This is a genomic window from Paraburkholderia flava (assembly GCF_004359985.1).
In the GTDB taxonomy this organism is placed as follows: domain Bacteria; phylum Pseudomonadota; class Gammaproteobacteria; order Burkholderiales; family Burkholderiaceae; genus Paraburkholderia; species Paraburkholderia flava.
This window is the reverse complement of sequence record NZ_SMRO01000002.1, coordinates 57672-115342: the sequence shown is the minus strand read 5'-3', so window position 1 is coordinate 115342 and position 57671 is coordinate 57672. Positions and strand designations below refer to the sequence as shown.

Genomic DNA, 57671 nt, shown 5'->3' with positions numbered 1-57671 from the left:
AGCAGCGCGGCATCGCCGAGTACGGTGAAGTGTGCGTCGGGCCAGCGGGCAGCCGCGCCCGCCAGCGCCTGCACGGTCAGCTCGGGACCGACGCCGGCGGGTTCGCCGGTCGTGATCGCGATCCGCAGCGGCGGGGAGGCTTGCGTCATGATGACGATGAAGTTATGGTGCCGCCGTGCCGGTGATCGGACCGGCCTTGTAGTCGACGTACGCGGTATCGCGCAGCTGACGCAGCCAGTCGGCGTAAGCCTGTTCGGCCTTGCGCTGACCGATCGCCTGACGCGCGAGATCCATCTGCTGCGACACCGACCCTTCGGCTTCGCGGCGGCCCAGCACCTGGATCAGGTGGTAGCCGTATTCGCTGCGGACCGGGTCGCTGATCTGACCGTCCTGCAGGCTGTTCATCGCGCGCTCGAATTCAGGCACCGTTTCGCCGGGGCTGATCCAGCCAAGGTCGCCGCCCTGCGACGCCGAACCGTCCTGCGAGTACGTGCGCGCGAATTTCGCGAAGTCGCCGCCGTCGGCGATTTCACGCTTGATTTCGAGCAGCTTCTGACGCGCGGCCGGTTCCGACATGCCGTCGCCGACGCGCAGCAGGATGTGGCGCACGTGCGTCTGCGTCAGTTTCGGCGCATCCGACGATGTGCCCTGGCCCGAGCGGCGATCGACGAGACGCATGATCTCGAAACCATCGTTCGTGCGGATCACATCCGGATTCACCTGGCCGGGACGCAGCGCCGACGCGGCCTTCACGAAATCAGGCGGCAGTTGCGCGGGCGGCTGGAAACCCATGTCGCCGCCCTTCGATGCATCCGCTGCCTGCGAGTTGGCCTTCGCGAGCTTCTCGAAATTCGCGCCGCCGACGGCTTCCTTCAGCAGCGCCTGCGCTTTCTGCTGCGCGGCTTCGATGTCGGTCTCCGACGCGTTGAGCGGCGCCTTCAGCAGGATGTGCTCGAAGCGCAGATCGCTCGTGAGCCCCACGTTCGGTCCGCGCTGGCTCGCGATGTAGTTCGCGACTTCCGCGTCCGACACGGTGACCTTGCTGTCTACTTCCTTCTCACGCAGACGTTGCAGGATCAGTTCGGTGCGGGCGTCGTTGGTGAACGTCGACCAGGGCACGCCTTGCGCCACGATGCGCGCGCGATAGATATCGAGCGTCATGTTGTTCGCCTGCGCGAGCCGTTCGAGCGTGCGCTGCACGGCTGCGTCGTCGACGGTGATGCCGTCTTCGCGCGCCTTCTGCAGCTGGATACGCTCGAGCACCATCTGGTTCAGCACCTGCTGCCGCAACTGGTCGGCAGGCGGCACCGGCGCGTTCTGCTGGTTGAGCCGATGCACGATCAGGCCCGCGCGCTGGTCGAGCTCGCGCTGCGTGATCACGCCGTCGTTGACGACCGCGGCGATGGTGTCGACGGTCTGGCCGTTATCCGCGGCGCGCAGAGCTTGCGCCTGCGCCGGCGCGACCAGCAGGAAAGACGCGGCGGCGGCGAGACCCGCCGCGAGCGTTGCCAAGCGAAGCTTTTTCATGATTCCCACAGATACTCCATTGATGCCGGGCGCGCCCTCGCCCGTCTTTGCGCATTTTATAAATGATCGGGCGACCGTCATTCGTAATTGCTGAAACGCGCCTCGGGCGGCAGCGGCGGGGGTAGCGGCGTATAACCCGCCACGCTCGCGCGGAAAGCCGTCACCAGCCCGTTGTCGACGCTCGACAGGCCCTTGAACGTCAGCTGCGCGAGGAAGCGCTTGCTGGACGTCTGGCTGCCCGTCGTGTTGATCCCGTTCGCGTAAGTCTGCACGCCGACACCGAGCGTCCAGCAGTCCGCGTCGTACTGCATCCCGATCAGTCCGTCGACGATCCGGTGGCCGCGCATGTCGTAGTTGATCCGCCCTACCCCGTATATCCGATGCGTGATCGGCCACTGACCCGAGATCAGGATCTGGTTGATCGGCTGGTTGTCGAGCGTCGTATTCGCCCGCGTGTACCGATACGCCAGATTGATCACCTTGCCCGTCTCCGGGCTGAACCCGAAGCCGATGCTGGTCTTGACCAGCTGATTGTTGTCCGCATTATATTGGAACGCAGTTTCCGAAGCGAAACCGGCCCCGAGCTTCAGCGACGCGCCCGCGATCAGGTCCGAGTGCCGCGCCTGCGCGCTGCCCTGGCCCGGAATCAGCGTGACGCGCTGGTCCTGGAAGTAGTACTGCTGCGCGATCACGAAGCGCGCGCGCTCGTCGCCGGTCGCGGGGTTCAGGAAGCGCGTGGTGATCGCCGCGGTCAGCCGGTTCGCGTCGGCGATCCGGTCGTTGCCGACGAAAGTATTCGGCGTGAAGATTTCCGCGAGACCGAAGTCGGAATCGGCGGTGTCGAACAGCGGCGCGAAGTCCTGATTGCGGTACGGCGTGTAGACGTAATAGAGCCGCGGCTCGAGCGTCTGGATGAAATCCTCGCCGAACAGACGCACCGAGCGGTCGAAGATCAGCCCGGTGTCGAACGAGAACGTCGGCACCGACTCGGTGAAATTCTTCGGCTGGCCGGCCAGCGCAGGCGTCCCCACCAGCGACTGGCCGATGTTACTGAGGTCGTAAGACGCGAAGTGCCACTGCACCTTCGGCGTGACGAAGTAACCCGGCCCGACGAGCGAATACGACAGGTACGGGTTGAACAGCACCCGGTCGCCTTCGGTCGTGTCGGCTGTCGTGATGCGGAAGCGCGTGTAGTCGGCTTCCGCGCCGAAGTCGAAGCCGCCGACGTTGTACTTCGCGTACTTCACGTTCAACTGCGGCTCGCGACCATACGGCGGCGCGGACGGCACCAGCGTCTGCCAGTGCTGCTCGCGCGCGAGCACCGACCACGGCCCGTTGTTGTACGTGACGCCTGCTTCCTGCTGGTACAGCAGCTGCGTACCGTTGAGGAACTGGTTCGTCGCCGACGACAGGTCTTCCGGATACGTGTTGTCCGAAACCTTGTTGTAGCTAATGTAGCCCGCGAACCCGTTGCCGAAGTTCTGGTTGTGCTGGATGTACAGCGCGTAGCGGTTCGTCTTCGTGATCCGGTCGTCCGGCAGGAATTCGCCGGTGATCGTGCCGGAGTACGTCGGCGACAGATAACGGAAGCTCGCCTGGGTCTGCAGACCGCGCTTCGACAGGTAGCGCGGCGTCAGCGTCAGATCGCGGTTCGGTGCGATGTTGAAGTAGTACGGAACCGTGATTTCAAAACCGTTGTTCGAACTCAGCGACGCGATCGGCGGCAGCACGCCGCTGCGCCGTTCGCCGGACAGCGGAAACGACAGCCACGGGCTCGCGAACACCGGCACGCCCTGGAAGAACAGGATGCCGTTGTGCGCGACGCCTTCGTCGGCGCCGGTATCGAAGTCGAACTCCGAGCCCTTGATGTACCACGCCGGATTCGTCTCGCACTGGCACGCGGTGTACGTGCCGCTCGTGAACACCGAGCGCTCGTTGTCGAGCATGTCGACGCGCTGCGCGCTGCCCGAACCGCCTGTCGCCGTGAAGCGGTACTTCGGCGCGGGCATGTAGCCCTCGCTCGACTCCACCTTCATATGCGCTTCCGGCCCGATGAACGTCGCACCGTTGTTCGCGATGTGGACATGGCCGTATGCGTCGGCCATGTCGGTGTCCTGGTCGTAATGCAGCGCGTCGGCCTTGATGACCGCGTTATTGCGACGCACTTCGGCCGCGCCCTTCGCAGCCATGTCCTGCTCGGAGGTGCCGGTGGTGGTGTCGCCGAGCACGAAGGTCGCCGGTTTCTGGCCGTTGGCGAGCGGATGCTCTTCGAGCTGGGGCGCGAGCCGCAGGCCCCACGGTGCATCGAGCGACTGCGGCTGCGCAGCCTCGCCCGCCAGTTGCGCGTGCGCGAGCGCAGGCACGAGACCCGGCACGGCGATCAACGCCGCGACAAGTCGCCTTCTGCGCGGCAGGCCGTCAGCAGTGAGAGTCGTTGAAAAAAGCTGTCTTGGCGGCATGTATGGTTTGGCGAATCGGCCCGGCGGTCAACGTCTGCAGTCACGATTTGCCGCCTGCGCAATCGGACCGTGACAGCCGGGATGCGCACAAAAAATTACACGCTCACGCGTGCGGGGCGGGCAGTGGAACGGACCTGCGAGACTGGCGCGAGCCGCGTCAAAAAAGTCGTGGGGTATTATATGGCAAGACGTAGCCCCTCTGATCCAGCCCCCGGTTTTCATGACGCAGAACGCTGTCCCGCCCCGTTCCTCCGCCTCCGATGCGTCCGATGCTCGCCTCGACCAGCTGGGCACCTGGCTTCGCCGCTACGACAGCCGTTATGGTCTCGATCTCGCCTCCCTCGCTCCCGCGTCCGCCGACGCGAGCTTTCGCCGTTACTTTCGTCTGACTGGACGCGCCGACTCCGACGCCACCGGTGCGAACGCCGCGACGCTGATCGCGGTCGATGCGCCGCCGCCCGAGAAATGCCGCGAATTCGCGCAGGTCGCCGGACTGCTCGCCGATGCGGGCGTGCACGTGCCGCGCGTGCTCGAAGCGGATTTCGACGCGGGCTTCATGCTCGTCACCGATCTCGGCACCGATTCTTATCTCAATGCACTGCGCGACGCCGGCGAGGGTGGCAACGGCGACGCTCGCAAGCTGATGCGCGATGCGCTCGATACGCTGATCCGCTGGCAACTCGCATCGCGTGAAGACGTGCTGCCGCCGTTCGACGAAGCCTTCCTGCGCCGCGAGATGGAGTTGATGCCCGAGTGGTTCGTCGGAAGGCATCTGAATCGGGAAGTCGACGATACGATGCGCGGCGTGCTCGATCGCACGTTCGCGCTGCTGATCGCGAGCGCGAAGGCGCAGCCGCAGGTGTTCATGCTGCGCGATTTCATGCCACGCAATCTGATGGTCGCGAGTCCGAACCCCGGCGTGCTCGACTTCCAGGACGCGGTGTATGGCCCGATCACCTACGACGTCGCGTCGCTGCTGCGCGACGCGTTCCTGAGCTGGGACGAGGCGTTCGAACTCGACTGCTTCGCGTATTACTGGGAGCACGCGAAGAAAGCTGGCCTGCCGGTCGATGCGGATTTCGGCGAGTTCTACCGGCAGCTCGAATGGATGGGTCTGCAGCGGCACATCAAGGTGCTGGGCCTGTTCTGCCGGATCAACTATCGCGATCACAAGCCGCACTATCTGCCGGATCTGCCGCGCTTCATCGGCTATGCGCGCAAGGTCGCCGAACGCTACCGGCCGCTCGGGCCGTTCGCGAAGCTGCTCGACGAACTCGAAGGCCGCGGGGCCGAAACCGGCTACACGTTCTGACGCACGGCCCGATGTCCTCCCTGCTCACCACCGCGATGATCTTCGCCGCCGGACGCGGCGAACGGATGCGCCCGCTCACCGACACGCGCCCGAAGCCGCTGCTCGATGCGGGTGGCAAGCCATTAATCGTCTGGCAGATCGAACGGCTCGCGCAGGCGGGCTTCGAGACCGTCGTGATCAATCACGCGTGGCTCGGAGAGCAGATCGAAGCGGCGCTCGGTGACGGTTCGCGTTGGGGCGTGACGTTGTGCTATTCGGCCGAACATGACGCGCTCGAAACGGCGGGTGGCATCGCGTACGCGTTGCCGCTGCTTGCGCCTTCGTCGGATTCTATTTTTGTCGCGGTGGCCGGCGATGTGTATGCCGATTTCGATTATGCGTCGCTACGTTCGAAGGCCGCCGCGCTCGCGGCGCTGCCCGAGCCGGGGATGCATCTGGTGATGGTGCCGAACCCGCCGTTTCATCTCAAAGGCGATTTCGCGCTCGACGGCGATGTGCTGTCGCTCGACGGCGCGTCACGCTATACGTTCGGCAGCATCGGACTCTACGACACGCGGATGTTCCGCGATCTCGCGCCCGGCACGCGGCGCGCGCTCACGCCGTATTACCGCGACACGATTGCGCAACGGCGTGCCACCGGTGAGCTGTACGAAGGCTATTGGGAGAATGTGGGGACGCCGGAGCAGCTGGATGTGCTCGACAGGCGGTTGCGCGGCGTGGCTGAGTGACGCACGCCAAGCCCTGTTGAACGAAGCGTTCCCGTCCGCGCAGCCTCGTTCGGAATGTCGGAACAGCGAAAGAGAAACCGGCGGCATGCGGACCGACTCGGTCAGAGCGGATGTCGTTCAAGCACCCAGCGGGTTCCGGGCGGGCGCGCGCGAATCGAACGAAGCGCAGCGGTCAGCGCCCATCGACTCCATGCGCAGCCGCTTCTCCAGCCTCAGCACTTTCCCCCGCCGCTTCCGCTTCCTCAGCCCTCTGCTGCTGCAACGCCCACATCTGCGCAAACAATCCACCCGTACGCAGCAATTCCGCATGCGTGCCGCGCTCGACGATCCGCCCGCGATCCATCACGATGATCTGATCCGCGTGCACGACCGTCGACAGCCGGTGCGCGATGATCAGCGTGGTCCGCTCGCGCGCGATCAGATCGAGTTCGTGCTGGATCGCGCGCTCGGAACGCGAATCGAGCGCCGACGTCGCTTCGTCGAACAGCAAGATGGGCGGGTTTTTCAGCAGCGTGCGCGCGATCGCGACGCGCTGCTTCTCGCCACCGGACAGCTTCAACCCGCGCTCGCCGACCGGCGTGTCGTAACCGGCCGGCAGACTCTCGATGAAATCGTGAATGTGCGCCGCGCGCGCCGCCGCGATCGCTTCTTCGCGCGTCGCTTCGGGCCGGCCGTACGCGATGTTGTAGTAGATCGTGTCGTTGAACAGCACGGTGTCCTGCGGCACGATGCCGATCGACGCGCGCAGCGAATCCTGCGTCACCTCGCGGATGTCCTGCCCGTCGATCGTGATCGCGCCGCCCGTCGCGCGGTCGAGATCATAGAAGCGGAACATCAGCCGCGCAAGCGTCGACTTACCCGATCCGCTATGACCGACCACCGCCGTCGTCGTACCCGCGGCAATCGTGAAGCTCACGTCGTGCAGGATCTGCCGCGACGGCTCGTAGCTGAAGTTCACGTGATCGAAACGCACTTCGGCGCCGCGTACCGCGAGCGGCGGTGCATCGGGTGCATCCGGAATTTCGCGTGCGGCACCGAGCAGCGAGAACATCCGGTCCATGTCGGTAAGACTCTGCTTCAGCTCGCGATAGATCACGCCGAGAAAATTCAGCGGAATGTACAGCTGCAGCATGAACGTATTGATCAGCACCAGATCGCCGAGCGTGAGCTTGCCCGCCATCACGCCCTGCGTCGCGCGCCACAGGATGAACACGAGCCCGGTGCCGATGATCGTCTGCTGGCCGAAGTTCAGCGCAGACAGCGAGCTCTGCGACTTGATCGCCGCCGCGCGATAGCGCTTCAGGTTTTCGTCGTAGCGCTTCGCTTCCCACTCTTCGTTGCCGAAGTACTTCACCGTTTCGTAGTTCAGCAGCGAATCGATCGCGCGCGAGTTCGCCCGCGAATCGAGGTCGTTCATCGTGCGGCGAAAATGCGTGCGCCACTCGGTCACCTTCACCGTGAACACGATGTACACGGCAAGCGCGATAAACGTGACGATCGCGTAGTACGCCTCGTATTTGACGACGAAAAAGCCGAGCACCAGACCCATCTCGACAAGCGTCGGCAGGATGCTGTACAGCGAATACGAAATGAGCTGCGTAATGCCGCGCGTGCCGCGTTCGATGTCGCGCGACATGCCGCCCGTCTGCCGGTCGAGATGAAACCGCAACGACAGCGCGTGCAGATGCCGGAACACCTTCAGCGCAAGCTGGCGCACCGCGCTCTCGGTCACCTTCGCAAACAGCATTTCGCGCAGCTCGGTGAGGAGCGACGTCGACAGCCGCACGACCGCATACGCGACGACCAGCAGGCCGACGCCGCTCAGCAGCACGATCCCCGGCGAGTGCTCCGCACGGCCAAGCGCGGTGAGATGCTGAACCGCCGCGAGGTTGTCGACGATGTGCTTCATCACGATCGGCACGCCGAGATTCGCAACCTTCGCGCCGATCAGGCAACTGAGCGCGATGATCACGCGCCATTTGTAGGTCGCGAGGTACGGCAGCAGCGAGAGGATGGTCTGCCAGTCGTTGCGCGGCACGTTCGACACCGGCAATACCGGTGATAGCGGCGTGGGTTCGGAGGGAGCGGCGAAACGGCGCATGGAGGATCGGCTGAAAACGGACGGACAGTGGGGAGGCGGGAAATGCGGTGCCGGCACGCGGCCGTTCCGGCCGGGCGATGCACCGCTTTCCCGTACAATTCGTGATCTTCTTATTGTCTCAGAAGCCGGCGGGCGCCGCTCCCGCTGCGCCGATAACCGTTTCAAGGGTGTCCGATGACCACTTCCCCGAACCTGCCCCAGCTGCCGCAAAAGTCGTGTGCGCTGCGCGTCGTTCCCCAGCCTTCCGATGCGAACGTGCACGGCGACGTGTTCGGCGGCTGGATCATGGCGCAGGTCGACATCGCCGGTTCGATTCCGGCGAGCCGGCGCGCAAACGGCCGCGTCGCGACGATCGCGGTGAATTCGTTCATCTTCAAGCAGCCGGTATTCGTCGGCGATCTGCTGAGCTTTTACGCGGATATCGTGAAGACCGGCAAGACGTCGATCACGATCGAGGTCGAGGTCTACGCGCAACGGATGAGCCTCGCGCAGGAAGTCGTCAAGGTCACCGAAGCGACGCTGACCTACGTCGCGACCGATAGCGACCGCAAGCCGCGGATGCTGCCGGCGCTCGACTGAACGTCGACTAAACGCTACCGCTCACACCGCTTCCGCAATCTCGCTCGCCGGGCCACGTTGCAGCAGCACGGCGATCGCATCGTTCGGCAGCGGCTGCGCGAAAAAGAACCCCTGCATCTCGTCGCACTCGCGCTCGCGCAGGAAGTCGAGTTGCGCGAGCGTCTCGACGCCCTCAGCGATCACCTGTAGCTGCAGCGAGTGCGCAAGCGCGATGATCGCCGACGTGATCGTCTCGTCGTCGCCCGACACGCCGATGTCCGACACGAACGAGCGATCGATCTTCAGCCGGTCCACCGGAAAACGCTTCAGATAGCTGAGGCTCGAATAGCCGGTGCCGAAATCGTCGATGGCGAGCCCGATGCCGAGTGCGTGCAGCTCGGTCAGCATCGACACCGCCTCTTCTGCATTGCGCATGATCGTGCTCTCGGTCAGTTCGAGTTCGAGGTAGCGCGGTGCCAGACCGGTTTCCGCGAGCACGTCGGTGACGAGCCGCGCGATGTCGCGCTGCTGGAACACACGCGCCGACAGATTCACCGACACACGCGCGGGCGGCAGCCCTTCGTCCTGCCACGCGCGATTCTGCCGGCACGCTTCGCGCAGCACCCATTCGGACAGCGGCCCGATCAGCCCGCTTTCTTCCGCGACCGGGATGAACACCGACGGCGCGATCAACCCGACCTCAGGATCGCGCCAGCGCACGAGCGCTTCGGTCCCGACGATCCGTCCGCTCTCGATGTCCACCTGCGGCTGGTAGTGCAGCAAAAACTCGTTGTCGCGCAGCGCGCGGCGCAGCCGACGTTCGAGATTGAGCCGCGTGCCGGCGCTCGCATTCATCTCCGGCTGGAAGAACTGGAACGTGTTGCGCCCCATGTCCTTCGCGCGGTACATCGCGAGATCGGCTTTCTTCATCAGCGTCTCGGCGTCCTCGCCGTCCTGCGGGAACAGGCTCGCGCCCATGCTGCATCCGACGTACAACTCGGTGCCGTCGAGCCACACCGGCTCGGAGATCGACGCGCGCACGCGCTCCATCCACGCGATCAATGACTGCTCGTCGACGGTATCGGTCATCACGATCACGAACTCGTCGCCGCCGTGCCGCGCGACCGTGTCGCTGGCACGCGCCGCCCGCGCGAGCCGGTCCGCAACCACGGCAAGCAACCGGTCACCGACGCTGTGGCCGAGACTGTCGTTGACGTTCTTGAAGCCGTCGAGATCGATGAACACCACCGCAACGCCGCGATGCTGCCGCTGCGCGATAACCAGCGCGTGCTGCAACCGGTCGCGCAGCAGATTGCGATTGGGCAGCCGCGTCAGACTGTCGTAGTTCGCCTGATATTCGAGTTGCTCCTGATAGCGCATCAGGTCGGTCACGTCGTTGATTACGCCGATGTGATGCGTGGTCTCGCCGTCGGGATTCGGCACCGGCGCGATGAAGAGCTGATTCCAGAACAGCGCCCCGTCCTTGCGATAGTTGCGCAGCACCGCGCTCACCTCGCGGTTCGCGGTCAGCGCGCTGCGGATCGCCGCGACGCCTTCCTGATTGTGGTCGTCGCGTTGCAGCAGCCGGCAGTCCTGGCCCATCACCTCGGCCGGATCGTAGCCCGTGATGCGCTTGAACGCCGGATTCACGTATTCGATCAGATTGCCGCCGACGGTCGGCGCGGTGATCAGGATCGCGTTGACGCTTGCGTCGAGTGCGCGACTCTGCAACCGCAGCGCGAGATCCGCGCGCTTGCGCTCGGTGATGTCGCTGTACGAACCGAGCACGCCGATCACGTTGCCGTCGCCGTCGGTGAACGGCAGCTTGCTCGTGATCGTCGTGCGATGCACGCCGTCGATCGTCAGGTCGAGTTCGAAGTTCATCTTCGGCATGCCCGAATCGATCACCTCGCGATCGTGATCGCGCACGGTCTCCGCGAACGCGCGCCACGGCAGATCGTCGTCGGTCCGGCCGACCACCTGCTCCGGGTACGCGAGCCCCGCATCGCGCGCGAACGCCATGTTGCAGCCGAGATAGCGCGAGTCGCGGTCCTTCCAGAAGATCCGCTGCGGAATGTTGTCGATCACCGTCTCGAGCATCTGGTTCGAACGCCGCGCTTCGGCTTCCGCGTTGATCTGCTCGGTGACGTCGTCGGCGAGCACGAACACCGCCGTGCGGCCCATGAACATCAGCACGTGGTACGAGATGTCCGCGCTGATCAGCGTGCCGTCCTTGCGCCGGTGATGCCAGATGCCGGCCATCGTGCGGTTACTGCCGGGCTCGGCGTCGCTGCGCGCGAGATGCGATTCGAGCCGGACGATCTCGACGTTCGGACGGATCGCGCGAATCGTCATCGAGAGAAATTCGGCTTCCGAGTAGCCGTACTGCTGGATCGCCGCCGTATTCACTGCGAGAAAGCGTAGCGTCTCGCGATCGTAGATGTACATCGGCACCGGATGCGCGTCGAACAGCCCGCGAAAACGCTCGTCGTTGCGGCGCAGTGCGTACGCGATGCGGATTCTTTCGCGTGCCGCGTTCTCGCGCGCGCCGAACAGGTAGATCAGCAGCGCGCCGCCGGCCAGCATCGTGACGACCAGCAGCAGCATGGCGTGCCGCGAATCGCGTGCCGATCCGGCAAGAGCGGCCTCCAGCACGCTGTCCTGGTGCTGACGCAACCCGGCGAGGCCTGCTTCGATCCGGTTCGCTTCCATGCCGAGCCGCACGTATTCGGTCGCGGCCCATTGCGGCGACGCGTCCGCGCCGCCGGCCGCCGCCCGCGCGAGCGCTACGCGCAGCGCTTCGGCAAGACGACCGGTGTCGTCGATCAGCGGATCGAGCGCGCGAACCGCCTGTGCGTCGTCGGCGAGCTCGCTGCGCAGTGAGATGCCGAGTTGCGGGAGCCACGTAGGATCGACGATTGTCGTGGCCGGCGAGGACACGGGCCGGGATGACGGTTTCGTGCCGTCGGGCGACGTTGCAGGCAGCACCGCATAGCGCCCCAGTTGCGCGAGCGCACCGTCCAGCGCAGTGCCGTACGCGTCGAGGCGGTGGCGGATCGCGGTCGAGCGGATCGTGCGCGCGTCGGCCTCGCGTTGACCGCGAATCTGTGTGTACGCGACGAACGCATTCGCGCCGACCGCCACGGCGACGACTGCCAGATTGATCAGCAGCCGTTTCGATGAAAATAGCTTCATGGGTTCCGAACGTCGTTCGTCCTGCGCGCGCGGCGCTTGATGCGTGAAGCGCGGCATGGCCGCTGCATGGTGCGCGCAGCGTGCGTTCCTTCGAGCAGCGCGCCCTGCGCCGCGACTACGGCGTCGCGGTCGGGTTACACGCCAACCTCTGGATAACGGCCGATGATCCAGCGGATTGAGGGGCGTATATAAAAACAGGCGAAAAAACGCTGGGAATCAGCCCGCGAGGCCGAATTCCCTCATCGCGGGCACGAAATCGTGATTCGCTTCCGGCTTGCGCGACAGCTTCGCGAGTACGTAGCGTCTGAACGGATCGAGCTCGGCCCACTGACCGGCGCTCGGTGTCGGCAGACTGGCGAGCGCCGCCTGCGCGAGCACGCCATCGGGGATCGCATCGGTGCGGCGCCACGCGGGCGCTTCGTCGGGGCTGAACCACTCGGGCTCGACGTTCGCGTGCGTGCGCAGCATCTCGAACAGCGCGTGATCGAAGTTCGGTTCGATCGCGGTGTCGTCGTCGACGGGAAAACGGGCCAGCAGCTTGCGGTCTTCGTGCGGCAGCATCTGCCATTGCGCGAGCGAGATGCGCAGCCCGAAGCGGTCGAGATTGAACCGCACGGCCATCGGAATGAAGGTGAGATTCTCCGACGACTTCACTTCGAAATCGAACAGGAGCGGCGCTTCGCTGATTCCCATGACGGGGTCCTCGCAATGTCCTGGTGTGGTCTGGCTGTAGTCCGAGGGTACGCGCAGGCCTGGCTGCACAGTCTCGCTGTTGTGTCCCGGCGGTGTTCTGCAGGCCTGGTTGTGCCCTCACTGCGTGCAAAGCCGGCGCCCTACCTCTGGCCCGGTGGCGTGATCTGATCGGGGCCGCGCTGGGTCCGCTGAACGGCGGGCGGCACGCGATGCCCGCTTGAGGTATTTTAGAACCTTATTCACGCAGCACAGCCGCGCCGCAGCACGCAACGTTGCAGCCGCGCGCAAGGAGTCACGCTTGAACCCACTCGAAACCGCCACACAGTCCGGTGCCGTCGCCCAGCAGGTGCGCCGGCAGCGCGGCGACGCGAGCGAGGCACTGACCGATCAGGTCGGCCAGGAATGGCCGGTGGCGCTCGTATTCAACGGCATCTCGCATGCCGTGATGATGTGCACGCCGCGCGACCTCGAAGCGTTCGCGGTCGGCTTCGCCATTTCGGAAGGCATCGTCGCGCGCAGCAGCGACATTCAGGACATCGAGGTGGAACTGTACGACGGCGAACTGCCGCACGCGGAAATCCAGTTGACCGTCGTGCAGCAGGCGTTTGTCGCGTTGAAGGAACGGCGCCGCGCGCTTGCAGGGCGGACGGGCTGCGGGGTGTGCGGCGTCGAAAGCATCGATCTGCTCGATCTGCAGCCCGAACGCGTGCCCGACACCGGTTTTCTGCAGCGCCTCGCACCGGACGCAATCGCGCGTGCCGCGCGCGAGCTACCGGCGCACCAGGCGCTCACCCGTTTGACGGGCGGCCTGCACGCGGCCGCGTGGTGCGATGCGAACGGCGCGATCCGTTATGCGTTCGAGGACGTCGGCCGGCACAACGCGCTCGACAAGCTGATCGGCCAGATGATCCTCGACCGCGGCGATCCGCACGACGGCTTCGTGTTCCTGTCGAGCCGCGCGAGCTACGAGCTGGTGCGCAAGGCTGCGCGCGTCGGCATTCCGATGGTCGCGACGATCTCGGCGCCGTCGTCGCTCGCGATCACGATCGCGCAGCGTGCGGGGCTGCGTCTCGTGAGCTTCTGTCGCGAGACGAGCTACGTCGATTACGGCACGGTTTGAAGCACCCGTGCCGTGCGGGCTGCGTCAGTCGAACTGACGGAAGTCCGGCTTGCGCTTTTCGAAGAACGCCTTGAAGGCTTCGCGGGCTTCCGGCGCGAGCAGCATCTTGCCGAACTGCACGCCTTCCTCGGACATCTGTGTGTGCAACTCGTGCAGACTCGCGCGCTTCATCAGCGATTTCGTCACGCGCAGCGACGACGCGGGCAATGCCGCGAGCTTTTCGGCTTGCGCGAGTGCGAACGCATCGACTTCTGCTGCCGGCAACAGGCGATTGACGAAGCCCATCCGATGCGCTTCCCGTGCATCGAACGGCTCGCCGAGCAGCAGCTTTTCGGCGGCGCCCTGATATCCGGCGATACGCGGCAACAGCAGAGACGATGCTGCTTCGGGGCACAGGCCGAGTTGCGCGAACGGTAGCGTGAAAGTCGCCGATTCCGCTGCGTAGACGAGGTCGCAGTGCAGCAGCAGCGTCGTGCCGATGCCGATCGCACCGCCTGCCACCGACGCGACGATCGGTTTTTCCGCCGAGCTGATTGCGCGCAGGAACTGGAACACGGGCGCGTGCTCGCCGACGGGCGGCGCCTTCATGAAGTCTTCGAGATCGTTACCGGCGCAGAAAATGCCTACGCTGCCGCGGATCAGGATCGCGCGGACGTTTTTGTCTTCTTGCGCGCTGACGAGCGCGTCCGCCATTGTTTGGTACATCGCCGAGGTAATGGCGTTTTTCTTTTCGGGGCGGTTGAAGGCGATTGTGAGCACGCTGTTGAGGTGCTCTAGCTGGATGTCCATGCTGGTGTATCTCCTTGCTGTTCGGTTGCCTTGCAGACTGCTGTTGCGGTTCTGCTTTTTTTTGCTGGCGCGGGTGTTGGCTTTTTTGCGCCTGGTTTTTTTGCGTGTGCACTTTCTTTCTGTATTTCCGCGCGGGCGGTGCTTAGTTGCGCCTCGCGGCGCAGGCGTTGCCCCTGTGCGGGGCGGCACCTACTTTTCTTTGCCGCGGCAAAGAAAAGTAGGCAAAAGAAAGCCGCCGAGACGAAGCTTCTCCTTTCCGTGTGCTACCCCAGTGGCTCTCGCCTACGTGGACACCACGTTCACCCTGTCTCGTGGTCCGAGACGAGATCCGTCCTCGCACCGCTTGCCTCAGTGACAAGGCAGTCATCCGTTCCGGCGAGCTTCGCCGCCGATGGGCATAACACTCTGGACCCCAGACCGTGGAGCACGGACCACGCCACACACACTGCCTCCGCCGCTTATGTCTTTTACTTAATGCTTTTGTCCAGTGCCCTTGCTCAACTCTTGCGCTCAATGCAGTGACACAACACAGCTATCCGACGCAGTTGCTCAACACGCGTTGCCCGCAGCACTCGCTCTTCCCTGCTGTTTCCCAAGCAAACCCGTCCGCGCGCACACAAGTGCGCTGCGGGGTGGGCGGGCGCCTTGTCACTCCGGTTTGCGATCCGGGGGACGATCTCGTCTCGGACCACTACGCGGGGTGAACGTGGCGCCCACTTAGGCGAGTGCCACCGAGGTCGCACACGGAAAAGAGAAGCTTCGTGTCAGCGGCTTTCTTTTGCCTACTTTTCTTTGCCGCGGCAAAGAAAAGTAGGTGCCGCCCCGCACAGGGGCAACGCTCGCGCCGCGAGGCGCAAATTAGTACCGCAGCGCGGAAAGACCCAAAAAAACAAAAGAACAGAGAAAGAAAAAAATCAAAGCCGCTCAATAATCCCAGCCGCCCCCATCCCCGTCCCCACACACATAGTCACCATCCCATACTTCAAATTCCGGCGCCGCAACCCATGCACAACCGTGGAAGCCCGAATAGCACCCGTCGCCCCAAGCGGGTGCCCCAGCGCAATGGCACCGCCCAGCGGATTCACCTTCGACGGATCCAGTCCCAGGTCGCCAATCACCGCCAGCGCCTGCGCCGCGAACGCTTCGTTCAACTCGATCCAGTCCATATCATCCTGCTTCAAACCCGCGGCCTTCAGCGCCGCCGGAATCGCTTCCTTCGGACCGATCCCCATGATCTCCGGCGGCACACCACGTACCGCGAAGCTCACGAAACGCGCGAGCGGCGTCAGGTTGAACTGCTTCAGAATCTTTTCCGACACGACGATCAACGCACCCGCACCATCCGACGTCTGCGAGCTATTGCCCGCCGTCACCGAACCCTTGTTCGCGAATACCGGACGCAGCTTCGCCAGACCCTCGAGCGACGTGTCCTGACGCGGACCTTCGTCGAGCGCGATCTCGCGCGTCTTCACCTTCACTTCGCCACTCGCGAGATCGGGGAAACGTTCGGTCAGCATGTACGCGGCGATCTCGTCGTTGAATTCGCCGGCCTGTTGCGCAGCCAGCGCCTTACGATGCGACTCGACCGAGAACTGGTCCTGCGCTTCACGGCTCACCTTCCAGCGTTCCGCGACGCGCTCGGCCGTCAGGCCCATCCCGTACGCGATGCCGACGTTCTCGTCGCGCTCGAAAATGTGCGGCGACAGCGACGGCTTGTTGCCCATCATCGGCACCATGCTCATCGATTCGCAACCGCCCGCGATCATCACATCCGATTCGCCGACGCGAATCCGGTCCGCCGCCATCGCGAGCGCCGTCACGCCCGACGCGCAGAAGCGGTTCACCGTCACGCCGCCGACGGTATTCGGCAGGCCGGCCAGCAGCGCGCCGATCCGTGCGACGTTCAGGCCTTGCTCGCCTTCGGGAATCGCGCATCCGATGATCGCGTCTTCGATCAGCTTCGTGTCGAGGCCGGGCACCTGAGCCACGGCCGACTTGATCGCGTGCACGAGCAGTTCGTCGGGCCGCGTGTTCTTGAACATGCCGCGCGGCGCCTTGCCGATCGGCGTGCGACTGGCGGCGACGATGTACGCGTCCTGCAGTTGCTTGTTGCTCATGTCTTAGCTCCTTTGTGGATCAGAGCGGCAGCTTCAATGCGCCGCCCTGGTCCCATGCATATGGTTGCGCTCGATCACCCGGCTCAATTCCGCACCGGCTTCCCGGTCTGCAGCATCCCCATGATCCGTTCCTGCGTCTTCTGCGTGCCGAGCAGGTCGACGAACGCACGACGCTCGAGCGTCAGCAGCCATTCTTCGTCGACGAGGCTGCCCGCTTCGACGTCGCCGCCGCACACCGCTTCCGCGATGCGGCTCGCGATCAGGTAATCGTGATCGCTGATGAAGCGGCCATCACGCATGTTGACGAGCGACGCCTTGATCGTCGAGATCGCCGAGCGGCCCGCAACCGGCACCTGCGTGACGCGCAGCGGCGGTCGGTAGCCCGACGCGGCCAGCGCGCGTGCTTCCTTCTTCGCGGTGTCGAGCAGTTCGAACACGTTGAAGACGATCGTGTCGGACGGCTTCAGGTAGCCCATCGCACGTGCGTCGAGTGCGGACGCGGAGACCTTCGCCATCGCCGCGTTCTCGAACGACTTCTGCACGAACTTCAGCAGATCGTTCGTCGCACCCGCCGCGCTCGCCGCATCCGCTGCGCGCAACGCCGCTTCCTTCAGACCGCCACCGGCCGGCACGAGGCCGACGCCCACTTCGACGAGGCCGATATAGCTCTCGATGTGCGCGACGCGCTTCGCGCTGTGCAGCACGAGTTCGCAGCCACCGCCGAGCGCGATGCCCGACACCGCCGCCACGACCGGCACGTTCGCGTACTTCACGCGCAGCATGCCTTGCTGGAATTTCTTCACGAACGGATCGATGCCCTTCGCACCGCCCATCATGAACGCAGGCATCGCTTCTTCGAGATTCGCGCCGGCCGAGAACGGACCGCCCGGCGTGCCGAGTTTCAGCGACGTCGGCTGCCACACGACGACTGCCTTGTACTCCTTCTCCGCGAGTTCGATCGCCTGCACCAGACCGTCGATCACGCCCGGGCCGATCGTGTTCATCTTGCTCTTGAACGACACGATCACGACGTCGTTTTCACCGGCACGATCGTCGAGCCATGCGCGCACGTGATCGGTTTCGAACAGCGTCTTGCCCCAGCTCTTCGGATCGGCGCCGGTCTCGCCGACGAGCGGCGCACGGAACACCTGACGGTCGTACACGGACAGCGACGAGCGCGGCACGAACGACTTCGTCGCCGGCGACCACGAGCCTTCGGCCGTGTGCACACCGCCCTTCTCGGCGACCGGGCCTTCGAGCACCCACGCAGGCAGCGGCACGTTCGCGAGCGCCTTGCCCGCAGCGATGTCTTCCTGCACCCACTCGGCGACCTGCTTCCAGCCGGCCGTCTGCCAGCCTTCGAACGGGCCTTCGTTCCAGCCGAAACCCCAGCGGATCGCGAGGTCGACGTCGCGTGCGTTGTCGGCGATGGATTCGAGATGCACCGCGATGTAGTGATACACGTCGCGGAAAATCGACCACAGGAACTGCGCCTGCGGATGCTCCGATTCGCGCAGCAGCTTCAGGCGTTCGCCTGCAGGACGCTTCAAGATGCGGCCGACCAGTTCGTCCGCCTTCGCGCCGCCGTCGACGTAAGTGCCCGTCTTCGGATCGAGCACCTTGATCGCCTTGCCTTCCTTCTTGTAGAAACCACCACCGGTCTTCTGGCCGAGCGCGCCTTTCTTCACGAGTTCGGCGAGCACGGCAGGTGTTTCGTAGACCGGGAAGAACGGATCGTCGGCGAGGGTGTCCTGCATCGTCTTGATCACGTGCGCCATCGTGTCGAGGCCGACCACGTCCGCGGTACGGAACGTCGCGGACTTCGCGCGGCCGAGGCGGCTGCCGGTCAGGTCGTCGACTTCATCGAAGCGCAGGCCGAACTTCGCGGCCTCGGTGATCACCGCGAGGATCGAGAAAATACCGACGCGGTTCGCGATGAAGTTCGGCGTGTCTTTCGCGCGCACGACGCCCTTGCCGACCACGCTGGTCAGGAAGGTTTCGAGCTGGTCGAGAATCTCCGGACGCGTCTGCGACGTCGGGATCAGTTCGACCAGATGCATGTAGCGCGGCGGATTGAAGAAGTGCACGCCGCAGAAGCGCGCCTTCAGTTCGTCGGAGAAGCCTTGCGACAGTTCGGTGATCGACAGGCCCGACGTGTTCGTCGCGAAGATCGCGTTCGGTGCGAGATGCGGCGAGACCTTCTTGTACAGGTCGTGCTTCCAGTCCATCCGTTCGGCGATCGCTTCGATCACGACGTCGCATTCGGCGAGCTTCTCGATATCGTCTTCGTAGTTCGCGGGCTGGATGTACTGCGCGTCGTCCTTCACGCCGAACGGCGCGGGCGACAGCTTCTTCAGATTCTCGATCGCCTTCAGCGCGATCCCGTTCTTCGGACCTTCCTTGGCAGGCAGATCGAACAGCAGCACCGGCACCTTGGCGTTGATCAGGTGCGCAGCGATCTGCGCGCCCATCACACCGGCGCCGAGTACGGCTACCTTGCGAATGATCAGATTGCTCACGTCGTTCCTCCAGCGGAATATACAAATGGAGCGGATTGGGGTGATCGGGTCGGCGAGCGGTGGGCGTGTGGTAAACGCTGATGTGCGGCACGGCTCGCCGTCACGCCTCGCCTTCAAGGCTCGCGACCGAAGCGCCGCGCGAATCCGCGCGGCGCCCCTTACGTCATTACGTCAGATTCAGAACAGCGCTTCGTCGACTTCCATCAGCGTCTTCGAACCGGCGCGTGCGGCGCGGATCGTCGATGCCGTTTCGGGCAGCAGTCGCGCGAAATAGAAGCGTGCAGTGGCGAGCTTCGACTTGTAGAACGGATCGCCGGACGCCTCTTTGTCGAGCGCGATGCGTGCCATCCGAGCCCAGAAGTACGAGAACACCAGATGACCGACGGTACGCAGATACGGCACCGAAGCCGCGCCGACTTCGTCGGGGTTCTGCATCGCCTTCATGCCGATTTCCATCGTCAGCTTCTGCACCTTGTCGCCGATGTCCGCGAGCGGATTGACGAACTCCTGCATCTCCGGCTTCACGCCTTCGGCTTCGACGAAATCCGACACGAGCTTGCCGAACTTCTTCAGCTTCGCGCCCATGTCGCCGAGCACCTTGCGGCCCAGCAGATCGAGCGACTGGATCGAGTTCGTGCCTTCGTAGATCATGTTGATCCGCGCGTCGCGCACGTACTGCTCCATGCCCCATTCGCTGATGAAGCCGTGGCCGCCGTAGATCTGCATCGCGTGGTTCGTGCCTTCGAACGCGTTGTCCGACAGGAACGCTTTCAGGATCGGCGTGAGCAACGCGACGAGATCGGCGGCTTCCTTGCGGACCGCTTCGTCGCTATGCGAGAACTCTTTGTCGATGTGCAGCGCCGACCAGTACGAGAACGCGCGCGCACCTTCCGCGTAGGCCTTCTGCGTGAGCAGCATGCGACGCACGTCCGGATGCACGATGATCGGATCGGCGGCCTTTTCGGGCGCCTTCGGGCCGGTCAGCGAGCGCATCTGCAGACGCTCCTTCGCGTAGACGAGCGAGTTCTGATACGCGACTTCGGTGAGGCCGAGGCTCTGCATGCCGACGCCGAGACGCGCGGCATTCATCATCACGAACATCGCGTTCAGGCCTTTGTTCGGCTCGCCGACGAGCCAGCCCTTCGCGTTGTCGAGATTGATCACGCAGGTGGCGTTCGCGTGAATGCCCATCTTGTGTTCGATCGATCCGCACTTCACGCCGTTGCGTTCGCCCGGCGCACCGCTCGCGTCCGGCACGAACTTCGGCACGACGAAGAGCGAGATGCCCTTGGTGCCCGGAGGCGCATCGGGCAGTCGCGCGAGTACGAGGTGGATGATGTTTTCGGCGAGATCGTGTTCGCCGCTGGAGATGAAAATCTTGGTGCCGCTGATCGACCAGGAGCCGTCGCCGTTAGGCTCGGCCTTCGAGCGCAGGATGCCGAGGTCGGTGCCGCAGTGCGGCTCGGTCAGGCACATCGTGCCGGTCCATACGCCCGATACGAGCTTCGGCAGATAAACCTGCTGCTGCTCCGGCGTGCCGTGCGCGTGCAGACATTCGTACGCGCCGTGCGACAGGCCGGGGTACATCGTCCACGCCTGGTTCGCCGAGTTCAGCATTTCATACAGCGCGTTGTTGACGAACGCGGGCAGCCCCTGGCCGCCGTATTCCGGATCGCAGCCGAGTGCGGGCCAGCCCGCTTCGACGTATTGTTTGTAGGCTTCCTTGAAGCCCTTCGGCGTGGTGACGACGCCGTCGCCCTGATACGTGCAGCCTTCCTGATCGCCGCTCTGGTTCAGCGGGAACAGCACCTCGGAGCAGAACTTGCCGGCCTCCTCGAGCACCTGGTTGATGGTGTCCGCGTCGAGATCGGCGTGCGTCGGCATCTGTTTGATCTCGGCTTCGACGTTGAGCAGTTCGTGCAACACGAATTGCATGTCGCGCAGCGGCGCGGCGTACTGTCCCATGACTCTCTCCAAAGGTGTTGATTCAAGCTCCGCCGCCGGCACGTTCAGCGCCATCTCACGATGGCTGGTCTCCTGCGCTAACGGCTTTCGCTTTGATACGAAACGATCAGTTTTTCCAGCGCGGCCCACGTAAGACGCACCGCATCCGGCAGATGCAGGAAACGCGCGTCGTGATGCAGACCGAGCGTGAAGCTATACAGTTCGAAGAGCATCAACTGCGGATCGGTGTCCTGGCGCAGATGCCCTTCTTCCATCGATTGAGAAATCGCACGCATCAACGCGGCGCGCCACATCGTGACGCTGGACACCAGCTGCTCGCGCACCTGGCTGTCCGCGCGGTCGTCGTATTCGACCGCACCGCTGATGTAGATGCAGCCCGTCGTGACTTCCTGGATGCGCTTCTCGATCCAGCGCGAGATCATCGCGCGCAAACGCGGCAAGCCGCGCGGTTCGCGCAGGCTCGGGAAAAACACCTCGTCTTCGAAACGACGGTGATATTCGCGAACCACTTCGACCTGTAGGTCTTCGCGCGAGCCGAAATGCGCGAACACGCCGCTCTTGCTCATCTGCATGCGCTCGGCAAGCAATCCGATCGTCAGACCTTCCAGTCCGTCGCGGCTTGCCAGATCGAGTGCTGCATCGAGAATCGCTACTCGCGTTTGTTCGCCTTTTCGCATAGCTCTTTTACCGTTCCAATGTGACCGAAATAAAATCGAACGGCCGTACTATTATTGGGTGCGACCGCCCGCGAAACAAGGACTTTATTAGAAACCGGTTTCTAACCGCGCTCCAATTCTGCGGCATCCCTGTGCCCGAAGCGGAGCGATTTTTTAGAGCCGTTTGCCTTCTTTGCCGGCGAGCACCGATGGATGATGGGCGCGGCTAGTCGTAGCCGCCCACCGTGAGGAGTTTCATCGCGGCCCGATACGCTGTGTAGGCCAGCCAGTTCACGAAGCGCTCGCCCGCGGGGCGGGCTTCGTAGTGCGCGAGATCGATGCTGCGGGATTCGCCATAAGCGGTGAGTATCGCGTCGCGCAATACGTCGATTTCCCTATGTTGCACGAGCATCACATTGGCTTCGTTGTTCAGCATGAGGCTCAGTGCATCGAGATTCGACGAGCCGATCGTCGCCCAGTTCGAATCGATCACCGCGACCTTGCCGTGCAGCATCGTCTTCTCGTACTCGGCGACCTTGACGCCCGCCTTGAGCAGCGAGCGGTACAGGAACGGCACCGCGTAATCGAGCGCCGCGAATTCCTTGCGACCGACCACGAGCCGCACATCGATCCCGCGCCGCGCCGCGAACACCAGCGCGCGACGCAGCTTGCGCCCCGGCATGAAATACGGATTGGCGAGCAGCACTTCCGAGCGCGACTGACCGATCGCTTTCAGATACGCCTTCTCGATCGCGCGACGGTTGATCAGGTTGTCGCGTGCGATGAACGCGACGCTCGGCTCGCCGTTCGCGCCCGTGTCCACGCGACGCGGATTGCGTCGCCGCCGGAGCAGGCCGCCGCGCGCACCGTCCTGCCGATCGAGATCGGGACGCAGCGCGTCGGCGCTGCGATGGCCCACGCGAATCCGCTGCCACTGCTGGTCGAGCGCATCGCGCACGTCGGCGACTACGGGGCCGTGCAGCTCGACCGCGAAGTCCCAGCGCGGATGCGGCAGCCGCGTGCCGTTCTGGTCGAAGTCGTCGACGATGTTGATGCCACCGCAAAATGCGTACGCGTCGTCGACGACGGCGAGCTTGCGATGGGTGCGCGAAAAACCGAAGCGTCCGAACAGATGCGGGTTGTAGATGCGGTGCTGGATGCCGGTCGGCGGCCATTCTTCGAACATTGGCAGGCGCGCGGTGCCGATGCCGTCGGTGATCACGCGCACGCGTACGCCGCGTTCGGCCGCGCGCTTCAGCGCATCCGATACGGCAACGCCCGCGCTGTCGTCGCAGAAGATGTAGGTTTCGAGCGCGACGTCGCGGGTCGCCGCATCGATGCGGGCGATCAGCGCTTCGAAAAACGCGTCGCCGGAGCGGAACAGCCGGACGTCGTTGCCGGCGGTGAAGCGGTATTTCGACCAGTAGCGCCGGCCGAACAGATTGCCGCGAAGCCGCGCGAAACGTCGCGAACCGCCGCTCATCGCGGACGTCCGTTGCGCTGCGCGTCGAGTCGCGCGGGTAATTGCAGGATTGCCTCGCGATTCGACGACGAGAAGCAGCGCGCCGCCGCTTCCTCGAACGGCAGCCACACGTATGCGGTGTGCTCGCGCGGCGAGAGGGTCACGTCGAGTCGACGCGGCACCTGCAGGCTGAACCAGTGCTCGGTATTGCGCGTGACGCCCTCCGCATAGCGATGGCGCCACACCGGATAGATGTCGTATTCGATCTGATGGTCCCAGTCGAGCAGCGCGTCGTGCGGCACGTCGACACTACCGACGACGATGCCGGTCTCCTCGGCAACTTCGCGCGCGGCGGTCAGCGCGAGCGGTTCGTCGAGCTGATCTTTCGAGCCCGTCACCGATTGCCAGAAATCGGGTCGGTCGGCGCGCTCGATGATCAGGACGTCGAGTTCGGGCGTGTGGATGACGACGAGAACGGATTCCGGAATCTTCGGCGGTTTCGGCATGGTGATCGAACGGAACACGTGGAGTACGCGAGGCGGGCGGTCGGCAGACCTGACGACTGTAACGCAAAAAACAGAAAAGGCGCGTGACGCGCCTTTTCGCTTATTGCTGTTTACTGCGGTCTGCTGCTGTTCGATGTTGCGAACCGGCCCGCCGTTGCAGCGAACCGCCTCGACATCAAGCTCACGAAGCCTTCGGTTCCGGCTGACGCAGGCGGATATGCAGCTCGCGCAGCTGGCGCTCGTCGACTTCGCTCGGCGCCTGCGTGAGCAGATCCTGCGCGCGCTGCGTCTTCGGGAACGCGATCACGTCGCGGATCGAATCGGCACCGGCCATCATCGTGACGATGCGGTCCAGACCGAACGCGATCCCGCCGTGCGGCGGCGCGCCGTATTGCAGCGCGTCGAGCAGGAAGCCGAACTTCGCACGCGCTTCTTCCGCGTTGATCTTCAGCGCGCGGAACACCTTGCTCTGCACTTCCTCACGGTGGATCCGCACCGAGCCGCCGCCTATTTCCCAGCCGTTCAGCACGATGTCGTACGCCTTCGCGAGACAGCGGCCCGGGTCCGTTTCGAGGTACTCGAGATGCTCGTCCTTCGGGCTCGTGAACGGATGATGCGCGGCGACGTAGCGGTTTTCCTCTTCGTCGTATTCGAACATCGGGAAGTCGATCACCCACAGCGGCTTCCAGCCGGTTTCGACGAGGCCGTTCGCCTTGCCGAATTCCGAATGACCGATCTTCAGACGCAGTGCGCCGAGGCTGTCGTTGACGACCTTCGCGCGATCCGCCGCGAAGAAAATGATGTCGCCGTCCTGCGCACCGGTGCGCTCGAGGATCGCCGCGATCGACGCGTCGTGCAGGTTCTTCACGATCGGGCTTTGCAGCCCGTCGCGGCCCTTCGCGACTTCATTGACCTTGACCCACGCGAGACCCTTCGCGCCGTAGATGCGCACGAATTCCGTGTAGCTGTCGATATCGCCACGCGACAGCTCGCCGCCCTTCGGCACGCGCAACCCTGCGACGCGGCCGTCCTTCGTGTTGGCCGGCGTGCTGAACACCTTGAAGTCGACGTCCTTCATCACGTCGGTCAGGTCGGTGAATTCGAGCTTCACGCGCAGGTCCGGCTTGTCCGAACCGAAACGCTGCATCGCTTCCGAGTACTTCATCACCGGGAACTTCGCGTCGAGTTCGACGCCGATCGTTTCCTTGAACACGTGACGCGTCATGTCCTCGAACAGATCGCGGATTTCCTGTTCGCCGAGGAACGACGTTTCGCAGTCGATCTGCGTGAATTCCGGCTGACGGTCCGCGCGCAGGTCTTCGTCGCGGAAGCACTTGACGATCTGGTAGTAGCGATCGAAGTTCGCGACCATCAGCAACTGCTTGAACAGCTGCGGCGACTGCGGCAACGCGAAGAACTGGCCCGGGTTCGTACGCGACGGCACGAGGTAGTCGCGCGCGCCTTCGGGCGTGCTCTTCGTGAGCATCGGCGTTTCGATGTCGATGAAGCCGAGCGCGTCGAGGTACTTGCGCACTTCCATCGCGACGCGATAGCGCAGACGCAGGTTGTGCTGCATCTGCGGACGACGCAGATCGAGCACGCGATGCGTGAGACGCGTGGTTTCCGACAGGTTGTCGTCGTCGAGCTGGAACGGCGGCGTAACCGACGCGTTCAGCACCGTCAGCTCATGGCACAGCACTTCGATCTTGCCGCTCTTCAGGCCCGCGTTGACGGTGCCTTCCGGACGGTCGCGCACGACGCCCTGCACCCGCACGCAGAACTCGTTACGCACGCCTTCGGCGGTCTTGAACATCTCGGCGCGATCCGGATCGCACACGACCTGAACGAGCCCTTCGCGATCGCGCAGATCGATGAAGATGACGCCGCCATGATCGCGGCGGCGTTGCACCCAGCCGCACAGCGACACGGTTTGGCCCAGCAGGTGTTCGGTCACCAGACCGCAGTATTCAGATCTCATCGACATGATGTTCGTCTTTCGTTTTGCATTGGTTGAACGGCGCGCGTCCGCGAACGGTGCGCGCCGGCATTACAGCGGAGGCTCGATGGTGTTGCGGCGTACCGGTGCCGGCTGCTGCGGCGCGGACGGTGCCACGACGCCCATCGAAACGATGTACTTGAGCGCCGCGTCGACCGTCATGTCCAGCTCGACGACTTCGCTACGCGGCACCATCAGGAAGAAGCCGGACGTCGGATTCGGCGTGGTCGGCACATACACACTGACGTGCGCTTCCTTCAGGTGATTGACGACGTCGCCGCCCGGAATACCGGTCAGAAACGCGATCGTGTACGAGCCCTTGCGCGGGTATTCGATCAGCAGCGCCTTGCGGAACGCGTTGCCGCTGCTCGACAGCAGCGTGTCCGACACCTGCTTGACGCTCGTGTAGATCGGCCCGACCACGGGGATGTGACGCACCAGCAGTTCCCACCACTTGACGAGCTTCTGGCCGACGAAGTTCTGCGTGAGCAGCCCGACGATGAAGATGAACGCCAGCGTCAGCACCGCGCCGAGACCCGGCAGACGGAAGCCGATTGCGCGCTCCGGTTGCCACGCGCTCGGCAGCAGCAGCAGCGTCTGATCCATCGTGCCGATGATGAGGCCGAGCACCCACAGCGTGATGGCGAGAGGCACCAGCACCAGCAGGCCAGTCAGGAACACCGATTTGAGCGTCGTTTTCTTCGTCGTCATGTGTACCGCCAGAAAACCGGCCCGGCGACACCGGGTTCGGTAGGGTTGCCGCCCGCGGGCGGCAGTGCTTCAGGTGCCGCCGGCACCGGTTGCAGGCGCGGCGGGCGTGGCGGCAGGCGTGGCGGCGGGAGCATCGGCGCTGCTGGAAGCGGATGAAGCGCCAGCCTCCGGCTTGCTGCCCATACCTTCCGTACCCTTCGTCGCGGCAGCATCGTTGCCGGACGACGCATTCGCGTTGTTCGTGCTATTCGATGCATTCGATCCGCCGCTGCGGAAATCGGTGACGTACCAGCCGGAGCCCTTCAGCTGGAAACCAGCGGCAGTCACCTGTTTGCGGAAGGTGGACTTGCCGCATTCGGGGCAGTCGGTCAGCGGCGCGTCGCTCATCTTCTGGAGGACGTCCTTCCCGAAGCCGCATGACTCACAACGATAAGCGTAGATCGGCATGTTTCTTTTCCCTGCGAAAATCCTGGAAACGCTTGCAAAGCCTTGAATTATAGCCGCAAACGACTCACGCCCCGTGGTTTTCGGGGGTCGGCGGCAAGCCCGGCCGTCGCCACCTTAAATGAGGGCGATCGCGCGGGATTTCAAGTTTCAGCGAGATTCGCGGCGCCGCCATGTCAGCCAGCGTTCGCGTCCCTCGAAGACGGGAATCGACCCAGTCACGGGCTGGTCTTCGATCAGTTCGAAAGACGGCGCGAGCAACTGCTCGAGTTCGGCGTGCGTCATGCCGAACGGTGGGCCCTTCGGCGTCTCGGCGATAAAAAAGAATCCCGCCAGCAATGCGCCCGGCGACGCGAGTTCGCTCATTCGCTGCGCGTACGGGGCGCGGCTCGCGGGCGGCAACGCGCACAGAAACGCGCGCTCGTAGATCCAGTCGGGTTCGAACGGCGGTCGGTACGCGAAGAAGTCGGCTTGCTCGACCACATCCGCGTGCGTGCCGAGCACTGCACGGGCCGCATCGACAGCTGCGGGGGAGAAGTCGATCGCGCGCACCTGACGACCGCGGCTCGCGAGCCACATCGCTTCCCATGCGCTGCCGCAGCCCGGAATCAGAACGGCCGCATCCGTGTGTCGCTCGGCGAATGCGTGGAACGCGGCGGGCACACCGGCCTGATCCCACGGCGTGTAACCGCGCTCGAAACGCTGGCTCCAGAACTCGGGGGAGCCGGGGTCGCGTGCGGTGAAAGCCGGTGGTGCAGCGGATGCGCCTGACGTGCCCGGTTCGGATGGATCGCTCATGAATCGGCTCCTTCGAAATGCGGTGGCTGGGTTGGCCCACCACCCGCCTTAGCCACCGTAGGCCAGCGCAAGCCACGTACGCGCGAGCACCGCGCCGACTCCGACCGCGATGCCAAACACCAGCAGCCCCTGCAGCAACCGGTTCGTGCGCTTCTGCTCGAGAAGAATCTGGCGGATCACATCGTCGCCCGGGCCGCGCTGCGCGTCGTGCCGCTCAGCCAGCACGTGATGGATCAGGCGCGGCAACTGCGGCAGCGTCTTGCTCCATTGCGGCGCTTCGATCTTCAGGCGCTCGTACCAGCCGCGCAAACCGATCTGCTCGTTCATCCAGCGTTCGAGGTACGGCTTCGCGGTCTTCCACAGATCGAGTTCGGGGTCGAGCGAACGGCCCAGCCCTTCGACGTTCAGCATCGTCTTCTGCAGCAGCACGAGTTGCGGCTGGATCTCGACGTTGAAACGGCGCGACGTGGAGAACAGCCGCATCAGCACCTGGCCCAGCGAAATGTCTTTCAACGCACGATCGAAGTACGGTTCGCAGACCGCGCGGATCGCGCTCTCCAGTTCCTCGACGCGCGTGGTCGCCGGCACCCAGCCCGACTCGAGGTGAAGCGTCGCGACCCGGTGATAGTCGCGCTTGAAGAACGCGAGGAAATTCTGCGCGAGGTAGTTTTTATCGAAGTCCGATAGCGCACCGATGATCCCGAAATCAAGCGCGATATAGCGGCCGAAATGCGCGGGATCGAGGCTCACCTGGATGTTGCCGGGGTGCATGTCCGCGTGGAAGAAACCATCGCGAAACACCTGCGTGAAAAAGATCTCGACGCCTTCGCGCGCGAGCTTCGGAATATCCACGCCCGCCGCGCGCAGCGTCTCGACCTGGCTGATCGGCACGCCGACCATCCGCTCCATCACGAGCACGGTCGGCGTGCAGAACTCCCAGTACATCTCCGGCACGAGCAGCAGATCGAGCCCGGCGAAGTTGCGACGCAGCTGGCTGCCGTTCGCCGCTTCGCGCATCAGATCGAGTTCGTCGTGCAAGTACTTGTCGAATTCGGCGACCACCTCGCGCGGCTTGAGCCGCTTGCCGTCTGCCCACAGACGCTCGGCCCACACCGCGATGTCGCGCAGCAGCGCGAGATCGGAATCGATCACCGGACGCATGTTCGGCCGCAGCACTTTCACCGCCACCGACTTGCCCGCGTGCTGCCCCGCCCTCACCTTCGCGAAGTGCACCTGCGCGATCGACGCGCTCGCCACCGGCACCCGCTCGAAATCGTCGAACAGCACGTTGACCGGCGCGCCGAGCGACTTCTCGATCAACCCGATCGCGACGTCGGAATCGAATGGCGGCACCTGATCCTGCAGCTTCGCGAGTTCGTTCGCGATATCGACCGGCAACAGATCGCGACGCGTCGACAGCACCTGTCCGAACTTCACGAAGATCGGCCCGAGGCTTTCGAGCGCGAGCCGCAACCGAACGCCCGGCGGCGCATCGAAGTGCCGGCCGATCGTCGTCACGCGCAACAGCAGACGCACGCGCCGGTCGTTGATACGACTCAGCATCATCTCGTCGAGACCGAAGCGGATGACCGTAAAGAAAATCTTGAGGAAACGCAGAAAACGCATGGTAGAGCCCGATGACTAGCGCGTGCCGCGCGACGTGGCGGCGCCGCCCGGCGCATTCGCGCCACGGGCTTCGACCTTCTGTTGCAGACGCTCGACGCGCTTTTCGACGCGTGCAAGCGCATCGCGGGTGCGGGCCAGCTCGTCGTTGAATTCGTCGAGCGCCGCGCGCCGGACGAGTTGCGGATCTTCGTCGAGCAGATATTCCGCGACCGAATCGAGCAGGTTGCGTCCGGTGCGACGCGCGTGTTCGCTGACCGAGCGCGCAGCCGTCGCGACGCGCCATGCGGGACCATCGCCGATCAGTCGCGCCAGGTCCTCTTCCGGTTCCCAGCGCAGATGCTCGGCCAGCTTCGCGATCGCAGTCGCGAACTCGGCGTCGCCTTCGATCTTCACGTGCTTCATCACCGCGGCCTGGCCGCCCTGCACGAACGCCGGCAACGCATCCGAAGCCACTGCGACCGTGACGTCGAACTGCTGTGTATCGCTTTCGTCGACGGCTGTGAGATAGCCGTCCGGCTGCACCAGCAGGATCATCGAAACAGGCGGACAGGAAAGCCGGGCGATCTTGCCGGCATAAGGAGCGAGGCGCTCGCGAGCCCACGATTCGCGGGCGAGCAGGTGATTGACGGCAGCAGCGAAGGGCTTGGCGGCGAGGGTCATCGGCAGTGGAAAGAAAAACCCGCGCCGGCCAGATGCCGACGCGGGTTCCTATTGTAACGTCCGTTCGCTTCCGGGCTGACTGTGCCGAACGGCCTGCCCGGGGCGGAGATCAGTGCTGGACGACTTGCTGGATGCCCGCGAGCAGCCAGCCTTCGCCGTTACGCGACGACTTCGACAGGTTCCACACTTCGACGAACGGCTCGGCCGAAGCACCCGCCGACTCGCGGATCAAACCGGAGAAACGCACGCTCGCGAGGTACTCGCCGCCGCGATCTTCAACTGCCAGCAGATCGGCGTTGAGCTGTACAACGTCGGTCTGGTTCGGCTGCGCGCCGCGCGAGTCCAGATCGACCTTCACCTCCGCGAACATCTCGGGCGTCGTGAATTCGCGGATGTCGTCCATGTTGCCTGCGTCCCAAGCAGCCTGGAGCCGCACGAAGTAGACCTTCGCGTTGCGCAGGAACGTTTCCGAATCGAAATTCGCGGGCACATCCGGCGTGACGTCAGTGGCCGACGCCGATAGCGGGCTCATCTGCTGCGCGGTGTAGCGCGGCTCCTGTCCATAACTGCCGCCCGCATTCAGCGACGGCGCGCCGCCCGCGTAAGCCGGCGTCGACGCATCGCGCCTGCGGTTCATGAAACGGCGGATCAACCAGATGGCCAGCATCGCGATCGCAGCGATCACGAGGAAGTTCGCCATCGCGCCGGCAAACGCCTCGCCAAGCCCGAAGTGCGACAGCAACGCGGCGATACCCAGACCGGCCGCGAGACCGGCGATCGGCCCGAGCCAGCGCGAGCGGTTAGGTGCGGCGGCGGCCGGCGCGGGCTGCGCGCCGCGCTGCGCCTGCGCTGCCTGGCCTTGCTGCTGCATCGGCTGGCCGGGCTGCTGCGCCGGCGGCGTCGCCTGGCGTTGCGTAACGGTCGACGACTGGCGGCCGATACTGCGGCTGCCGCCCATGCGGCGCGCCTCGGCATCGAGCGAAGCAAAGGTGGCCGCGATGATCAGACCAACCACCGCGAACGTGCCAACTCGCTTCGCCCACGAGGACGAAAGCTTTTTGGAAGGTGACGAACGCGCATCGGACATGATGAAAATCCTTTCAAAGACAATGGGTTGTGGACACTAATACTTTGTCCCCACGTGTAAGGCTACCACGCCAGCTGACAAATTGTAATATTTGACGCCGTCGAGGCCAGCTTGTTCCATCATCGTCTTTAAAGTTTCCTGGTCCGGGTGCATCCGGATCGATTCCGCAAGGTAGCGGTAGCTCTCCGCGTCCTTCGCAAAGCGCGCACCGAGCCACGGCAGCACCTTGAACGAATAGACGTCGTAGGCTTTTTTCAGCGGGTCCCACACTTTCGAGAATTCCAGCACCAGTAGCTTGCCGGCCGGTTTCAGCACGCGACGCATTTCGGCCAGTGCGGCGTCCTTATGGGTCATGTTGCGCAGCCCGAACGCGACGGTCACCACGTCGAAGTAGTTGTCCGGAAAGGGGATTTTTTCTGCGTCGCACAACAGCGCGGGTGTGATGACGCCCTTGTCGAGCAGCCGGTCGCGGCCGACGCGCAGCATCGATTCGTTGATGTCGGTCAGCCAGACCTCGCCGGTCGGGCCGGCCTGCTTCGCGAACGCCTTCGACAGATCGCCGGTGCCGCCCGCGATGTCGAGCACCCGGGAGCCCGGCCGCACGGCCGCCTGCGCGATCGTGAACGCTTTCCACGCGCGATGCATCCCGGCGGACATCAGGTCGTTCATCAGGTCGTAGTTCGACGCGACGGAGTGGAACACGCCCGCCACCTTCTGCGCTTTATCCTGTTCGTCGACTGTCTGGAAGCCGAAGTGGGTTTTGCTCATCGCGCTGGTTCCTTTCGCGTATTCTCGAATACTGGTTTGTTGCACCGCGTCGTCGCGGCGGTCAGGCTGGATCGTATCAGTGACGATGCCCGTGGGGGAGGCTCGCCGGAGCCATCGGCGCGTCGCGATCGACGCCGGCCACTTCCAGTTTGGCGAGGTATTCGTCCCAGAGTTCATCCTGACGGACTGCAAGGTCGTGCAGCAGATCCCACGAATAGATGCCGGTGGAGTGTCCGTCGGAGAACGTCGGCTGCAGCGCATAGTTGCCGACGCCTTCGAGCGCCGTGATCGTCACGTCGCGCTTGCCGGTCTGCAGCGTTTCCTGGCCCGGACCGTGGCCGCGTACTTCGGCCGACGGCGAACACACACGCAGCAGTTCGAACGGCACGCGATACACCGTGCCGTCCGCATACTGCAATTCAAGCACGCGCGATACCGCATGCACGACGACGCCGGTTGGCACCGGCGTGTCGCGAGTCAATCCAGTCATATCAGAACCTCAGACGAGAACCGCTTCAATTTCGGCGCGCACCGCGTCGCGCAGCAGCGTGGCCTGCGCACGTCGCGACGACAGCAGCGCTTCGGACACCGTGCGCTGGCGCGGTGCCCAGATCGGCAGCGGAAAATGGGTGTCGTTGGAAAAACGCGGGATCACGTGCCAGTGCACGTGCGGCACCTGGTTGCCGAGGCTCGCGAGATTCACCTTGACCGGCTGCAGCACGCGCCGGATCGCACGTTCGACCGCGTAGACCGCGCGCATCACGCGGTCGCGGTCATGCTCGGACAGATCCGAAAACTCGGCGACGTGCTCGCCCCAGATCACCCGGCAGAAGCCCGGATAGTCATGCTCATCGGTGAGGACGACACGCAGCGTGTCGTCCTTCCACAGCACATCACCGCCGTCTTCGCGGCAAAATACGCAGTCCATCTTCGCCCCCGGCAGATACGTAATGCGTGCAATTAGACCAGCACGCGCTCGATTCCGCCATTGTTGGCCCGCTGGACATAGTCGGCCATCCAGTTTTCGCCCAGCACATGGCGCGCGATCTCGACGACGATGTAGTCGGCTTCGATGTTCGCGTCCTCGTTGTAGCGGGACAGACCTTGCAGGCAGGACGGGCAGCTCGTGAGGATTTTCACGTCGGTTTTGCCTGCCGGAGCCGGAGCCCCAGCTTCCGCAACCGGTGCATTGACCACGCTCGCACCAGCCTGCCCCAGCACCGGAATATCCCGCAACTTCGCCGCGCCCTTGCGGATCTCTTCTTCCTTGCGGAAGCGCACCTGCGTCGACACGTCCGGCCGCGTCACCGCGAGCGTGCCCGACTCGCCGCAGCAACGGTCGTTCTTCTCGATCCGATAACCGTCCTTCTCCGCGCCCATCAATTCGTTGACGAGCTTCACCGGGTCCATCGTCTTGATCGGCGTGTGGCACGGGTCGTGATACATGTAGCGCGTACCGCTCACGCCATCGAGCCGGATACCCTTCTCGAGCAGGAACTCGTGAATGTCGATGATCCGGCAGCCCGGGAAAATCTTCTCGAATTCATAGCCCGACAGCTGGTCGTAGCACGTACCGCACGACACCACGACCGTCTTGATGTCGAGGTAGTTCAGCGTGTTCGCGACACGGTGGAACAGCACGCGGTTATCGGTGACGATCTTCTCGGCCTTGTCGAACTGACCCGAGCCGCGCTGCGGATAACCGCAGCACAGATAGCCCGGCGGCAACACGGTCTGTACGCCCGCTTCCCACAGCATCGCCTGCGTGGCGAGACCGACCTGCGAGAACAGACGCTCCGATCCGCAGCCCGGGAAGTAGAACACCGCTTCCGTATCAGCGGTCGTCGACTTCGGATTGCGGATGATCGGCACGATCTTGTTGTCTTCGATGTCGAGCAGCGCGCGCGCCGTTTTCTTCGGCAGATTGCCCGGCATCTTCTTGTTCATGAAGTGGATCACCTGCTGCGTGACCGGCGGTTTGCCGACCGTCGCCGGCGGGTGCGCCGTCTGCTTCTTCGCGAACTTCTTCAGTACGTCGTTGCCGAGCCGCTGCGCCTTGTAGCCGATCCCCATCATCGCGGTGCGCGCGAGGTTGATGGTCTGCGGATTGGTCGCGTTCAGGAAGAACATGCCGGCCGCGTTGCCCGGATTGAATTTCTTCTTGCCCATCTTGCGCAACAGGTTGCGCATGTTCATCGTCACGTCGCCGAAGTCGATCTTGACCGGACACGGCGTCACGCACTTGTGGCACACGGTGCAGTGATCGGCGACGTCGTTGAACTCGTCCCAATGCTTGATCGACACGCCGCGGCGCGTCTGCTCTTCGTACAGGAACGCCTCGACCAGCAGCGATGTAGCGAGAATCTTGTTGCGCGGGCTGTACAGCAGGTTCGCGCGCGGCACGTGCGTCGCGCAGACCGGCTTGCACTTGCCGCAACGCAGGCAGTTCTTCACCGAATCGGCGATCGCACCGATGTCGGACTGCTGCATGATCAGCGATTCGTAGCCCATCAGCCCGAAGCTCGGCGTGTACGCGTTGCGCAGATCCGCGCCTTCGAGCAGCTTGCCCGCGTTGAAGCGGCCGTGCGGATCGACGCGCTGCTTGTACGCGCGGAATTCGCCGATCTCGCTCTCCGTCAGAAACTCGAGCTTCGTGATGCCGATGCCGTGCTCGCCGGAGATCACGCCGTCGAGCGAACGCGCGAGCTTCATGATCCGCGCGACTGCCGTGTGCGCGTCCTGCAGCATCTCGTAGTTGTCGGAGTTGACCGGCAGATTCGTGTGCACGTTGCCGTCGCCGGCGTGCATGTGCAGCGCGACGAACACGCGGCCACGCAGCACCTTTTTATGGATGGCCTGCGCTTCCTCGAGGATCGGCTTGAACTCGCCGCCGTTGAAGATCTGCCGCAGTTCCGCGCGAATTTCCTGCTTCCACGACACGCGCACCGTGCGGTCCTGCGTGACGTGGAACACGATCGCGTCGGGCTGCGCATCGGCACGGTCCGCGAACTTTTCGGCGAGCGCCTCGTAGCCTAGCTGCACCATGTAGTGCTGCGCTTCGCGCAACGGCATGTCGAGCTTGTCGCGCAGGAACTCCCAGCGCGCGCGTACCGCCTTCAGCAGATCGAGCGCCTGTTGCACGCGATCTTCGAGCAGTTCGGCGCTCGGAATTTCGTTCGCGTCGTCGCTCTTGCCGAGCGGCAGCTTGCCGGCCTTGAAGAACGCTTCAAGCGCATCGACCAGCTGCAGCTTGTTCTTGATCGACAGCTCGATGTTGATCCGCTCGATGCCGTCGGTGTACTCACCCATCCGGTTCAGCGGGATCACGACGTCTTCGTTGATCTTGAACGCGTTCGTGTGCTTCGCGATCGCGGCCGTGCGGCTGCGGTCGAGCCAGAAGCGCTTGCGAGCCTCCGCGCTGACCGCGACGAAACCCTCACCGCTCTTGCCGTTGGCCATCCGCACGACCTCGGAGGTCGCAGCAGCCACCGCGTCCGCATCGTCGCCGACGATGTCGCCGATCAGCACCATCTTCGGAAACGCGTTGCGCTTGCTCTTCGTCGCATAGCCGACCGCGCGCAGATAGCGCTCGTCCAGATGCTCGAGGCCCGCGAGAATCGCGCCGCCCTGCTTCGACGTTTCGAACAGGTAATCCTTGATTTCGACGATGCTCGGAATCGCGTCGCGCGCCTGGCCGAAGAATTCGAGGCACACCGTGCGCGTATGCGCGGGCATCTTGTGCAGAATCCAGCGCGCCGACGTGATGAGCCCGTCGCAACCTTCCTTCTGCACGCCCGGCAGACCGGCGAGGAACTTGTCGGTCACGTCCTTGCCGAGCCCTTCCTTGCGGAACCGGCGACCTTCGATTTCGAGCGGTTCGGTACGCAGCAGCTTTTCGCCCGGCGCGTATTCGCCGTCGAACCACTTCAGTTCGAAACGCGCGACCGCGATATCGTGAATCTTGCCGAGGTTGTGATCGAGCCGCGTGACTTCGAGCCAGTTACCTTCCGGATCGACCATCCGCCACCACGCGAGATTGTCGAGTGCGGTGCCCCACAGCACGGCCTTCTTACCGCCCGCGTTCATCGCGACGTTACCGCCGATACACGATGCGTCGAGCGACGTCGGATCGACCGCGAACACGTAGCCCGCATGCTCGGCCGCCTCGGTGACGCGACGCGTGACGACGCCCGCGCCCGAATAGATGGTCGGCACCTTGTGCGCGACGCCCGGCAGATCCGTCAGTTCGACGGCGCCGAGTTGTTCGAGCTTTTCGGTATTGATGACAGCGGAAAACGGCGTGAGCGGCACTGCGCCGCCCGTGTAGCCGGTACCGCCTCCACGCGGAATGACGGTCAGCCCGAGTTCGAAGCAGGCCTTGATGAGCCCGGCGATCTCGGCTTCGCTATCCGGCGTCAGCACGACGAACGGGTACTCGACGCGCCAGTCGGTCGCATCGGTGACGTGCGACACGCGTGACAGCCCGTCGAACTTGATGTTGTCCTTCTGCGTGCGGCGACCAAGCGCTTTGGTCGCACGGCGACGCAGTTCCGCCATCTTGTCGAACTCGCCGGCGAATGCGTCGATCGCGCGGCGCGCGGCCAGCACGAGCGTTTCGACGCGTGCCGAGCGGCCGACACCGGCTTCGTCGGCGTGTTCGGTCAGATCGGCGCGACGGCGCTTTTCGATTTCGGCGAGACGGTGATGCAGCGCTTCGATCAGCAGCGCGCGACGCTTCGGGTTGTCGAGCAGATCGTCCTGCAGATACGGATTGCGGCGCACGACCCAGATGTCGCCGAGCACTTCGTAGAGCATCCGTGCCGAGCGGCCGGTGCGGCGTTCGGCGCGCAGTTCGGCGAGCGCCGACCACGTTTCGTCGCCCAGCAGACGAATGACGATTTCCCGATCGGAAAACGACGTGTAGTTGTAGGGAATTTCGCGCAGGCGCGGTTCGGGATCGGCGACCACCGCAGCGGCGGCGCCGTGCGGATCGAAAACTTGAGGTGCGTTCATGTTTGGACGACTCGGTGGGTCAGCGCGCGCGTTCGATGGAACGCCGGCTGACGGTGCGCGTGGGGCGCAATGCTGGAAATCTTCTTCTCTGGGAGCGAAGCCTCTGCCGACGGACGACACACGCCGGCCGCTTCGCGGCGCTCAGATGACGCTACACGATCGTCCGTGACGCACATGCCGCTGCGCCGCGGGGCGAGACTCACGCGGTGCGGGCATCAAATGGGCGATCCGAGGCTGCCAGTGCATCTTCCGGTCCTTGTTCCAAAATCGGATTCTACCGCAGGATCGGCGACGCCGCCGGGGCTTGCACTGCGCTGCAACAGGCGTTTGCGGCCTGTGTGGAGGCGCCCTGCGTGTGAATTCGGCGACCGGACGGTCGGCTTTGAATGATCAGACGATCGTGCAGTGAGCGTGTGTCGGGCGCGTGTCGTTGCGTGCGTTCGACGCATTGCGGGTCTTGCGCCGATTCGATGCACGGGAACCCGTCGGCGGCGTACTCGTGCCTTCCGCGTGCGGTTCAGCGCGTGACCCGTTGGCGCTATCATTGTCCCTTTCCCGCCTTTTCGAACGCTTCCCGCGCGACCTGCATGGCCTCTCTCGACTACCTGAAAAAAATCCTCACCGCGAAGGTGTACGACGTGGCCCGCGAGACGGAGCTGGAGCCTGCGCGTGCGCTGTCGGCGCGACTGGGCAACACGGTCTATCTGAAACGCGAGGATAACCAGCCGGTGTTCTCGTTCAAGCTGCGCGGTGCGTATAACCGGATGGCTCACATCGCCCCCGATGCGCTCGCACGTGGCGTGATCACTGCGTCGGCGGGCAATCATGCGCAGGGCGTCGCGCTATCGGCGGCTCGCATGGGTGTGAAGGCAGTCATCGTGGTGCCGGTCACCACGCCGCAGTTGAAGGTCGACGCGGTGCGCGCGCATGGCGGTCCGACCGTCGAGGTCGTGCAGATCGGCGAGTCGTACAGCGATGCGTACGCACACGCGCTGCAATTGCAGCAGGAGCGTGGCCTGACCTTCGTCCATCCCTTCGACGATCCGCACGTGATCGCCGGTCAGGGAACGGTCGCGATGGAAATCCTCAGCCAGCACCAGGGACCGATCCACGCGATCTTCGTGCCGATCGGAGGCGGTGGGCTCGCGGCGGGGATCGCCGCGTACGTCAAGGCGGTGCGTCCCGAGATCAAGGTGATCGGTGTGCAGACAGAAGACTCGTGTGCGATGGCGCAGTCGCTGAAGGCAGGCGAGCGCGTCACGCTTGCAGAAGTCGGTCTGTTCTCCGATGGCACCGCCGTCAAGCTCGTCGGCGAGGAAACGTTCCGGCTATGTCAGGCGTATCTGGACGACGTACTGGTGGTTGACACCGACGCGCTGTGCGCTGCGATCAAGGATGTGTTCCAGGACACGCGGAGCGTGCTTGAGCCGGCCGGTGCCTTATCGGTGGCAGGAGCCAAACAGTACGCAGAGCGCGAGGGGATCGAAGGCCAGACGCTGGTGGCCGTCACCTCCGGCGCGAACATGAACTTCGACCGGATGCGCTTCGTCGCGGAGCGTGCGGAAGTGGGTGAAGCGCGCGAGGCGGTGTTCGCGGTGACGATCCCCGAAGCACGCGGCAGCTTCCGGCGTTTCTGCGAACTGGTCGGCAGCACGCGCAGCGTCACGGAATTCAACTACCGGATCGCCGATGCGCAGGCCGCCCACATCTTTGTCGGCGTGCAGATCCGCAACCGCGAGGAGCCGGCGCAGATCGCGGCGAGCTTCGAGGCGCACGGCTTTGCGACCGTCGACCTGACGGGAGACGAACTGTCGAAGCAGCACATCCGCTACATGGTGGGCGGACGCTCGCCGCTCGCACGCGATGAGCGGCTGTTCCGCTTCGAGTTTCCGGAGCGCCCGGGCGCGCTGATGAAGTTCCTGTCGTCGATGGCGCCGGACTGGAACATCAGCCTGTTCCACTATCGCAATCAGGGCGCGGACTACAGTTCGATCCTGGTGGGCATCCAGGTGCCGGACACCGATCACGCCGAATTCGTCCGCTTTCTCGCGACCCTCGGTTACCCGTACTGGGAAGAGAGCGACAATCCGGTGTACCGGTTGTTTCTTATCTGACCGCAACCCCGCTTCAGGAGCCGCTGTCTCATGCCGTTCTCGCTCGAAGACAAACTGGTCGTCGCGATTTCGTCGCGTGCGCTGTTCGATTTCGAAGAGGAGAATCGCGTCTACGAGGAAGGCGATCTGCAGGCGTATGAAGCGCTGCAGCGCGCACGTCTGAACGTGCCGGCGAAGCCCGGCGTCGCGTTTCCGTTGATCCGCAAACTGCTCGCGCTGAACACCGGCGAGCATCGCGTCGAGGTCGTGATCCTGTCGCGCAGCGATCCGATCAGCGGGTTGCGCGCATTCAGTTCGTGTCGCGAGCATGGGCTCACCGTCGAGCGCGGCGTGTTCACGCGCGGGCGGCCGCCATTTTCTTATCTGAAACCGCTCAACGCGTCGCTCTTTCTGTCCGCGAATCAGGACGACGTGCGCGACGCGCTGGCCGCCGGTTTCGCGGCCGCGCGCGTGCTGCCGCAGTCGGCGAAAATGGCGGGCAAGTATCCGGACGAAATCCGTATCGCGTTCGACGGCGATGCCGTGCTGTTCTCCGACGAAGCCGAGCGCATATTTCAGAAGGACGGTCTGCGCGCATTCATCGGTCACGAGATCGACAACAAGGATCTGCCGCTCGCCGACGGACCATTGAAGCCGCTGCTCGAGGCATTGCACCGGCTGCAGAATCTCGCGGGCGACGCGTCGCCGATGCACATCCGCACCGCGCTCGTCACCGCGCGCTCGGCACCCGCGCACGAACGCGCGATCCGCACACTGATGGCATGGAACATCGAAATCGACGAAGCGATGTTCCTCGGCGGCCTCGACAAAGGCGCGTTCCTGCGTGAGTTCGAGCCGGACTTTTTCTTCGACGACCAGATCAGTCACTGCGAATCGGCCCGCGTCGTCACCGCGACCGGGCACGTCTTGAGTGGCATCGTGAACGCACCATGAATCCCGAACAATCGCCGCTCGGCAAACCCTCCGCTTACCTCGAACAGTACGACGCGAGCCTGCTGTTTCCGATCGCGCGCCGCAACGCGCGCGAACAGATCGGCATCGGCGCGCAGTTGCCGTTCTTCGGCAGCGACATCTGGAATGCGTACGAACTGTCGTGGCTGAACACGCGCGGTAAGCCGCAGATCGCCGTCGCCACGTTCTACGTGCCCGCCGATTCCGCGAACATCGTCGAATCGAAATCGTTCAAGCTGTACCTCGGATCGTTCTCGCAGACCACGTTCGATTCGATCGAGACCGTGCGCGACACAATCCGCCGCGATGTGTCGGCGGTCTGCGGCGCGACCGTGTCGGCGCATCTCGCCCCGCCGGCCGAGTTCGGCAAGCTGCAACTGGAGGAATTCGACGGGCTGTCGCTCGACCGGCTCGATCTCGACACGGACGTCTATCATCCGGACGCATCGCTGCTGAAGGCTGCGCTCGATGAATCGCCAGTCGAAGAAACGCTGTATTCGAATCTACTGAAATCGAACTGCCCGGTGACGGGTCAACCGGACTGGGGCAGCGTGCAGATTCACTATGCAGGTCCGCAGATCGATCACGCGGGGCTGCTGCGCTACATCATTTCGTATCGGAATCACACTGGCTTTCACGAGCAGTGTGTCGAGCGGATCTTTATCGATATCGCGCGGCAATGTCAGCCGCTCAAGCTCGCGGTCTACGCGCGTTATACGCGGCGTGGCGGGCTGGATATCAATCCGTTTCGGACGAACTACAACCTGCCGATGCCGGATAACCTCCGCACCGCGCGGCAATAGACGTCGTCATACCGCACCGCGAACGCTGTTCCCGGTGCGATAGTTCAGTCGGGTAATTCAGCCGCGCCCATCCGGCGCGCGATCACACGGGACCGTTGCGTCAGATACGCGGAACCGCGATGCTCATCGAAGTACTTCGGCCGCGGCAGCATCACCGCGAGCCGCGCCGACTGCCAGCCCGTCAGCTTCCCCGCCGACGTCCGGTAGTAGTAGTGCGCGGCTGCCTCTGCGCCATACACGCCATTGCCCCACTCGACCGAATTCAGATAGATCTCGAAGATCCGCTCCTTGTCCATCAGGGTCTCGAGCATCCACGTGATGATCAGCTCCTGGCCCTTGCGGATGTAGCTCTTCTCGCGCGACAGGAACAGATTGCGCGCGAGCTGCTGTGTAATCGTCGAACCACCGCGGACGATCTTGCCGCGCGACTTGTTCTTCTCCCATGCCTGCAGGATCGCGTCGGTTTCGTAGCCGTTGTTGTTGACGAAGTTCGCGTCCTCGGACGCGATGATCGCGCGCTTCAGGTTGTGCGAGATCTGGTCGTACGGTATCCACGTGTGCTGGATCGACAGATCGGGGCGGTCGTCGGACAGACGCCACGCGTCCGAGCGCATGAACGCAGTCGAGCGCGGATTCACGTAATTCCAGATCGCGATCTGCGCGAAGTAGAACGCCTGCGTCGCGATCCACGCCAGCGCGAATACCGCGACGACGTAGACGAGCCAGCGGAATGGGCCTGGTCGGTGTGCTCGTGCGGTTGTTGTCATGACGTTCACCTTTTGTCGACCCGAGTTAGCGCTTTAGCGCTTACTCGGGTCCCATGCCGGAGTTGGCGCTTTAGCGCCTTACTCCGGCGTCGATCCCATTTTGGGGTTTTAGCGCTTACTCGGGTCCCATGCCCGAGTTGGCGCTTTAGCGCCTTACTCCGGCGTCGATCCCATTTTGGGGTTTTAGCGCTTACTCGGGTCCCATGCCCGAGTTAGCGCTTTAGCGCCTTACTCCGGCGTCGATCCCATTTTGGGGTTTAGCGCTTACCCTGATCCCATACAAAGTAGTCGACCGCAAATCGACCCATCGCCGCTCACGCCCCAGCCGGCGCCGCAAGCATCGCCCGCAAAGCCGCAAGCACTGGTGCACCATCCGGCCGCACCCCGCGCCACACATAAAACGACTCCGCCGCCTGCTCAACCAGCATGCCCAGCCCATCGGCCGCACGCGCGCCGAGCGTCTGCGCGTGGCGCATGAACACGGTCGGCTGCACGCCGTACATCATGTCGTACGCGAGCGTTCCGCTGCCGAACGCACGCGCGTCGCACTCGGGCAGCGCAGCATCGAGGCTACCAGCCGTCGCATTGACGATCACGTCGTATGCAGAAGTTTCGACCGCCGACGGCGCACCGCCCGTCAGACGACAACCCGCCTCACGCGCAGCCTGCGCAAACTGTTCGACGAGCGCATCCGCTTTCGCCGCCGTACGATTCACGATGGTCAGCGAATGCGGGAAGCGTTCGAGCATCGGCAGCACGACGCCGCGCGCAGCGCCACCCGCACCGAGCAGCAGGATGCGGGCACCCTTCAACGCAGTGTCGAGATTGGTTTCTATATCGCGCACGAGACCGAAGCCGTCGGTGTTGTCGCCGTGAATACCGGTTGCGTCAAAGCGCAGCGTGTTGACCGCACCGGCCGCTGCCGCGCGCGGCGACAACGTATCGGCGAGCGCGTGCGCGTCGAGCTTGAACGGCACCGTCACGTTGAGCCCGCGGCCGCCTGCGTCGATGAACGCGCGCACCTGCGCGACGAAGCCGTCGAGCGGCGCGAGCAACGTGCCGTACTCGACCGGCTCGCCGGTCTGCTCGGCGAAGCGCGCGTGAATGAACGGCGACTTGCTGTGCGCAACGGGGTTGCCGACTACCGCATAGCGGTCGCGAGCAGGTTCCGTCGGTTGACTCGCGTGCGACGCGACGCTCATCGCCCCGGCTCCGTCGTGGAGTGATCGGCAGATGCAGGCTCGCTGGATTCCTCCGGTTCGCTGCCCTCTGCGGGTGCATCGACAGGTGCATCGGTGGAAGTTTCCGCCTGCGTTTCGCCCTCACCCTCCGCGGACGCCTGTTCCGCATCGACGATTTCTTCATCCGCTTCGTCGGGCTCTTCAGCCCCAGTGCCACTCGTGACGGACGGCGCATCGAGCACCTGCAACAGCCGCACCGACGCTTCAACCGTCAGCTCGTCGATCGACATCACGTCGAGCAGCAGACGCGTCCCGCGTGCATGCACGCCGAGACCCGGCACGTGCAGCAACAGCGGAATTTCGTCGAGCCGCACCATATCGCCCTTCACCACCGACGCCTCGACCTGCCGACGATTTTCCTGCTTCAGCCAGCGCAAACACCAGAAGTACTCCATCCGTCGCTGGTAATCGGCGTACGCAGAATAGGTGTCGTCGAAGCCCTGCACGACCGCGAAAAGATCGGCGTCCTTCGGCTTGAACGGCGCCGCGAGCTTCGCCATCACGCCGTGCTGCACGCACGCGAGCAACTGCCACTGATTCACGAGGTCGACGTAACGACGCAGCGGCGACGTGCTCCACGCGTATTGCGACACGCCGAGCCCTTCGTGCGGCGCGGCGCTGGTCTGCATCCGCGTGCGCTTCGGGCCGCTCGGCACGCCGAACGCGCGCTGCGTCCGGTAGATGCCGGGCACGCCGTGATCGTGCAGGAACGCACCCCATGTCGAGTTCGCGAGGATCGCGAGTTCGGCGACGATCGTGTCGAGCGGCGAACCGCGGCGACGCGGCGTGATCGTGATGTGCTCGCCGTCGACGTAGAAATTGAAATCGGTATTGCGCTGCACTTCGCGCCGCAGCCCGTAACCGGCACGCGCAAGCTGGCGCTTTTCGAACAGCGCCTGCGCGAACGGCCACAGCACCGCGATGTCGTCCTTGTGCGGATACTCGCCGGAACCGGCGGCAAGCGCCTCTTCGGTGACGAGTTCGTCGAGTGTGTTGTGTCGCAGATTGTTCTTCACGAACACGCGCTCGGCTCGCGTTTCGCTCGTGACGATTTCCTGCGTCTCGCGATTGACGATCACGTACAGCGACAGCGCCGGACGCAGTCCGCCCTCGGCCAGCGTGAACGCCTCGACGACGGTATCGGGCAACATCGTGATCTTGTCGCCGGGCATGTACACGGTCGAGAGCCGCGCGCGTGCGATCGCATCGACCGCATCGCCGCGCTCGATGCCGAGCGCCGGCGCCGCGATGTGCACGCCGATCCGCACGCGACCGTCGGCGAGATGCTCGACGGAGAATGCGTCGTCGATTTCGGTCGTGGTGACGTCGTCGATCGAGAATGCCTGGACGTCGGCCTGCGGCAGATCGTCGGGCAGCGCACCCACCGACACCTGCGGGAAGCCGGTGCCGTGCGGGAAAAATTCCGCGAGGAAACGCGCTTCATGCAGCGCGCGCGGCGACGCGACGCCGCCGCATTCGAGCATCAGACTCGCCTGCGAGATACCGCGCGCGGCTGCGGCCGCTTCGAGCGCCTTGTATTCGATCGAATTCTTGTCGGGCTTCGTCAGCAGACCGAGCGCCTTGCCCGCGAACGCGTCCGGCAGACGCCCCGCCTTCAGCTCGTCTTCGTAGCCGGCCTGCACGAGCGCCTGCTGACGCTTGCGCTCGAGCGACGCGAGCGCCATCTGCAGCTGTTCCTGCGGCGCGCGCTGATACTGGCCGCGCCCCTTGCGGCGGAAGTACACCGGCGAGCCGTGCATCCGCAGCACGAGCGCCGCACGCTCGACCGCTCCGAACGATGCGCCGAAGTATTCCTCGCCGAGCGCGGCAAACGGAAACTCGTCTTCGGGCGCGCACTCCCACAGGAAATCGAGATCGATCTCCTGAGCGGTCGCATCGGCCTGCTCCATCAGTTCGGCGGCGGCGGGCTTCTCGAACTCGATCAGCACGTCCTTCGAGCGCACTTTCGCGCGCCGTCCGCCCGGCAACTCGACCTGAAACGCGTCGCCCTGGCGTGACAGCACACTGCCTGCCTTGAAACTACCGGATTCCTCAAAGAAAACGTTCACTCAATACTCTCGTTCGGTCTTGCATCGGCCGTCTGCGTCGTCATCACCATGGTGATAGCCGTGGTTATAACGACTGACAGCGGTTCATGTTCGTGGTTCGAGCCTGCCGCGAATGCGTCAGGCCACTTTTTTCGGCGCGGGCGGCGCGACGTGAGTCGCGTCGCAGAATGCAAGCACGTCGTCGACGTACTGCGGAAACTCGCTGATCGCGTGATCGCTGCCTTCGATGAGCCGGGTCCGCGCGCCCGGATAACGCGCGAGCATTTCGCGGTAGTCGAGCACTTCGTCGCCGGTGGCGGCAAACAGATAATAGCGGTCGGGCTGCGTAATCGACGCGACATCGAGCGCGCGCAGTTCATCCAGATGGCGCGGCTCGACGACGATGCTACCGCCGCCATGCCACAACGGCTGCTCGCCGAGATACGCGCTGAGGTCACGCTGCGGCACCACGGCAGGATTCAGCAGTACGGCCGGCCAGCCATGCTTCTCGGCCAGATGGGTCGCGAAATAGCCGCCGAGCGAACTGCCGATCACGGTGACGCGCTGCGACGGCGCAGCCGCGACGAGCGACTCGGCGAGCGCGATCGTCTCGAGCGGCGAGACCGGCAGCATCGGGCAGCACCATTCGTCGTCGCGACCGAGTTCGGCGAGACGCTCAGCGAGCACGCGTGCCTTGAACGATTGCGGCGACGAGCGGAAGCCGTGCAGATAGAGGATCACGCGGTGCCTCGCGCTTCATCTCTACGGGACAACGCATCGAGCAGCTTCTGATGCACGCCGCCGAAACCGCCGTTGCTCATCACCAGCACCTGATCGCCCGGTTGTGCGGCGGCCGCGACGGCCTTCACCAGTGCATCGAGATTGTCGAACGCGTGTGCCTTGCTGCCGAGCGGCGCGAGCGCTTCGGCGAGATTCCAGCCAAGCGAGTCGCGACCGGCCGGTGCGCCGTAGCCGAATACGAGATCGGCGTCGGTGAGGCTCGCCGGCAACTGAGCTTTCATCACGCCGAGCTTCATCGTGTTCGAGCGCGGTTCGAGCACCGCGAGAATGCGCGAGCGTTCGCGGCCGATGCGGGCGCGCAGCCCGGCGATCGTCGTTTCGATCGCCGTGGGATGGTGCGCGAAATCGTCGTACACGGTCACGCCATCGACGCTGCCGCGCACTTCCATCCGACGCTTCACGTTGCGGAACGTCGCCAGCGACTGCGCGGCCTGCGCGGGCGGCACGCCGACGTGGCGCGCAGCAGCGATCGCGGCGAGTGCGTTGAGCCGGTTGTGTTCGCCTTGCACCTGCCACTCGACTGTTCCTGCGGGCAAACCGTTGTGATAAACGGCGAAGCGTTCGTCGACGGGCACGCCCTCTTCGGCGGGCAACGCCTGCCAGCCGCCGTCGACGCCAAACCGCTCGACCTCGCTCCAGCAGCCGCGCGTCAGTACACGCTCGAGCGCATCGGTGCGACCGTTCGTGACGATTCGTCCGATGCCCGGAATGGTCCGCACGAGGTGATGGAATTGCGTTTCGATCGCAGTCAGATCCGCGAAGATGTCGGCGTGATCGAATTCGAGGTTGTTCAGGATCGCGGTGCGCGGACGGTAGTGGACGAACTTCGAACGCTTGTCGAAGAACGCGGTGTCGTACTCGTCCGCTTCGATCACGAAGAAGCTCGAATCGGTGAGCCGCGCCGATACGCCGAAATTGAGCGGCACCCCGCCGATCAGGAAGCCCGGGTTCAGCCCCGCGTCTTCGAGCAGCCAGGTCAGCATCGACGACGTCGTCGTCTTGCCGTGCGTGCCGGCCACCGCCAGCACCCATTTGCCGTTCAGCACATGCTCGCCGAGCCATTGCGGGCCCGACGTGTACGGCAGGCCGCGATCGAGAATCGCCTCCATCAGCGGATTGCCGCGCGTGACGACATTGCCGATCACGAACAGATCGGGGTTCAGATCGACCTGCTCCGCGCCGTAACCCTCAATGAGACGGATGTCTTGCGCCTCGAGCTGCGTGCTCATCGGCGGATAGACGCCGGCGTCGCAGCCGGTCACGGTGTGACCCGCGCCGCGTGCGAGCACCGCGAGACCGCCCATGAACGTGCCGCAGATACCGAGGATGTGGATGTGCATAAGACTGTCGTGCCGCGCGGGCGTAGCGAGCGTGAGAAGGAGCTGCGCAATGGCCGGCAGGCCCGTTCGCAAAGGACGCTATTGTAACCGACAGGTCCGCGCCGCCCAGGGCTCCAGCACACGCTCGCTGCGTGTCCGCCGGACCCGAAAAGGCGCGCCAACATTCTCTAGTATGATTGCCTGATGGTTCGCAAATCACATTTCGATCCCCAACGCGTGCGCGAGGAAATCGCCATCGCGGCGGCGAGGATGATCGCCGAGGACGGCCTGGACTATTCGACGGCCAAGCGCAAAGCTGCCCGCCAGGTTATCGGCGAAACACGCGTTGCTGGCGAATGGCTGCCCGATAACGACCAGATCGAGGAAGAAATCCGCGAGTATCAATCGCTCTTCCAGGGCGACAGCCAGCCGATCCTGTTGCGCCGCATGCGCAAGATCGCACTGGAATGGATGCAGCGGCTCGCACCGTTCAATCCATACCTGACCGGTGCGGTACTCGGCGGTACCGCAGGCGAACATTCCGACGTGCATCTGCAGGTTTTCTGCGACGACGCGAAAGAAGTCGCCATTTACCTGCTCAATGCGAACATTCAGTACGACGTTTCGGAGACGCGCCATTTCGCGGGCCGCGGCATGATCGAGACACTGAGCTTCCTGTGGCGCTCGGCAAACGAAGGCCGCGACGCCGAGCCGGTGGGTATTCACGTCGCGCTTTACGACACCGACGATCTGCGCGGCGCGGTGCGGGCCGACGCTCGCGGCCGCCAGGCGCGCGCCAATGTGCAGACCGTCCAGGCGCTGCTCGACAGCGGCGATGCGATGCCCTCCACTACTAACTAGATAGATAGACCGACAGCAATGAACAGCAAGCGCATTTTCGCGTTCGTGGCCGTGGCGATCGTCGCGGTCGGTGGTGGAGCGATTGCCGGCCACTGGCTGCGCGGTCCCGAGATCGAACCGGTCGCGGCAGCCGCACCGGCTCCCGACGCTCAAAAGAGCCCCGTCGAGCAGTTGTGGGCCGCGCCGGTCACGAGTGCCGACGGTAAGGCTCAGTCGTTGAGCCTGTTCAAGGGGCACCCGATCGTCGTGAACTTCTGGGCGTCGTGGTGCGGACCATGCGTCGAAGAGATGCCGACGCTCGCGCAGTTGCACCGCCAGTACGCGAAGAAGGGCATCCAGTTCATCGGGCTGGGTGTCGATTCGGATAAAAACGTGCAGGCGTTCCTGCAGAAGGTGCGGGTTGACTACCCGGTGTACGTGATCGGCTTCGGCGGCGCCGACCTCGCGCGTACCTTCGGCAACCAGGCGGGCGGCCTGCCCTTTACCGTCGTGATCGACGCCAAAGGAAAGATCCGCTCGACAAAATTAGGCCCGATTCAGCCGGCCGAACTCAAACAGACGCTCGACGCGCTGTAGATCTCACAATCCCTTAACCTTCACTTGCCGCCGGAACCCGTCCGGTTGAGCGCAAATCGCGCGGAATTGCTCGAAGATGCCGCGAATGCGTCCGCACACAAGCGGGGCGCGATCACCCTGGCCAACCGGGAAACTAGACAAATTTCTCTAATCGGCGCTAAAGTGCGGCCAATTCCACGGAAAACCAAGCGACCATGACGCGACTGCTGGCACTGCACGGCCCTAACCTCAACCTTCTCGGCACCCGGGAACCCGAGGTTTATGGTCGCGTGACGCTGCCGCAGATCGATCAGGCGCTGGCCGACCGTGCCGCCGACGCCGGCGTGGAGCTCGCGACGTTCCAGAGCAATCACGAAGGCGCGCTCGTGGACCGCATCCAGTCGGCCCGTACCGAGCAGACCGATTTCATCCTGATCAATCCCGCCGCGTACACGCACACCAGCGTGGCGATCCGGGATGCGCTGGCGGGAGTCGCCATTCCGTTCGTCGAGATTCATCTGTCGAACGTGCATCGCCGGGAGTCGTTCCGGCATCACTCGTATCTGTCCGACCAGGCCGAAGGGGTCATTTGCGGTCTCGGCTGGAAGGGGTATCTGTACGCACTCGAATTTGCGCTCGACCGGCTCGCAGCCGGCACGCCGCGCGCCTGATTCCAGACAACACCTATCAGGCCGGCGGCCACGCCGCCGGCCCTTCACGCATTAAAGGGGAAGCCCGATGGATCTACGTAAACTGAAAACCCTGATCGACCTCGTCTCCGAGTCAGGCATCTCGGAACTCGAAGTCACCGAAGGCGAAGGCAAGGTGCGCATCGTCAAGAACGCAGCGCCGGTTTACGTACAGCAGCCCGCCTATGCCCAGCAGATGTCCGCCCCGCTCCCGATGATGGGCGGCGCCGAAGCACCGGCCGCAGCCGCACCCGCTGCGCCGGCCCCCGCTGCTCCGCAGGGTCACGTCGTGACGTCGCCGATGGTCGGCACGTTCTATCGTTCGCCGTCGCCGGGCGCCGATGCGTTCGTGCAAGTGGGCGATACGGTGAAGGAAGGCCAGACGCTGTGCATCATCGAAGCGATGAAGCTGCTGAACGAAATCGAATCCGATGCTTCTGGCGTCATCAAGGAAATCCTCGTCGAAAACGGGCAGGCGGTCGAATACGGCCAGCCGCTCTACGTGGTCGGCTAACGCGGCGCGCATTGCAGCCGCCGTCTGCGCGTCCGGTAGTCAGTCACACGGGACGCGCATCCGAACCTCCAAGGCTCTCGCGCATGCCGCTCGTTCGCGCGACCCGCGCAGCGCCCTTTGATGAGTCGAAAACCCGCTATGTTTGAAAAAATCCTCATTGCCAATCGCGGCGAAATCGCGCTCCGTATCCAGCGCGCGTGTCGCGAGCTCGGCGTCAAGACGGTCGTCGTCTATTCCGAAGCCGACAAGGAAGCGAAATACGTAAAGCTCGCCGACGAAGCCGTCTGTATCGGACCGGCCCCGTCGAATCTGAGCTACCTGAACATGCCTGCGCTGATCAGCGCGGCAGAAGTCACGGACGCCGAAGCCATCCACCCGGGCTACGGCTTTCTGTCGGAAAACGCGGACTTCGCCGAGCGCGTCGAGCAGTCGGGCTTCGTGTTCATCGGCCCACGCCCCGATACGATCCGGATGATGGGCGACAAGGTGTCGGCCAAGCAGACGATGATCAAGACCGGTGTGCCCTGCGTGCCCGGCTCGGAAGGCGCGTTGCCCGACGATCCGAAGGAAATCGTGAAGATTGCACGCACGGTCGGCTACCCGGTGATCATCAAGGCAGCCGGCGGCGGCGGCGGACGCGGCATGCGCGTCGTGCACACCGAAGCAGCGCTCGTCAACGCGGTGAACATGACGCGTGAAGAAGCGGGCCGTGCGTTCGGCAATCCGCAGGTCTACATGGAGAAGTTCCTGGAGAACCCGCGGCACATCGAAATCCAGATCTTGTCGGACTCGTTCAAGAACGCCGTGTGGCTCGGCGAACGCGACTGCTCGATGCAGCGTCGTCACCAGAAGGTGATCGAGGAAGCGCCGGCGCCGGGCATCGCGCGTCGTCTGATCGAACGGATCGGCGATCGCTGCGCGGATGCGTGCAAGAAGATGGGTTATCTCGGCGCGGGCACGTTTGAGTTCCTGTACGAAAACGGCGAGTTCTACTTCATCGAGATGAACACGCGCGTGCAGGTCGAGCACCCGGTGACGGAGCTGATCACCGGCGTCGACATCGTGCAGGAACAGATCCGCATCGCGGCCGGCGAGAAACTCGCGTTCCGTCAGCGCGACATCCAGTTCCGCGGTCATGCAATCGAATGCCGGATCAACGCGGAAGATCCGTTCAAGTTCATTCCGTCGCCGGGACGTTTGACGTCGTGGCACATGCCGGGCGGCCCCGGCATCCGCGTCGATTCGCACGCGTACAACGGCTATTTCGTACCGCCGAACTACGACTCGATGATCGGCAAGCTGATCGCGTACGGCGCTACCCGCGACCAGGCGATCCGTCGCATGCGCATCGCGCTGTCGGAAATGGTCGTCGAAGGCATCCAGACGAACATCCCGTTGCATCGCGAATTGATGCTCGACGCGAAGTTCGTCGAGGGCGGCACGAGCATCCATTACCTCGAAAACCGTCTCGCCGCGAAGCAGCAGGCCGCACCGGAAGAAGCGTAAGCATGAGCTACCGGGAACTGATCGTCGAGATGGAGCGCGAGCGCGCGGAGGCGTTGTCCGATGCGCTGCTGGAGCTCGGCGCGCTGTCGGTATCGGTCGAAGACGCCGATGCCGATACGCCCGACGAGCAACCGCTTTTCGGCGAGCCCGGTCTCATCCCCGAACGCACTGCATGGCAGCACTCGCGCGTGATCGCGCTGGTTGCAGCCGAGCATGACCCGGCGGTGTTGCTCGCGGCCGCGGTCAATACGCTCGCACTCCCGACGGTCCCTGCCTTCACGCTGCGCGAGGTCGAAGAGCAGGACTGGGTGCGGCTCACGCAGTCGCAGTTCGATCCGATTCCGATCGGCGAACGGATCTGGGTCGTGCCATCGTGGCACGACGCGCCGGACCCCGACGCCCTCGTTCTCGAACTCGATCCGGGCCTCGCGTTCGGCACCGGCAGCCATCCGACGACGCGCCTCTGCATGGAATGGCTCGAGCAATCGGTCGTCGCAGGGCAATCGGTGCTCGACTACGGCTGCGGCTCGGGCATTCTCGCGATCCTCGCGAAGAAGTGCGGCGCGAACCCGGTGATCGGCATCGACATCGATCCGCAGGCCGTTGAATCCGCGCGCAGCAACAGCGAGCGCAATCACGCCGACGTCACGTACGGTTTGCCCGACGCATGCCCGGCCGGCGAATTCGATATCGTCGTCGCGAACATCCTGTCGAATCCGTTGAAGCTGATGGCGTCGATGCTCGCATCGAAAGTCAGACCCGGCGGACGCATCGCGCTGTCGGGCGTACTTGCCCGGCAAGCGGACGAAGTGGCGGCCGTCTACCAGCAGTGGATCGACATCGCCGTCTGGCGCGAACACGAGGGCTGGGTATGCCTGACAGGAACCCGCCGCGAAAGCCATTAGAATAGGGCTTATCGTCACTCACCGGCCCTAGTCGGCTCCCAGGCCCGATATGCTCCTGGCAACGCGCTGTCCCTTTTGCGAAACCGTCTTCCGGCTTCAGCCGGCGCAGCTTCAGCTGCGTCGCGGTCTCGTGCGCTGCGGGCACTGCCAGGAAGTCTTCGATGGCTCGACCAGCCTGTACGAAACCACTGAGGGCGGCGATTTCTCGACGGCAACGCCGGTCTCCGCCGACCTCGCCGCAGCGCTGACTTCCGGCGCCGCCGAGGCTGCCACGCCGTCGGCAGAGCCGCCATCGCTCGAACATTCAGCCGCACCCGACTTCCGTGGCGACGCATGGAACCCGTGGGCGCCTGCCGCCGATGCCGCAGCCGCTCAATCCGAGCCACCCGCGCCGCACACTCCGTCCACGCAGCCGCCGTTCGCCGCTCCGGTTCCGCCGGCTGCCGCTTCATCGGAGTCACATGCGGCCGCCGAACCGCAATCCATCGCACCGGACGAGCGCGACGCGCCCACCTGGCGCAGCACCACCGAACCCGCGCTCGCCGACACGCTATCGTCGCCGCTGCCGCCGCCTCCGCTCGACAAGGAACCGCACCTCGAACCGCACTTCAGCAGCCACGCAGGCGAACCGTTTGCTGACGTGCCGCCCACCGACGGCACCGACCATTTCGCGGTGGTTCGCGAAACCCGCGCGCCGGCGCCACGCCGGACCGGCTGGAGGATCTTCGGCATACTCGTCGCACTCGCGCTGCTGGTGCTGCTGCTCGCACAGCTCGCGTGGTGGCAACGCGAAACGGTGATGGTGTACTGGCCGCAATCGCGGCCGCTGTATGAGCAGGCATGTGCGCGTATTGGCTGCACGGTGGCGCCGCCGCGCGACATCGACGGTCTACAGGTCGAGCCGTCCGATCTGCGTCAGGTCGACGGTCCGCACCGGCTAGAACTGAAGATGCCGCTGCGCAACCGCTTCAACGTCGCGCTCGCATATCCGGCGATCGAGCTCACGCTGCTCGACGCGCAGAACAATGTCGCGGTGCGTCGCGTGCTCTGGCCGCAGGACTATGTGAAGCCCGGCACGCCGGTTGCAGCCGGCCTGCCGGCGCGCACGACGCAGACGATGATCGTGCGTCTCGATACCGGCAACGCGGTGGCATCGAACTTCCGCGTGCAGATTTTTTATCCATGACGCCCCGCTGTTTCGCCTGTCTTTGCGAAACAAGAGCGAGTGCGTTTCCCGTTCAATCCTGACGTCTTTCTGGAGCACTACATGAGTCAAGTCACACTGGGTGGCAACCCGATCGAAATCGCCGGCACGTTCCCGTCCGTGGGTCAGAAGGCGCCCGCGTTCTCGCTCACCGGCAAGGACCTGAAGCCGCTGGCGCTCACCGATTTCGCCGGCAAGCGCAAGGTGCTCAACATCGTCCCGAGCCTCGACACGCCGACCTGCGCCACGTCGACGCGCAAGTTCAACGAAGCGGCAAGCAAGCTCTCGAACACGGCAGTGATCGTCGTCTCCGGCGATCTGCCGTTCGCCGCGTCGCGCTTCTGCACGACCGAAGGCATCGAGAACGTCGTGACGGCATCGACGTTCCGCAGCCATGATTTCGCGAAGGCATACGGCGTCGACGTCGCGAGCGGTCCGCTGACCGGTCTGACGGCGCGCGCCGTCGTCGTGCTCGACGAAAACGACCAGGTCGTTCACGCCGAGCTCGTCAGCGAAATCAAGAACGAGCCGAACTACGACGCTGCGCTCGCAGCGTTGAAGTAAGCCTTCGTGCACGATCGAACGCCGCGCTTTTCGCGCGGCGTTTTCGCATCGTCAGCACCCCTTTTCTCTCGACTTCTACAGGAACGATCGCCTTGGCTACGCTGATTTGCGGCTCGATTGCCTACGACATCATCATGAAATTCGAAGGCCGGTTTCGGGAGCACATCCTGCCCGATCAGGTCCACATCCTGAACGTGAGCTTCCTCGTGCCGACGATGCGTCGCGAGTTCGGAGGCTGCGCGGGCAACATCGGCTATGCGCTGCATCTGCTCGGCGGCGACGCACGCATCATGGGTACGCTCGGCGCAGCCGATGCGCAGGCCTATATCGACCGGCTGGACAGCCTCGGGCTGTCGAAGGAATACGTCCGCGTACTGCAGGATTCGTATTGCGCGCAGGCAATGATCAGCACCGACCTCGAAAACAATCAGATCACGGCGTTCCATCCGGGCGCGATGATGCAGTCGCACGTGAATCGCGTCGATGAAGCAAAGGGCATCAAGCTCGGCATCGTCGCGCCGGACGGCTTCGACGGGATGGTCCAGCACGCGGAGCAATTCGCCGCGACCGGCGTGCCGTTCATCTTCGATCCGGGCCAGGGTTTGCCGCTCTTCGACGGGGCGACCCTGCGCCGCATGATTGAACTTGCCACGTATGTAGCTGTCAACGATTACGAAGCCAAACTCGTCAGCGACAAGACGGGCTGGTCTATCGAAGAAATTGCCGGCCGCGTCGATGCATTGATCGTCACGCTCGGCGAACAAGGGTCGCAGATTCACCACTCGGGGCGTATCGAAGCCATTCCGGCGGTCACCGCACAGCGCGTGCTCGACCCCACCGGTTGCGGCGATGCATTCCGCGGCGGTCTGCTGTACGGAATCGAGCAAGGGCTCGGCTGGGCCACCACCGGTCGCCTCGCCAGCCTGATGGGCGCACTCAAGATCGAGCAACAGGGCCCGCAGACCTACGCGCCTTCACGCGCGGAGATCAATGAACGGTTCAAGCAGGCGTTTGGTTACGACCTGCAGTAATTCGGGCGAGCGTTCACCGCGTCGCTCACTGCTATTGGAGTAAGGGAATGAAAACTACGAGTCGCCTGGGTCGTTCTGTCCTGGCCGCAATCGTCGTCGGTACGCTCGCGTTGTCGGGCTGTGCCTACAACAGCAGTTCGGCCGACGTGTACTCCGCTTCGCAGGCGCAACGCGAAGCGACGGTCCGCATGGGTACCGTCGACAGCGTGCGCGCGGTGAAGATCAGTTCGAACAACGGCCAGCCGAGCGGACTCGGCGCGATCGGCGGCGGCGCACTCGGCGCAGTCGCCGGCAGCGCGCTCGGCGGTGGGCGTGGTTCGATCGTGACGGGCATCATCGGCGGTATCGCCGGCGCGGTGGCCGGTAACGCGGTCGAGAACGGCGTCGCGGTACACAACGGCGTCGAGATCACGGTGCGCCTCGACAATGGCGATATCCGCGCGATCACGCAAAGCGCCAACGGCGAGATCTTCCAGGCCGGCGAACGCGTCCGGTTGCTGTCGAGCGGCGGCGTTACGCGCGTCACGCACTAACCCGATTAGTTTCCCCTGAGCCGCAGTACGCTGCGGCGACCTCAAGCGCATGCGCTCCCCTGTGCATGCGCTTTTTTTCGCGCTTTTTCTGGGTAGCTAGTCACCGGGCTCGCCGTGCTCTCTCAGTGCGGCACCGGCGACCTCCACAGGCCGCACACGCTTCCCGCCAACGTCTGCTCTCACACGCCTACCTCACGCTCATCCGCAGCGTCGCCACGACGCACGTCGTAACGTAGCGCGCAAAAAAATCCCGTCATCAGTTGCCCGATGACGGGATCTCGATCGAGTAGGCCTACTCAATCATGGACACATCGCAATGCGCCCAAGTACTGCAACTGCCTCGTTACGGACGGCTGCCGGTCGGGAACGGCCATGCAGCAGCCGGATTCAACGCGGTCTTCACCGTCGAAGCCGGGGCAGGAGCCGCAGCGACAACGGGTGCAGTCTTCGTAACAGCCTTCTTCGCGGGCGCAGCCTTCTTCGCAGGGGCGGCCTTCTTCGCGGGCGCAGCCTTCTTGGCGGCAGCCTTCTTCGCAGGGGCAGCCTTCTTGGCCGCAGCCTTTTTCGCAGGCGCCTTCTTCGCGGCCTTCTTCGCTACCTTCTTGGCGGCAGCCTTTTTAGCAGGCGCTTTCTTGGCCGCAGCCTTCTTCACGACCTTCTTCGCTGCAGCCTTCTTCGCCGGTGCCTTCTTGGCAGCGACCTTCTTCGCAGCAACCTTCTTCACTGCGACTTTCTTCGCTGCGGCCTTCTTCGCCGGCGCCTTCTTCGCAGCAACCTTCTTCACTGCGACTTTCTTCGCTGCAACCTTCTTCACCGCGACTTTCTTCACTGCGACTTTCTTCGCAGCAGCCTTCTTCGCCGGTGCCTTCTTCGCAGCAGCTCTCACAGCAGGTTTTTTCTTGGCAAGTGCCATCATTTGCTCCTTCAGGTTTTCAGATGAGATTCAAACTACACACCCTTCGTCAAAACCCGCTTCCCGCGGACGCTTCTCAAGGCGGGCGCTTCGAAGCGGGCTATTCATCGGCGTACGCAGATCCTGCGCGCTTACGCTAATGAATACGGTAAGGCGCGCCGTGTCACGAGACACGACGGGCCAAGTCCAGTCGACGTCGCATACGGACGTCGCCAATCGTTTGATCTCGTCGCCGGCGCTCGGGCCGACGACATTTTCCGGGGGGAAGTTTGCCCATCCCACTGAAGGGTTCGCAAAGTGCCTGTCATGTTTGTGGGCCGTTAAGGCACCGGGCATGCTTTGCATCAGGCGTTCCTGCTCCTAACGTCGTGCGCCGGCACGGCGCGCTCGCGCCACAGTGCCGGCATCCCCATCGATGCTTGCTGCTGCGAAGGGCTGTGGGTCATTCCCAGGACAGCGCTCCACCAGTTTGATATTCGATCACGCGCGTCTCGAAGAAGTTGCGTTCCTTCTTCAAGTCGATCATTTCGCTCATCCACGGGAACGGGTTTTCCTCGTTCGGGAACAGCGGATCGAGACCGATCTGCTGGCAACGACGGTTGCAGATGAAGCGCAGGTAGCTCTTGAACATCGACGCGTTCAGACCGAGCACGCCGCGCGGCATCGTGTCTTCAGCGTAGCGATATTCGAGTTCGACTGCCTGCTTGAAGATCTCGCGGATCTCCGCACGGAACTCGGCGGTCCACAGATGCGGGTTTTCGAGCTTGATCTGGTTGATCAGGTCGATGCCGAAATTGCAGTGCATCGACTCGTCGCGCAGGATGTATTGGTACTGTTCCGCCGCGCCGGTCATCTTGTTCTGGCGACCGAGCGCCAGGATCTGCGTAAACCCGACGTAAAAGAACAGCCCTTCCATCACGCACGCGAAGACGATCAGCGACTTGAGCAGCTTCTGGTCGGCTTCGAGCGTTCCGGTCGTGAAGGCCGGATCGGTCAGCGTGTGGATGAACGGAATCAGGAATTCGTCTTTCGCGCGAATCGACGAGACCTCGTGATACGCGTTGAAGATTTCGCCTTCGTCGAGACCCAGCGATTCGACGATGTACTGGTACGCGTGCGTGTGGATCGCTTCCTCGAACGCCTGGCGCAGCAGGAACTGGCGGCATTCGGGCGCCGTGATGTGGCGATAGGTGCCCAGCACGATGTTGTTCGCGGCAAGCGAGTCGGCCGTCACGAAGAAGCCGAGGTTACGCTTGATGAGACGGCGCTCGTCTTCGGTCAGCCCGTTCGGGTCTTTCCACAGAGCGATGTCGCGGGACATGTTGATTTCCTGCGGCATCCAGTGGTTCGCGCAGCCGGACAGATACTTCTCCCACGCCCACTTGTACTTGAACGGCACCAACTGATTGACGTCGGTCTTGCCGTTGATGATGCGTTTGTCCGCGACGTTCACGCGCGCTTCGGTCGAAGCAGCGGGTGCGGCGGCGATGGTTTGAGCGGCGTACGGAGCGACAGCGATGTCGTTCGCGAAAATATCCTGCG

At 64.0% G+C, this 57671-nt stretch carries 49 protein-coding genes (2 of these 49 cut by a window edge); 17 read left to right on the top strand and 32 right to left on the bottom strand.

Annotated features, from left to right (window positions below):
• The 3 genes from pdxA to E1748_RS11830 form a co-directional block, all read right to left on the bottom strand.
• Window positions 1–149 carry the beginning of a 4-hydroxythreonine-4-phosphate dehydrogenase PdxA gene (pdxA, locus tag E1748_RS11840; protein WP_133647437.1) on the bottom strand. The gene continues 844 nt to the left of window position 1, outside the view, so only the first 149 of its 993 coding nucleotides appear in the window; the start codon lies at window positions 147–149; its stop codon lies off the left edge, out of view.
• Between the two features lie 13 nt (window positions 150–162).
• A complete protein-coding gene (locus tag E1748_RS11835) occupies window positions 163–1536 on the bottom strand; it encodes a peptidylprolyl isomerase (RefSeq protein ID WP_240766563.1) in 1374 nt (457 codons plus the stop codon).
• A gap of 68 nt (window positions 1537–1604) precedes the next feature.
• Window positions 1605–3986, bottom strand: coding sequence for an LPS-assembly protein LptD (locus E1748_RS11830; protein ID WP_133647435.1), 2382 nt, complete (start codon window positions 3984–3986; stop codon window positions 1605–1607).
• Window positions 3987–4206: 220 nt separating this feature from the next.
• Between E1748_RS11830 and E1748_RS11825 the strand changes: the two genes are divergently transcribed.
• Window positions 4207–5298, top strand: a complete 1092-nt coding sequence (locus E1748_RS11825; protein WP_133647434.1) for an aminoglycoside phosphotransferase family protein — start codon at window positions 4207–4209, stop codon at window positions 5296–5298.
• A gap of 11 nt (window positions 5299–5309) precedes the next feature.
• Entirely contained in the window at window positions 5310–6026 is a 717-nt protein-coding gene (murU, locus tag E1748_RS11820) for an N-acetylmuramate alpha-1-phosphate uridylyltransferase MurU (protein ID WP_133647433.1), read from the top strand.
• Between the two features lie 172 nt (window positions 6027–6198).
• Here murU and E1748_RS11815 read toward each other — a convergent pair whose 3' ends face one another.
• Window positions 6199–8127, bottom strand: a complete 1929-nt coding sequence (locus tag E1748_RS11815; protein WP_133647432.1) for an ABCB family ABC transporter ATP-binding protein/permease — start codon at window positions 8125–8127, stop codon at window positions 6199–6201.
• A gap of 174 nt (window positions 8128–8301) precedes the next feature.
• Here E1748_RS11815 and E1748_RS11810 point away from each other — a divergent pair, with 174 nt between their 5' ends.
• Window positions 8302–8706, top strand: coding sequence for an acyl-CoA thioesterase (locus E1748_RS11810; RefSeq protein WP_133647431.1), 405 nt, complete (start codon window positions 8302–8304; stop codon window positions 8704–8706).
• 21 nt (window positions 8707–8727) lie between these two features.
• On the opposite strand, the gene E1748_RS11805 is transcribed toward E1748_RS11810, so the two are convergent.
• Window positions 8728–11880 (bottom strand): sensor domain-containing protein, encoded by a 3153-nt coding sequence (locus E1748_RS11805; protein ID WP_133647430.1) that lies wholly within the window; start codon window positions 11878–11880, stop codon window positions 8728–8730.
• A gap of 216 nt (window positions 11881–12096) precedes the next feature.
• Window positions 12097–12573, bottom strand: coding sequence for a nitrate reductase associated protein (locus E1748_RS11800; RefSeq protein WP_133647429.1), 477 nt, complete (start codon window positions 12571–12573; stop codon window positions 12097–12099).
• 298 nt (window positions 12574–12871) lie between these two features.
• On the opposite strand from E1748_RS11800, the gene fdhD reads away from it, so the two are divergent.
• The gene (gene fdhD, locus E1748_RS11795; RefSeq protein WP_133647428.1) at window positions 12872–13693 is read left to right on the top strand and encodes a formate dehydrogenase accessory sulfurtransferase FdhD; all 822 of its coding nucleotides are present in this window, start codon (window positions 12872–12874) and stop codon (window positions 13691–13693) included.
• Window positions 13694–13717: 24 nt separating this feature from the next.
• Here the strand turns inward: fdhD and E1748_RS11790 are convergent, their stop codons facing one another.
• From E1748_RS11790 to E1748_RS11705, 18 genes are all read right to left on the bottom strand, one after another.
• Window positions 13718–14482, bottom strand: coding sequence for an enoyl-CoA hydratase (locus E1748_RS11790; RefSeq protein WP_133647427.1), 765 nt, complete (start codon window positions 14480–14482; stop codon window positions 13718–13720).
• A gap of 914 nt (window positions 14483–15396) precedes the next feature.
• On the bottom strand, window positions 15397–16599 hold the full coding sequence (locus E1748_RS11785) for an acetyl-CoA C-acyltransferase (protein WP_133647426.1): 1203 nt from the start codon (window positions 16597–16599) through the stop codon (window positions 15397–15399).
• An 83-nt stretch (window positions 16600–16682) separates the two neighbouring features.
• Window positions 16683–19118, bottom strand: coding sequence for a 3-hydroxyacyl-CoA dehydrogenase/enoyl-CoA hydratase family protein (locus E1748_RS11780; RefSeq protein ID WP_133647425.1), 2436 nt, complete (start codon window positions 19116–19118; stop codon window positions 16683–16685).
• A gap of 177 nt (window positions 19119–19295) precedes the next feature.
• Window positions 19296–21083, bottom strand: a complete 1788-nt coding sequence (locus tag E1748_RS11775; RefSeq protein WP_133647424.1) for an acyl-CoA dehydrogenase C-terminal domain-containing protein — start codon at window positions 21081–21083, stop codon at window positions 19296–19298.
• Window positions 21084–21160: 77 nt separating this feature from the next.
• Window positions 21161–21760 (bottom strand): TetR/AcrR family transcriptional regulator, encoded by a 600-nt coding sequence (locus tag E1748_RS11770; RefSeq protein WP_133647423.1) that lies wholly within the window; start codon window positions 21758–21760, stop codon window positions 21161–21163.
• 205 nt (window positions 21761–21965) lie between these two features.
• Window positions 21966–23222, bottom strand: coding sequence for a phospholipase D-like domain-containing protein (locus E1748_RS11765; RefSeq protein ID WP_133647422.1), 1257 nt, complete (start codon window positions 23220–23222; stop codon window positions 21966–21968).
• Window positions 23219–23707: a dihydroneopterin triphosphate diphosphatase gene (gene nudB, locus E1748_RS11760; RefSeq protein ID WP_133647421.1), complete on the bottom strand. Its 489-nt coding sequence runs from the start codon at window positions 23705–23707 to the stop codon at window positions 23219–23221. Before nudB ends, E1748_RS11765 begins: the two co-directional genes overlap by 4 nt.
• 181 nt (window positions 23708–23888) lie before the next feature.
• Window positions 23889–25691 carry an aspartate--tRNA ligase gene (aspS, locus tag E1748_RS11755; RefSeq protein WP_133647420.1) on the bottom strand — a complete coding sequence of 601 codons (1803 nt, stop codon included), beginning with the start codon at window positions 25689–25691 and terminating at the stop codon, window positions 23889–23891.
• 63 nt (window positions 25692–25754) lie between these two features.
• On the bottom strand, window positions 25755–26414 hold the full coding sequence (locus E1748_RS11750; protein WP_133647419.1) for a DUF502 domain-containing protein: 660 nt from the start codon (window positions 26412–26414) through the stop codon (window positions 25755–25757).
• Window positions 26415–26483: 69 nt separating this feature from the next.
• On the bottom strand, window positions 26484–26861 hold the full coding sequence (locus E1748_RS11745; RefSeq protein WP_133647418.1) for an FmdB family zinc ribbon protein: 378 nt from the start codon (window positions 26859–26861) through the stop codon (window positions 26484–26486).
• Window positions 26862–27008: 147 nt separating this feature from the next.
• Complete coding sequence (locus E1748_RS11740; protein WP_133647417.1) at window positions 27009–27656, bottom strand: methyltransferase domain-containing protein; 648 nt, start codon at window positions 27654–27656, stop codon at window positions 27009–27011.
• Between the two features lie 48 nt (window positions 27657–27704).
• Window positions 27705–29282 (bottom strand): ubiquinone biosynthesis regulatory protein kinase UbiB, encoded by a 1578-nt coding sequence (gene ubiB, locus E1748_RS11735; RefSeq protein ID WP_133647416.1) that lies wholly within the window; start codon window positions 29280–29282, stop codon window positions 27705–27707.
• Between the two features lie 15 nt (window positions 29283–29297).
• Window positions 29298–29942 (bottom strand): ubiquinone biosynthesis accessory factor UbiJ, encoded by a 645-nt coding sequence (locus E1748_RS11730; RefSeq protein WP_133647415.1) that lies wholly within the window; start codon window positions 29940–29942, stop codon window positions 29298–29300.
• Between the two features lie 109 nt (window positions 29943–30051).
• Complete coding sequence (locus E1748_RS11725; RefSeq protein WP_133647414.1) at window positions 30052–31029, bottom strand: Tim44 domain-containing protein; 978 nt, start codon at window positions 31027–31029, stop codon at window positions 30052–30054.
• Window positions 31030–31065: 36 nt separating this feature from the next.
• Entirely contained in the window at window positions 31066–31797 is a 732-nt protein-coding gene (gene ubiE / locus E1748_RS11720) for a bifunctional demethylmenaquinone methyltransferase/2-methoxy-6-polyprenyl-1,4-benzoquinol methylase UbiE (RefSeq protein WP_133649325.1), read from the bottom strand.
• 76 nt (window positions 31798–31873) lie between these two features.
• The gene (locus tag E1748_RS11715; RefSeq protein WP_133647413.1) at window positions 31874–32287 is read right to left on the bottom strand and encodes a gamma-butyrobetaine hydroxylase family protein; all 414 of its coding nucleotides are present in this window, start codon (window positions 32285–32287) and stop codon (window positions 31874–31876) included.
• A gap of 9 nt (window positions 32288–32296) precedes the next feature.
• Complete coding sequence (locus tag E1748_RS11710; protein ID WP_133647412.1) at window positions 32297–32725, bottom strand: HIT family protein; 429 nt, start codon at window positions 32723–32725, stop codon at window positions 32297–32299.
• Between the two features lie 32 nt (window positions 32726–32757).
• On the bottom strand, window positions 32758–36810 hold the full coding sequence (locus E1748_RS11705; protein ID WP_133647411.1) for a DUF3683 domain-containing protein: 4053 nt from the start codon (window positions 36808–36810) through the stop codon (window positions 32758–32760).
• A 587-nt stretch (window positions 36811–37397) separates the two neighbouring features.
• Between E1748_RS11705 and ilvA the strand changes: the two genes are divergently transcribed.
• From ilvA to queF, 3 genes are read left to right on the top strand one after another with little or no spacing between them, the layout of a single operon-like run.
• A complete protein-coding gene (gene ilvA, locus E1748_RS11695; RefSeq protein ID WP_133647410.1) occupies window positions 37398–38924 on the top strand; it encodes a threonine ammonia-lyase, biosynthetic in 1527 nt (508 codons plus the stop codon).
• A gap of 30 nt (window positions 38925–38954) precedes the next feature.
• Window positions 38955–39857 carry a 5'-nucleotidase gene (locus E1748_RS11690; protein WP_133647409.1) on the top strand — a complete coding sequence of 301 codons (903 nt, stop codon included), beginning with the start codon at window positions 38955–38957 and terminating at the stop codon, window positions 39855–39857.
• A complete protein-coding gene (queF, locus tag E1748_RS11685) occupies window positions 39854–40678 on the top strand; it encodes an NADPH-dependent 7-cyano-7-deazaguanine reductase QueF (RefSeq protein WP_133647408.1) in 825 nt (274 codons plus the stop codon). Before E1748_RS11690 ends, queF begins: the two co-directional genes overlap by 4 nt.
• A gap of 44 nt (window positions 40679–40722) precedes the next feature.
• On the opposite strand, the gene mtgA is transcribed toward queF, so the two are convergent.
• The 5 genes from mtgA to mpl all read right to left on the bottom strand — a co-directional run bounded on the left by mtgA (window position 40723) and on the right by mpl (window position 46875).
• Window positions 40723–41445, bottom strand: a complete 723-nt coding sequence (gene mtgA / locus E1748_RS11680) for a monofunctional biosynthetic peptidoglycan transglycosylase (protein ID WP_133647407.1) — start codon at window positions 41443–41445, stop codon at window positions 40723–40725.
• A 314-nt stretch (window positions 41446–41759) separates the two neighbouring features.
• Window positions 41760–42647 carry a shikimate dehydrogenase gene (aroE, locus tag E1748_RS11675; RefSeq protein ID WP_133647406.1) on the bottom strand — a complete coding sequence of 296 codons (888 nt, stop codon included), beginning with the start codon at window positions 42645–42647 and terminating at the stop codon, window positions 41760–41762.
• Complete coding sequence (locus E1748_RS11670; RefSeq protein WP_133647405.1) at window positions 42644–44755, bottom strand: ribonuclease catalytic domain-containing protein; 2112 nt, start codon at window positions 44753–44755, stop codon at window positions 42644–42646. Before E1748_RS11670 ends, aroE begins: the two co-directional genes overlap by 4 nt.
• A 117-nt stretch (window positions 44756–44872) precedes the next feature.
• Window positions 44873–45475: a YqiA/YcfP family alpha/beta fold hydrolase gene (locus tag E1748_RS11665; RefSeq protein WP_133647404.1), complete on the bottom strand. Its 603-nt coding sequence runs from the start codon at window positions 45473–45475 to the stop codon at window positions 44873–44875.
• Entirely contained in the window at window positions 45472–46875 is a 1404-nt protein-coding gene (mpl, locus tag E1748_RS11660; RefSeq protein ID WP_133647403.1) for a UDP-N-acetylmuramate:L-alanyl-gamma-D-glutamyl-meso-diaminopimelate ligase, read from the bottom strand. Before mpl ends, E1748_RS11665 begins: the two co-directional genes overlap by 4 nt.
• A 183-nt stretch (window positions 46876–47058) precedes the next feature.
• Between mpl and E1748_RS11655 the strand changes: the two genes are divergently transcribed.
• The 10 genes from E1748_RS11655 to E1748_RS11610 all read left to right on the top strand — a co-directional run bounded on the left by E1748_RS11655 (window position 47059) and on the right by E1748_RS11610 (window position 55216).
• Window positions 47059–47715: a UDP-N-acetylmuramate--alanine ligase gene (locus E1748_RS11655; RefSeq protein WP_133647402.1), complete on the top strand. Its 657-nt coding sequence runs from the start codon at window positions 47059–47061 to the stop codon at window positions 47713–47715.
• Between the two features lie 18 nt (window positions 47716–47733).
• Window positions 47734–48291, top strand: coding sequence for a TlpA family protein disulfide reductase (locus E1748_RS11650; RefSeq protein ID WP_133647401.1), 558 nt, complete (start codon window positions 47734–47736; stop codon window positions 48289–48291).
• A gap of 194 nt (window positions 48292–48485) precedes the next feature.
• Entirely contained in the window at window positions 48486–48941 is a 456-nt protein-coding gene (gene aroQ / locus E1748_RS11645; RefSeq protein ID WP_133647400.1) for a type II 3-dehydroquinate dehydratase, read from the top strand.
• Window positions 48942–49008: 67 nt separating this feature from the next.
• On the top strand, window positions 49009–49473 hold the full coding sequence (gene accB / locus E1748_RS11640; RefSeq protein WP_133647399.1) for an acetyl-CoA carboxylase biotin carboxyl carrier protein: 465 nt from the start codon (window positions 49009–49011) through the stop codon (window positions 49471–49473).
• 138 nt (window positions 49474–49611) lie between these two features.
• Window positions 49612–50979 (top strand): acetyl-CoA carboxylase biotin carboxylase subunit, encoded by a 1368-nt coding sequence (gene accC, locus E1748_RS11635; protein ID WP_133647398.1) that lies wholly within the window; start codon window positions 49612–49614, stop codon window positions 50977–50979.
• A 2-nt stretch (window positions 50980–50981) separates the two neighbouring features.
• Window positions 50982–51884 carry a 50S ribosomal protein L11 methyltransferase gene (gene prmA, locus E1748_RS11630; RefSeq protein ID WP_133647397.1) on the top strand — a complete coding sequence of 301 codons (903 nt, stop codon included), beginning with the start codon at window positions 50982–50984 and terminating at the stop codon, window positions 51882–51884.
• Window positions 51885–51933: 49 nt separating this feature from the next.
• The gene (locus E1748_RS11625; RefSeq protein WP_133647396.1) at window positions 51934–53070 is read left to right on the top strand and encodes a zinc-ribbon and DUF3426 domain-containing protein; all 1137 of its coding nucleotides are present in this window, start codon (window positions 51934–51936) and stop codon (window positions 53068–53070) included.
• Window positions 53071–53151: 81 nt separating this feature from the next.
• Window positions 53152–53652, top strand: a complete 501-nt coding sequence (gene tpx, locus E1748_RS11620; protein ID WP_133647395.1) for a thiol peroxidase — start codon at window positions 53152–53154, stop codon at window positions 53650–53652.
• A gap of 92 nt (window positions 53653–53744) precedes the next feature.
• A complete protein-coding gene (locus E1748_RS11615) occupies window positions 53745–54683 on the top strand; it encodes a carbohydrate kinase family protein (RefSeq protein ID WP_133647394.1) in 939 nt (312 codons plus the stop codon).
• Between the two features lie 47 nt (window positions 54684–54730).
• Window positions 54731–55216 carry an outer membrane lipoprotein gene (locus E1748_RS11610; protein ID WP_133647393.1) on the top strand — a complete coding sequence of 162 codons (486 nt, stop codon included), beginning with the start codon at window positions 54731–54733 and terminating at the stop codon, window positions 55214–55216.
• Between the two features lie 343 nt (window positions 55217–55559).
• On the opposite strand, the gene E1748_RS11605 is transcribed toward E1748_RS11610, so the two are convergent.
• From E1748_RS11605 to E1748_RS11595, 3 genes are all read right to left on the bottom strand, one after another.
• Entirely contained in the window at window positions 55560–56129 is a 570-nt protein-coding gene (locus E1748_RS11605) for a histone H1-like DNA-binding protein (protein ID WP_133649324.1), read from the bottom strand.
• Between the two features lie 30 nt (window positions 56130–56159).
• The gene (locus E1748_RS31745; RefSeq protein ID WP_133647392.1) at window positions 56160–56474 is read right to left on the bottom strand and encodes a hypothetical protein; all 315 of its coding nucleotides are present in this window, start codon (window positions 56472–56474) and stop codon (window positions 56160–56162) included.
• Between the two features lie 97 nt (window positions 56475–56571).
• Window positions 56572–57671, bottom strand: the 3' portion of a protein-coding gene (locus E1748_RS11595; protein ID WP_133647391.1) for a ribonucleotide-diphosphate reductase subunit beta. Its footprint extends 133 nt past the window's final position; 1100 of the gene's 1233 nt are visible here — the last part of the coding sequence; its start codon lies off the right edge, out of view; the stop codon is at window positions 56572–56574.

Coding starts and splice junctions, on each gene's coding strand:
- E1748_RS11830 (WP_133647435.1), bottom strand. CDS start 3,986: ATGCCGCCAAGACAGCTTTTTTCAACGACTCTCACTGCTGACGGCCTG.
- E1748_RS11825 (WP_133647434.1), top strand. CDS start 4,207: ATGACGCAGAACGCTGTCCCGCCCCGTTCCTCCGCCTCCGATGCGTCC.
- murU (WP_133647433.1), top strand. CDS start 5,310: ATGTCCTCCCTGCTCACCACCGCGATGATCTTCGCCGCCGGACGCGGC.
- E1748_RS11815 (WP_133647432.1), bottom strand. CDS start 8,127: ATGCGCCGTTTCGCCGCTCCCTCCGAACCCACGCCGCTATCACCGGTA.
- E1748_RS11810 (WP_133647431.1), top strand. CDS start 8,302: ATGACCACTTCCCCGAACCTGCCCCAGCTGCCGCAAAAGTCGTGTGCG.
- E1748_RS11805 (WP_133647430.1), bottom strand. CDS start 11,880: ATGAAGCTATTTTCATCGAAACGGCTGCTGATCAATCTGGCAGTCGTC.
- E1748_RS11800 (WP_133647429.1), bottom strand. CDS start 12,573: ATGGGAATCAGCGAAGCGCCGCTCCTGTTCGATTTCGAAGTGAAGTCG.
- E1748_RS11790 (WP_133647427.1), bottom strand. CDS start 14,482: ATGGACATCCAGCTAGAGCACCTCAACAGCGTGCTCACAATCGCCTTC.
- E1748_RS11785 (WP_133647426.1), bottom strand. CDS start 16,599: ATGAGCAACAAGCAACTGCAGGACGCGTACATCGTCGCCGCCAGTCGC.
- E1748_RS11775 (WP_133647424.1), bottom strand. CDS start 21,083: ATGGGACAGTACGCCGCGCCGCTGCGCGACATGCAATTCGTGTTGCAC.
- E1748_RS11770 (WP_133647423.1), bottom strand. CDS start 21,760: ATGCGAAAAGGCGAACAAACGCGAGTAGCGATTCTCGATGCAGCACTC.
- E1748_RS11765 (WP_133647422.1), bottom strand. CDS start 23,222: ATGAGCGGCGGTTCGCGACGTTTCGCGCGGCTTCGCGGCAATCTGTTC.
- nudB (WP_133647421.1), bottom strand. CDS start 23,707: ATGCCGAAACCGCCGAAGATTCCGGAATCCGTTCTCGTCGTCATCCAC.
- aspS (WP_133647420.1), bottom strand. CDS start 25,691: ATGTCGATGAGATCTGAATACTGCGGTCTGGTGACCGAACACCTGCTG.
- E1748_RS11750 (WP_133647419.1), bottom strand. CDS start 26,414: ATGACGACGAAGAAAACGACGCTCAAATCGGTGTTCCTGACTGGCCTG.
- E1748_RS11745 (WP_133647418.1), bottom strand. CDS start 26,861: ATGCCGATCTACGCTTATCGTTGTGAGTCATGCGGCTTCGGGAAGGAC.
- E1748_RS11740 (WP_133647417.1), bottom strand. CDS start 27,656: ATGAGCGATCCATCCGAACCGGGCACGTCAGGCGCATCCGCTGCACCA.
- ubiB (WP_133647416.1), bottom strand. CDS start 29,282: ATGCGTTTTCTGCGTTTCCTCAAGATTTTCTTTACGGTCATCCGCTTC.
- E1748_RS11730 (WP_133647415.1), bottom strand. CDS start 29,942: ATGACCCTCGCCGCCAAGCCCTTCGCTGCTGCCGTCAATCACCTGCTC.
- E1748_RS11725 (WP_133647414.1), bottom strand. CDS start 31,029: ATGTCCGATGCGCGTTCGTCACCTTCCAAAAAGCTTTCGTCCTCGTGG.
- ubiE (WP_133649325.1), bottom strand. CDS start 31,797: ATGAGCAAAACCCACTTCGGCTTCCAGACAGTCGACGAACAGGATAAA.
- E1748_RS11715 (WP_133647413.1), bottom strand. CDS start 32,287: ATGACTGGATTGACTCGCGACACGCCGGTGCCAACCGGCGTCGTCGTG.
- E1748_RS11710 (WP_133647412.1), bottom strand. CDS start 32,725: ATGGACTGCGTATTTTGCCGCGAAGACGGCGGTGATGTGCTGTGGAAG.
- E1748_RS11705 (WP_133647411.1), bottom strand. CDS start 36,810: ATGAACGCACCTCAAGTTTTCGATCCGCACGGCGCCGCCGCTGCGGTG.
- ilvA (WP_133647410.1), top strand. CDS start 37,398: ATGGCCTCTCTCGACTACCTGAAAAAAATCCTCACCGCGAAGGTGTAC.
- E1748_RS11690 (WP_133647409.1), top strand. CDS start 38,955: ATGCCGTTCTCGCTCGAAGACAAACTGGTCGTCGCGATTTCGTCGCGT.
- queF (WP_133647408.1), top strand. CDS start 39,854: ATGAATCCCGAACAATCGCCGCTCGGCAAACCCTCCGCTTACCTCGAA.
- mtgA (WP_133647407.1), bottom strand. CDS start 41,445: ATGACAACAACCGCACGAGCACACCGACCAGGCCCATTCCGCTGGCTC.
- aroE (WP_133647406.1), bottom strand. CDS start 42,647: ATGAGCGTCGCGTCGCACGCGAGTCAACCGACGGAACCTGCTCGCGAC.
- mpl (WP_133647403.1), bottom strand. CDS start 46,875: ATGCACATCCACATCCTCGGTATCTGCGGCACGTTCATGGGCGGTCTC.
- E1748_RS11655 (WP_133647402.1), top strand. CDS start 47,059: ATGGTTCGCAAATCACATTTCGATCCCCAACGCGTGCGCGAGGAAATC.
- E1748_RS11650 (WP_133647401.1), top strand. CDS start 47,734: ATGAACAGCAAGCGCATTTTCGCGTTCGTGGCCGTGGCGATCGTCGCG.
- aroQ (WP_133647400.1), top strand. CDS start 48,486: ATGACGCGACTGCTGGCACTGCACGGCCCTAACCTCAACCTTCTCGGC.
- accB (WP_133647399.1), top strand. CDS start 49,009: ATGGATCTACGTAAACTGAAAACCCTGATCGACCTCGTCTCCGAGTCA.
- accC (WP_133647398.1), top strand. CDS start 49,612: ATGTTTGAAAAAATCCTCATTGCCAATCGCGGCGAAATCGCGCTCCGT.
- prmA (WP_133647397.1), top strand. CDS start 50,982: ATGAGCTACCGGGAACTGATCGTCGAGATGGAGCGCGAGCGCGCGGAG.
- E1748_RS11625 (WP_133647396.1), top strand. CDS start 51,934: ATGCTCCTGGCAACGCGCTGTCCCTTTTGCGAAACCGTCTTCCGGCTT.
- tpx (WP_133647395.1), top strand. CDS start 53,152: ATGAGTCAAGTCACACTGGGTGGCAACCCGATCGAAATCGCCGGCACG.
- E1748_RS11610 (WP_133647393.1), top strand. CDS start 54,731: ATGAAAACTACGAGTCGCCTGGGTCGTTCTGTCCTGGCCGCAATCGTC.
- E1748_RS11605 (WP_133649324.1), bottom strand. CDS start 56,129: ATGGCACTTGCCAAGAAAAAACCTGCTGTGAGAGCTGCTGCGAAGAAG.
- E1748_RS31745 (WP_133647392.1), bottom strand. CDS start 56,474: ATGCAAAGCATGCCCGGTGCCTTAACGGCCCACAAACATGACAGGCAC.